This is a genomic window from Catellatospora sp. NPDC049133 (genome assembly GCF_040648455.1).
Lineage (GTDB): Bacteria > Actinomycetota > Actinomycetes > Mycobacteriales > Micromonosporaceae > Catellatospora > Catellatospora aurea.
This window is the reverse complement of the sequence record NZ_JBEZDT010000010.1, coordinates 113194-169664: the sequence shown is the minus strand read 5'-3', so window position 1 is coordinate 169664 and position 56471 is coordinate 113194. Positions and strand designations below refer to the sequence as shown.

The window sequence follows — 56471 nt, the reverse complement described above, 5'->3', positions numbered from 1 at the left end:
CGCCGCTGACCAGGTGCTGCCGCAGCTGGGCGGGCGGACGATCGACACCGCCCTGGCCGACGGTGAGGAAGTGCACGTGATCTGGCGTGCCGTGTGCGACCAGTACGCCGAACGGGTGCCCGGCCGCCTCCGCTGACCCGTATGCGTGTGCGAGCACACCTACGGCGTGGCAGGATGGCGCTCGTACACGTGTTCGGCTATCGTCCACAACCAGTGCTTGTGCATGCCGTGGTTGTCCACAGGCCCGGCGTGCCCGTATCGCCTTTGTCGGACCCAGCGCCTAGCGTGTCGGCGTGACGAAGAAGGCTGCGAAGTCGGCGACTGACAGTGCCCTAAAAGAGGTGGCGACGAAGATGGCGGCTAACCCCGATAAGAGCAAGGCTCTCGACCTGGCGCTCGCCCAGATCGACAAGCAGTTCGGCAAGGGCTCGGTGATGCGCCTCGGCGAGCGGCCGCAGGTGCAGATGGCGATCATCCCCACCGGCTCGATCGCGCTGGACGTGGCGCTGGGCATCGGCGGCCTGCCGCGCGGGCGCATCGTCGAGATCTACGGCCCGGAGTCCAGCGGCAAGACCTCGCTGGCCCTGCACGCGATCGCGAACGTGCAGCGCTCCGGCGGCATCGCGGCGATCATCGACGCCGAGCACGCCCTCGACCCGGAATACGCCAAGGCCCTCGGCGTCGACACCGACGCCCTGCTGGTCTCCCAGCCGGACACCGGTGAGCAGGCGCTGGAGATCGCGGACATGCTGGTCCGCTCCGGTGCGCTGGACCTGATCGTGATCGACTCGGTGGCGGCGCTGGTGCCCCGCGCCGAGATCGAGGGTGAGATGGGCGACAGCCACGTCGGTCTGCAGGCGCGTCTGATGAGCCAGGCGCTGCGCAAGATGACCGGTGGCCTGCACAGCTCGAACACCACCGCGATCTTCATCAACCAGCTGCGCGAGAAGATCGGCGTCATGTTCGGCAGCCCGGAGACCACCACCGGTGGCAAGGCGCTGAAGTTCTACGCCTCGGTGCGCATGGACATCCGCCGCATCGAGAGCCTGAAGGACGGCACCGAGGTCGTGGGTAACCGCACCCGCGTCAAGGTGGTCAAGAACAAGGTCGCCTCGCCGTTCAAGCAGGCCGAGTTCGACATCATGTACGGCAAGGGCATCTCGCGTGAGGGTTCGCTGATCGACGTGGGCGTCGAGCAGAACATCATCCGCAAGGCCGGTGCCTGGTACACGTACGAGGGCGACCAGCTGGGCCAGGGCAAGGAGAAGGCGCGCGAGTTCCTCAAGGAGAACCCGGACGTCGCCGCCGAGATCGAGAAGAAGATCCTGGAGAAGCTGGGCGTCGGCCAGTCGAGCGTGTCGGACGCCGCGGGCGGCCCGGCGCTGCCGCCGGTCGACTTCTGATCGACGCCTGAGAAGCCGACGAACCCATGACGGGACGACGCCGCGGTGCGCGCACCGGCCGGGGATGGGACGCGAAACCGCCCGCCCCGGCCCGGCCCGCGCGCCCCGGCGACGACGGCATGGGCCCGTCGGACGGTGCGGAGCTCGTGGACGACGGGTCACCGCGAGCCGAGCGGGCCGCGAAGCGGCAGGCGCAGCGCGACCCGCACGAGGTCGCGCGGGAGATCTGCCTGCGCCAGCTCGCGGTGCGGCCGCGCACCCGGGCGGAGCTGGCCGCCGCGATGCGGGCCAAGGACGTCGCCGACGAGGTCGCCGAGGCGGTGCTCGACCGCTACGACGAGGTCGGCATGATCGACGATGCGGCGTTCGCGCGGGCCTGGGTGTCCAGCCGCCATCACGGCAAGGGGCTGGCGTCCCGGGCACTGGGTCAGGAGCTGCGGCGGCGCGGCGTGGACGCCGAGGTGGTCACCGAGGCGCTGGCCGAGCTCGACGACGAGACCCAGGCGCAGACGGCGTACGAGCTGGCGGTGCGCAAGCTGCGCACGACGCGCGGCGAGCCGGACGCGGTGTTCCGGCGGGTGGTGGGCGCCCTGGCGCGCAAGGGCTACCCGGGCGGGATCGCGGTGCGTGCCGTGAAGGACGCCCTGGCCGCGCGCAGTGCCGAGGACGCGGAGCTGGCGGAGCTGCTCGACCCCGATCTTTTCGACACGCCGGAGCAGTGATTTTCTCGGCCTTCGGTCGGGTTCGCGACACGCCCGGCGCGGCGTGGGTTCGCCGGTCAGGTCACGGTTCGGCATCGGTGGGCTGCGTGACAACCGGACACAATGGGCGATGCGTCCGTCTTGGTGTCCGATCATGAGTTCTTGACCGGACCGCCATCGGCAACCTAGCCTCGCAGGAGAGGTATCACCGACCAGTACGTGTTAAACCACACAACATAGAACGTGTAACAGTACGACAACAGTTTTGCCTGGTGAGGATACGCGCAGCCGCTGTACCCCTGCGGCTGTCTACATGTAGTCGCAGCTCAGGGCCGTTGAAGCGGTTCGCGGGCTATGGTGCGCCGGTCGCATCCGCCGAAAGGACGGGTGTCGCCGGGCCGCGCCGTGCGCGTCGTGTGGCGGGTCCGCACATCTGGTCGGGTTGCCTCCGCGCCGGCACCACCGTGTCGGCGGTTCGGAGCGTCAGGAGGCGGCCATGACCGAGTTCGACGGGCGAGTGGCATGACCACGATGGAAGGGCTGCTGCTGGCGGCGATCGTCCTCCTCGCGCTTATGGTGGCGGGGATGCTGGCGGTCGGCGTGCGCCTGGTGCGCCGGCTGGCCGCCCCCACCGCCCCGACCGGTCAGCCGCTGAGCGTGATCGTGGACGACCCGGAGGCCGTGGCCGAGCGCGAGCGCCAGCGCCAGACCCTGGTCGAGCTGCAGAACTCCGTCTCCGACGCGCAGACCGCCCTGGAAGCCGAGCGCCGCTCCGTGGCCGCCGCCCGCGCCGAGGCCACCGCCGTACGCGCCGAGAACGCGGCCGCGAAGGCCGAGGTGACCACCTCCCGGGCCGAGGCGCAGCGGGTGCTGGACGCGGCCCACGCCGAGGCCGACACCGTGCTGCAGCGGGCCCACCGGCAGGCCGAGGAGGACGCCGAGCAGGTCCGCTCGACCGCCCGGCGCACCGGCGAGCGCGAGATCGCGATGCTCACCTCTACCGCCAAGGACCAGGCCGCCGAGGCCGAGCGGCGGTTGCAGCGGCTCGACGAGCGCGAGCGGATGCACGCGGCCGAGGCCGAGCGGCTGGCCGAGCGCGAGCGCCAGAACGTGGAGGAGGCCGAGCGCCTCGCCGAACGCGACCGCCGCATCGCCGCCGCCGAGGCCGAGCTGGCCAAGTGGGAGCTAGGCCTGCAGAGCAAGGAGCAGGAGCTGGCCCAGGCGCAGGAGCAGCGGCGCAAGGAGCTGGAGCGGGTCGCCGGGCTGACCGCCGACGCCGCCAAGAGCGAGCTGGTCGAGACGATCGAGAACCAGGCCAAGCGCGAGGCGGCGCTGCTGGTGCGCGACATCGAGGCCGACGCCCGGTCCACCGGCGAGTCCCGGGCCCGCCACATCGTGGTCGACGCGATCCAGCGGGTGGCCAGCGAGCAGACCGCGGAGAGCGTGGTCAGCGTGCTGCACCTGCCCAGTGATGAGATGAAGGGCCGCATCATCGGCCGGGAGGGCCGCAACATCCGGGCCTTCGAGACCGTCACCGGGGTCAACCTGATCATCGACGACACTCCCGAGGCGGTGCTGCTGTCCTGCTTCGACCCGGTGCGCCGGGAGGTCGGCCGGCTCACCCTGGAGAAGCTGGTCCTCGACGGGCGGATCCATCCGCACCGCATCGAGGAGGTGTACGACGTCGCCCGGTTCGAGGTCGAGCGGATGTGCCAGCGCGCTGCGGAGGACGCACTGGTCGAGGTCGGCATCACGGACATCCACCCGGAACTGGTGACCCTGCTGGGCCGGCTGCGCTACCGCACGTCGTACGGGCAGAACGTGCTCAAGCACCTGGTCGAGACCGCGCACATCGCCGGGATCATGGCCTCGGAGCTGAAGCTGGACCCGGAGCTGATCAAGCGCTCGGCGTTCCTGCACGACATCGGCAAGGCGCTCACCCACGAGGTGGAGGGCTCGCACGCGCTGATCGGCGCGGACGTGGCCCGGCGCTTCGGGGAGAGCGACGAGGTCGTGCACGCGATCGAGGCGCACCACAACGAGGTGCAGCCGCAGACCATCGAGGCCGTGCTGACTCAGGCGTCGGACGCCTGCTCGGGCGGGCGGCCGGGGGCGCGGCGGGAGTCGCTGGAGGCGTACGTCAAGCGGCTGGAGCGCATCGAGGAGATCGCCGGGGCCAAGAGCGGCGTGGACAAGGTGTTCGCGATGCAGGCCGGCCGGGAGATCCGGGTCATGGTGCGGCCCGAGGAGGTCGACGAGATCGGCGCGGCGGTGCTGGCCCGCGACGTCGCCAAGCAGATCGAGGAGGAGCTGACCTACCCCGGTCAGATCCGCATCACCGTGGTCCGCGAGTCCCGCACCACCGAGATCGCCCGCTGAGTGCTGGAACGAAGATCGCCGTTTGTGGTAGAACGCGAGGTCGAGCCTGACGTTCTGACCGCAAACGGCGATCTTGTCGGTGCGAGGGCGGGAGCGGATCAGGCGGCGACGCCGCCGCCCCCGCCGAGGCCGGCCGCGGCCGTCTCGGTCTGGGCGGCGCGAGTCCCCGGGTTGGTGATGCCGCGGCGGTTGGCCCGGCGCTCCAGCAGGTGCGCGATGAGGGTCAGCGTCGCGTTGATCACGATGTAGATGAGCGCCAGCACCATGAAGGTCGGGACCGGGTTGGCGAACACCGCGTAGCTCTTGCTGCCCTCGAGCATCAGCTCGGGGTAGGAGACGATGTAGCCCAGCGCGGTGTCCTTGAGCACGACGACGAGCTGGCTGACGATCACCGGCAGCATGCTGCGGGCCGCCTGCGGGACCAGGATCAGGCGCATGACACCCGACTTGGTGAGCCCGATGCTGTACGCCGCCTCCGACTGCCCCTTGGGCACCGCGCGGATGCCCGCCCGGAACGCCTCGGCCAGCACCGACCCGTTGTACAGGGTGAGGCCGATGACGACCGACCAGAACGGCTCGATGAACGTGCCGAAGACCCAGTAGCCGCCGAACGACAGGAAGAAGATCATCAGCAGCACCGGGACGGCGCGGAAGAACTCCACCACGACGCCCGCGGGCACCCGGATCCAGGCGTGCTCGGAGAGCCGGGCCACGCTGAACACCACGCCGAAGACGAGCGCGAACACCATCGCGGTCGCCGCCGCCTGCAGCGTGCCGAGCAGGCCGGGCACGACGTAGTCCTGCCAGAAGTTCACCGGCACGCCGTTGACGACGACCGTCTCGAAGAACGGCTGCCACTTCTGCCAGGTCCACTGGCCGGTGCTGTCGAAGGCCCGGTAGACGCCGTACAGCCCGGCGATCACCAGCAGCACGAAGACCACGCTGAGCACGCGGTTGCGCAACCGGGCCCGCGGCCCGGGGTGGTCGTAAAGAACGCTGGCGCTCATGCCTTCTCCTCGCTGCGCGATCCGCTCATCGGCGCACCACCAGGCGGTTGGCCAGGGCGCTGAAGGCGTAGCCGACCGGCACCAGCAGGGCCACGAAGGTGAGCGCGAAGATCGCGAAGATCGCGATCGTCTGGTCGCCGTTGTTCTCGATCAGGGTCTTCATCGCGTTGGAGGCCTCGGCGACGCCGATGACGCCGGCGATGGTGGCGTTCTTGGTCAGCGCGATCAGGATGCTGCCCAGCGGGGCCACCACCGAGCGCACGGCCTGCGGCAGGATGATCAGGCGCAGGTTCTGGGCGAACGTCAGGCCCAGCGCGCGGGCCGCCTCGGCCTGGCCGATCGGCACCGTGTTGATGCCGGAGCGGATCGCCTCGCAGACGAACGCGGCCGTGTACGCCGACAGGCCGGTCACCGCCAGCCAGTAGTTGTTGACGTGGATGTCCTCGGAGAACTCCACGCCCACCGCGCTGTAGAGCCCGAAGAAGCAGAACAGGATGATCAGCGTCAGCGGGGTGTTGCGGAACAGGTGCACCCAGCCCGCGCCGACCGCGCGCAGCACCGGCACCGGCGAGACCCGGCAGCCCGCCAGCAGCACGCCCAGCACCAGCGCCAGCAGGGCGGAAGCGCCGGTGAGCTTCAGGATCATCAGGAAGCCGTCGAGATACAGCTCGCGGTTGCCCGGATCGGAGAAGACGTCCATCCCACCTCTTCAGAAAATTCGGTCTTCACGAAAACGGGTGGGACGGGCGGCGTGCGCCCGTCCCACCCGGATGATCACGCGGGGCAGTTGGTCAGCTTGCTGACGTCCAGGGTCGGCGCCGGCGTGCCGCTCTTGCCGAGCGTGGCGTCCCAGGCAGCCTTGTACTCACCGCTGGTGACCGATGCCTTCAGGATCTCGTTGATCTTGGCGCAGCCGGCCTTGTCCTCGAGCTTGAGGCCGATGCCGTAGGGCTCCGAGGAGAACGGCTTGCCGACGACCTTGAACTTGCCCGCGTACTGCGACTGCGCCGCGTAGCCCGCGAGGATGATGTCGTCGGTGGTCACCGCGTCGACGGTGCCGGTGTTCAGGGCCTCGACGCACTTGGAGTACGCGTCGAACTCCTGCAGCTGCACCTTCGGGAACTTCTCCTTGATCCGCTTGGCCGGGGTCGAGCCGGTCACCGAGCAGACCTTCTTGCCGTCCAGGCCCTCCGGGCCGGTGATGGTGGAGTCGGCCTTGACCAGCAGGTCCTGTCCGGCGGTGAAGTACGGGCCGGCGAAGTTGACCTTCTTCTTGCGGTCGTCGTTGATGGTGTACGTGGCCACCACGATGTCCACCTGGCCGGACTGGATGAACGGCTCACGGTTGGCCGACACCGTCGTCACGTAGGTGTTCTTCGCCGGGTCGCCGCCGAGGCCCTTCGCGATGATCTTCGCGATCTCGATGTCGAAGCCCTCGTACGCGCTACCGGTCTGCAGGCCCAGGCCCGGCTGGTCCGCCTTCACTCCGAACTTCAGCGTGCCCGCGGTCGCCTTGCCCACCAGCGGGCTCTCGCCCGACGGGGTGGTCGGGGTCTCCTCGCCGCCGCACGCGGCGACGCCGAGTGCCAGCACGGCCACGGCCGCGGCAGCGGCCAGACGCTTCATACGCATGGAATGTGTCCTCCCTCATCAGCCCGGCCCCACGGTCAGCGGCGCCGGAGTTGCAGCCGCCGTCGGTCACGACGACGGAGTCTCAGTGCTGCAGGACCTTCGACAGGAAGTCCCGCGCCCGCTCGCTCTTCGGGTTGGCGAAGAACTCGGCGGGCGGCGCCTGCTCGACCAGCTGCCCGTCGGCCATGAAGGCGACCCGGTCGGCCGCCGCGCGGGCGAAGCCCATCTCGTGGGTCACCACGATCATGGTCATGCCCTCCTTGGCCAGCGAGGTCATGACGTCCAGCACCTCGCCGACCATCTCCGGGTCCAGTGCGCTGGTCGGCTCGTCGAACAGCATCGCCTTGGGCTGCATGGCCAGCGCGCGGGCGATCGCGGCCCGCTGCTGCTGGCCGCCGGACAGCTGCACCGGCAGCTTGTCGGCCTGGCTGGCGATGCCGACCCGGTCGAGCAGCGCCAGGGCGCGCTCGCGGGCGACGGCCTTGCTCTCGCCGCGCACCTTGACCGGCCCGAGCATGACGTTGTCGAGGATGCTCATGTGCGCGAAGAGGTTGAACGACTGGAAGACCATGCCGACCTCGCTGCGCAGCTTCGCCAGCGCGCGGCCCTCGGCCGGGAGTGGGCTGCCGTCGAAGCGGATGATGCCCGAGTTGATCGTCTCCAGCCGGTTGACAGCGCGGCACAGCGTCGACTTGCCCGAGCCGGACGGGCCGATCACCACGACCACCTCACCGCGGTCCACCGTGAGGCTCACGTCGCGGAGCACGTGCAGGTCTCCGAACCACTTGTTCACCGCGTCCAGCACAATGAGCGGTTCGTGGGACATGCCACCGTCCTTTCGGCGTTCGTACATCGTCGTCCCACCGACCTTAGGGCCGCCGAAGCGACGAGAACGGCGCTGGATGGTCACGACCGGGTAACTTCCCCGGATTCCGTACCCGTGCCCGCGACCGGATACCCTGGTCGATTGAGATGACCAGTCAGCCTGAAACCCAGAGCGGGCCCGCCCGCACCTACGAGGTGCGCACGTACGGGTGCCAGATGAACGTGCACGACTCCGAGCGCATCTCGGGCCTGCTCGACGGAGCGGGATACGTGCGACTCGACCCGGCCGCGGAACCCGGCCGCACCCCCGACGTAGTCGTTTTCAATACCTGCGCGGTGCGCGAGAACGCCGACAACCGCCTCTACGGCAACCTCGGCCACCTGCGCCCGGTCAAGGACAAGCACCCCGGCATGCAGATCGCCGTCGGTGGCTGCCTGGCGCAGAAGGACCAGGGCGAGATCGTCAAGAAGGCGCCCTGGGTCGACGTGGTGTTCGGCACCCACAACATCGGCTCGCTGCCGGTGCTGCTGGAGCGGGCCCGCCACAACGAGCAGGCCCAGGTCGAGCTGCTGGAGTCGCTGGAGGTCTTCCCGTCGACGCTGCCGACCCGCCGCGAGTCGACGTACTCCGGCTGGGTGTCGATCTCGGTGGGCTGCAACAACACCTGCACCTTCTGCATCGTGCCCAGCCTGCGCGGCAAGGAGAAGGACCGCCGCCCCGGCGACGTGCTCGCCGAGGTCGAGGCGCTGGTCGCCGAGGGCGTGCTGGAGGTGACCCTGCTCGGCCAGAACGTGAACACCTACGGGGTGGAGTTCGGCGACCGGCTCGCCTTCGGCAAGCTGCTCCGGGCGACCGGGCAGCTCCAGGACAAGGGGCTGGAGCGGGTGCGGTTCACCAGCCCGCACCCGGCGGCGTTCACCGACGACGTGATCGAGGCGATGGCCGAGACCGGCAACGTGTGCCACTCGCTGCACATGCCGCTGCAGTCCGGATCCGACGCGGTGCTCAAGGCGATGAAGCGCTCGTACCGGTCCGACCGGTACCTGTCGATCATCGAGAAGGTGCGCGCGGCCATGCCGGACGCGGCGATCACCACCGACATCATCGTGGGCTTCCCGGGCGAGACCGACGCGGACTTCGAGGAGACGCTGCGGGTGGTGCGCGAGTCGCGGTTCGCGAGCGCGTTCACCTTCCAGTACTCGATCCGGCCCGGCACGCCCGCCGCGACCATGGACGGCCAGGTGCCCAAGGCGGTGGTGCAGGAGCGCTACGAGCGGCTCGTCGCCACCCTGGAGGAGATCACCTGGGCGGAGAACAAGAAGCTGGTCGGGCGCGAGGTCGAGGTGCTCGTCGCGGTCGGCGAGGGCCGCAAGGACCAGGCCACCGGGCGGATGTCGGGGCGGGCCCGGGACGGTCGGCTCGTCCACTTCGCGGTCGCGCCGGAGCAGTCCGCGCTGGTCCGGCCGGGCGACATCGTGCACGCCGTGGTCGACTACGCCGCACCGCACCACCTGAACTGCGACGGTGCGCTGGTGTCGCACCGGCGCACCCGGGCGGGGGACGCGTACGAGGCGGGACGGGTGGCGCGTACCGCTGGAGTGATGCTCGGCCTGCCCACCATCGGCCGCCCGCCCGCCCAGCCGGCCCCGGCCGACTCGGCCTGCTCCACCTGCTGACCCCGGTTCTGCACCGGAAGATCGCTGTTTGTGGGCGAAAGCTGCGGTTCAACCGCAGATCTTGACCCGAAACGGCGATCTTCGCCGGCGACCGCAGCGCCACACCCGCAGCCACCGTTAAGAAGGGCACCTTCTACATCGCATAGCGATGGGAAGGTGCCCTTCCTTTGTCCGAAACGCGGGGGTGAGCTGCGACGACGATTCACGAAACGCCGGTAGGTCCGAATCCGGGTAGTCTCGGCGAAATCAAGTAATCTGTCGTGGTTTTTCCTCCATCTCCCCGGGAGACCGCATGCGAACAGGTGTTTGGCTGGTCGGTGGGCGGGGGTCGGTCGCCGTCACCAGCATCGTCGGAGCAGTCGCGCTGCGCGCGGGGCTCGCCGAGCCCACCGGGTGCGTCACGGAACTGCCGCAGTTGCGCAGCCCCGCCCTGCCGGCCCTGGCCGACCTGGTGTTCGGCGGGCACGACGTGGTCGCCACCCCGATCCTCAAGAAGGCCGACGCGCTCGCCGACGCGGGCGTGCTGCCCGGCCGCCTGGTCACCGCGCTGCAGCCGGAGCTGGCCACGCTGGACGCCGAGGTGCGTCCCGCGCCGCGCGGTGCGACCCAGGCCGAGACGGCCGCGCTGGTCGCCGCCGACATCGACGAGTTCCGCCGCCGCCACGAACTGGGGCGGGTCGTGGTCGTCAACGTGTCGTCCACCGAGCCCGCCGCCGAGCCGCACGAGGCGCACGCCGCGCTCGACGTGCTGCGCGAGGCCCTGCGCGGCCCGACGCCGGTGCTGCCGCCCAGCTCGCTGTACGCGTACGCGGCGTTCACGGCCGGGTGCTCGTACGTCGACTTCACCCCGTCCACCGGGGCCCGGCTGCCCGCGCTGGCGCAACTGGCCCACGAGCGCGGGGTGCCGTACGCCGGGCACGACGGCAAGACGGGGGAGACCCTGGTCAAGTCGGTGCTCGCGCCCATGTTCGCGATGCGGGCGCTCGCCGTGCGCAGCTGGTCCGGCGCGAACCTGCTGGGCGGCGGTGACGGGGCCAACCTGGCCCAGCCAGCGCCGAACGCGGCCAAGGCCGCCAGCAAGCAGCGGGTGCTCGCCGAGACGCTTGGCTACCAGCCGCAGGGCGACACCCGCATCGAGTACGTCGAGGACCTGGGCGAGTTCAAGACCGCCTGGGATCTGGTCACCTTCCGCGGCTTCCTCGGCACCGCGATGCGGCTGGAGTTCAGCTGGCACGGCTGCGACTCGGCGCTGGCCGCCCCGCTGGTGCTGGACCTGGTCCGGCTCACCGCCGCCGCGCACCGCGCCGGGCGCAGCGGCCCGCTGCCGGAGCTGGCGTTCTTCTTCAAGGACCCGCTCGGCGACGTCGAGCACGGGCTGAGCGCCCAGTTCGAAGCGCTGGTCCGCATGGTCGAGGGCCTGGCGTGACCGCGCTGACCGAGGCGCAGCGCGCTGCGGCACTGCCCGCCGCCCGCGCCATGCGCGCCGCGCAGGGCCAGCGCCACCCGGCCCGCCCCGCCGACCCCCGCCAGTCGTCGGCGCGGCAGGCACCATCTTCGGATCTTGTGCACTTGATGTCGCCAGGACGACACGAACTGCACAAGATCCACCGCAGCGGCACGGCTGCCGCACCGAGGCGGGCGTCAGGAGCTGATGGGTACCCCGCGGCGGCGACGATGCGGGACCGCGGCCCCGGCGCACAGGCTGGAAGCGCTGTCGAGAGCGGAGCCGGCACGGGCGGAGACGCCCGCTCTCGCGCTGGGCGCTGGGCTGCCACGATCCGGGATGTGGCCGAGCTGGTGCGGGCGCCAGCCGCACTCTCGGTGCCCGGGGACGTGATCGCCGGGGCCGCTGCGGCCGGGACGCTCAACCGGCGCACGCCGGGGCTCGCCGCGGCGTCGGTGTGCCTGTACTGGGCGGGCATGGCGGCCAACGACTGGGCCGATCGGGAGCTGGACGCCGTCGAGCGGCCGGAGCGGCCGATCCCCAGCGGGCGGGTGTCGCCCCGGGCCGCGCTGGGCCTGGCCGCCGGGCTCACCGCCGCTGGGGTGGGTCTGGCCGCGTGGGCGGGCGGCCGCCGAGGGCTGGCCACGGCCGTGCCGCTGGCGGCGACCGTTTGGGCGTACGACGTGAAAGCCAAGAACACCGCGGCAGGACCGGCCGTGATGGCCGCCTGCCGGGGGCTGGACGTGCTGCTCGGCGCGTCGGGCGGGCGGGCCGTGAAGGCGGTCCCCGCGGCGCTGACCGTCGCCGCGCACACGTACACCGTGACCGCGCTGTCGCGGCGTGAGGTGTCCGGCGCGGACGCGACGCTGCCGGTGGCCACGCTCGCCGGCACGGTCGCCGTCGCCGCGACCGCCGCCGGGGCCAGCCGCCGCAAGGGCTGGCGCGCGGTGCTGCCGGTGGCGCTGGCCGGCTGGTACCTGACCCACTACGGCCGGGCGCAGGCCCGCGCCGCCGCGCAGCCGGACGCGGCCCGGGTCCGCGCCGCGGTCGGCTCGGGCATCACCGGGCTGCCCACGTTGCAGGGCACCCTGGCCGCGCGCACCGGGGCCGGGGTCACCGGGCTCGCCCTCGCCGCTCTCGCGCCGCTGGCCCGGCGCCTGGTCCGGAGGATCTCGGCCACATGAACCTGCGTTTCGGCTACGGCACCAACGGCTTCGCCAACCACCGCCTCGGCGACGCGCTGGCCGTGCTCGCCGACCTCGGCTACGACGGCGTCGCGCTGACCCTCGACCACCACCACCTCGACCCGTACGCCCCGGGACTGGCCCGCCGGGTCTCCGGCCTGGCCACCCGCCTGATCGAGCTGGGCCTGTCGGTGGTGGTCGAGACCGGCGCGCGGTACCTGCTCGACCCGCGCCGCAAGCACGCGCCCACGCTGCTGCACGACGAGCGCGAGGTCCGGCTGGACTTCCTGCTGCGCGCCGTGTCGATCGCGTCCGACCTGGGCGCGGAGGCGGTATCGTGCTGGTCGGGGGTGCGCCCGCCGTCGGTCGATGCGCAGCTGGCCTGGGACCGGCTGGTCGACGGCTGCGCCCGGCTGACCGAGGCCGCGTCCAAGGCCGGCGTGCCGATCGGCTTCGAGCCGGAGCCGGGCATGTTCGTGCAGGACCTGGCGGGCTGGCGGGCGCTGCACCGGGCGCTGGGCATGCCACGCGCGTTCGGGCTGACCCTCGACATCGGGCACTGCCGGTGCCTGGAGCCCGAGCCGGTCGCCGACTGCGTGGCGGCGGCCGCGCCGTGGCTGGTCAACGTGCAGATCGAGGACATGCGCCGGGGCGTGCACGAACACCTGGAGTTCGGCGAGGGCGAGATCGACTTCCCGCCGGTGCTGCGGGCGCTGGCCGACGCCGGATACCGCGGCCTGGTCGGGGTGGAGCTGCCCCGGCACTCGCACGCCGCGCCGGAGGTCGCGCGGCGCTCGCTGACGTTCCTGCGCGCCGCGGCCGGCCAGTCCGGCACCGCCGACCGGACCGCCGCCATGGGGCAGCGGGCGCCGGGGCAGCGCCGCCCGTCCGGGGCCGTGCCCGCGCCCGACGTGCTGCGGGCCGCGCTGGCCGCGGTGGACGACGGCGGCTGGCTGGACGAGGCGCTGCGCCGGGTGGCCGCCGACCCGTCGGTGATCAGCCGGCTGTTCCCGGCCGCGGCCCGCCGCTGCGGGCGCGCCGAACTGGGCGTGCCCGGCTGGACCGCGGACGAGGCGGCCCGCGCGGTGCTGCTGGCCACGCTGCCCGCCGACCGCGCGGCGGTGCAGGCACGGGCGCTCTACCGGCACGGCGACGCCGCCGAGAAGCGGGCGGTGCTGCGCGCGCTGCCGCTGCTGCCGGTCGGCGCGAGCGCGGTCGAGCTGCTGCACGACGCCATCCGCACCAACGACACCCGGCTGGTCGCCGCGGCGCTGGGGCCGTATGCGGCGCACCTGGACGCCGCCGCCTGGCGGCAGGCGGTGGTCAAGTGCGTGTTCATGGGCATCCCGCTGACCTGTGTGGACGACCTGGACCACCGGGCCGACAGCGAGCTCGCCGCGATGCTGGCCGGGGTCGCCGACGAGCGCCACGCCGCCGGGCGCGAGCTGCCCGCCGACGCGGCGGCGCTGCTGGCCCGCCTCAAAGCCGAGAAGGGGATCTGATGCGCATCTTCGACCCGCACGTGCACATGACCTCACGCACCACCGACGACTACGAGGCGATGGCCGCCGCCGGGGTGCGCGCCGTGGTGGAGCCGTCGTTCTGGCTGGGCCAGCCGCGCACCAGCCCCGGCTCGTTCGCCGACTACTTCGACGCGCTGATCGGCTGGGAGCCGTTCCGGGCCGGGCAGTTCGGCATCCGGCACTTCGCCACCATCGCGCTGAACCCGAAGGAGGCCAACGACCCGCGCTGCCGCGAGGTGCTCGAACTGGTCCCGCGCTACCTGGACAAGGACGCGGTCGTCGCGGTCGGGGAGATCGGGTACGACTCGATGACCCCGCTGGAGGACCTGGCCTTCGCCGCGCAGCTCGCGCTGGCCGTCGAGTACGACCTGCCCGCGCTGGTGCACACGCCGCACCGGGACAAGCAGCGCGGCACCCAGCGCAGCCTGGACGTGGTGCGGGAGTCCGGCATCGACCCGGGGCGCGTGGTGATCGACCACCTCAACGAGGTGACCGTGGAGCTGGTCCGCGACACCGGCTGCTGGCTCGGCTTCTCGATCTACCCGGACACCAAGATGTCCCCACCGCGTTTGGTGGAGCTGCTGCGCCGCCACGGCACCGAGCGCATGCTGGTCAACTCCGCGGCCGACTGGGGCCGCTCCGACCCGCTGCTGACCCGGGCCACCGGTGAGGCGATGCTCGCGGCCGGGTTCAGTGACGACGACGTGGACCGGGTGCTGTGGCGCAACCCGGTGGAGTTCTACGGGGCGTCCGGGCGGCTGGACCTGTCCGACGCTGACGCGCCCGCCGACTTCGCCGGGAATTCGATCAAGCGGGGTGGTGCCTGATGCGGCTGTTCCATCCCGACGGGCAGACGGTGCACCTGAGCTACTGCACCAACGTGCACCCGGCCGAGGACCTCGACGGCATCGTCGCGCAGCTCGACACGTACGGCACGGCGATCCGGTCCGAGCTGGACACCGACGTGCTGGGGCTGGGCCTGTGGCTGGCCGCCCCGGCGGCGTCCGCGCTGGCCGCCGAGCCGCACCTGCGCCGGCGGCTGCGGCGCGAGCTGGACGCCCGGCGGCTGGAGGTGGTGACCCTCAACGGGTTCCCGTACCAGTCGTTCCAGGCCGAGGTGGTCAAGCACGCGGTGTACCACCCGGACTGGACCACCCCGGAACGGCTGCGCTACACGCTGGACCTGGCCGTGGTGCTGGCCGACCTGCTGCCCGACGACGCGGTGCGCGGCTCCATCTCGACGCTGCCGCTGGCCTGGCGCGAGCCGTGGGACACCGAGCGCGCCGGGACGGCCGGGCGGGTGCTGGACGAGCTGGCCGACGGCCTGGCCGCGATCGCCGGGCGCACCGGCCGCACCGTGCAGGTCGGTTTCGAGCCCGAGCCCGGCTGCGTGGTGGAGACCACCGAGCAGGCCGCCCGGCTGTGGTCCGGCATGGACGGCGACTGGCTGGGCGTATGCCTCGACCTCGCGCACCTGGCCTGTGCCTGGGAGGAACCGGCCGAGGCGCTGTCCCGGCTGGCCCGCGCCGGACTGCCGGTGATCAAGGTGCAGGTCTCCGCCGCGCTGACCGCCGACGATCCGGTCGCGGCGCAGGCCGTGCTGCGCGGCTACGACGAGCCGCGGTTCCTGCACCAGACCCGCGGCTCGCGTGGCGAGGCCGCCGACGACCTCGGCGAGGCCCTGGACCGGCTGCTGCCGCGCCCGCGCCGCACCCCGCAGCCGTGGCGGGTGCACTACCACGTGCCGCTGCACGCCGAACCGGCCGCGCCGCTCGGCAGCACCCTGCCCGAGCTGCGGGTGGCGCTGAAGGAGCTGTTCGGTGGGCCGACCTCGGGCTGCGACCACGTCGACGTCGAGACGTACACCTGGAACGTGCTGCCGCCCGCGCAGCGGCCGGTGACCTCGGCGCAGCTCGCCGCGGGCATCGCCGCCGAGCTGGCGTTCGCCCGCGACGAGCTGATCGCGCTCGGGCTGGCCCCGGGCGGCCCGACCGCACCGCTGGAGATGATGGAGCTGCAGGAGGTCCGCCCGTGGACACCGTGACCCCGCTGGTCGTGCTCGACGTCGTCGGGCTCACCCCGTGCCTGCTGGAGCACATGCCCCGGCTGCGGGCCGTCGCCGACGCCGGCTTCTCCGCGCCGCTGGGCACGGTGCTGCCCGCGGTCACCTGCTCGGCCCAGTCGACGCTGCTCACCGGTGTCATGCCCGCGCAGCACGGCATCGTCGGCAACGGCTGGTACTTCCGCGACCTGGGCGAGGTGCTGCTGTGGCGGCAGCACCACGCGCTGGTCGGCGGCGAGAAGGTGTGGCAGGCGGCCCGCAAGGCCCGCCCCGGCTACACGGTTGCCAACGTCTGCTGGTGGTACGCCATGGGCGCGGACGTCGACTGGACCGTCACGCCGCGACCGGTGTACCGCGCCGACGGGCGCAAGGAGCCCGACTGCTACACCGACCCGCCGCAACTGCACGACGCCCTCACCGCCGAACTGGGCACGTTCCCGCTGTTCCAGTTCTGGGGGCCGGGCGCGGGTATCGCCTCGACCCGCTGGATCGCGGGGGCCGCCCGGCACATCATGGCCGCGCACGCACCCGACCTGACCCTGGTCTACCTGCCGCACCTCGACTACGACCTGCAGCGCTTCGGCCCGTACGGCCCCGAGGCCGCCGCTGCCGCGAAGGAACTCGACGGCGTGCTCACCCCGCTGCTCGACGACGCCGCCGCGCGCGGGGCCACCGTGGTGGCGCTGTCGGAGTACGGCATCACGCCGGTGCGCCGGCCTGTGGACGTCAACCGGGCCCTGCGCGCCGAGGGCCTGCTGCGCGTGCACACCCAGGCCGGCATGGAATACCTGGACCCGTGGACCTCCCGCGCCTTCGCGGTCGCCGACCACCAGGTCGCGCACGTCTACGTGGCCGACCCCGCCGACCGGGCGATCGTCGCCAAGATCTGCGCGAACCTGCCCGGCGTGGCCCAGGTGCTCGACGAGTCCGGCAAGGCGGCGTACGGCCTCGACCACCCGCGCTCCGGCGAACTGGTCCTGGTCGCCGAGCCCGACGCCTGGTTCACGTACTACTACTGGCTCGACGACGCCAAGGCCCCCGACTTCGCCCGCCTGGTCGAGATCCACCGCAAGCCCGGCTACGACCCCGCCGAGCTGTTCTTCGACCCGGCCGCCCCGGCCGCCGCCAAACGCCGCGCCGCCACCGCGCTGCTGCGCAAGAAGGCCGGCATGCGCTACCTCATGGACGTCGTCGGCCTAGACGCCGGCGCTCGCGCCGTACGCGGCTCCCACGGCCGCCTGCCCACCGCCGCCGCCGACGGCCCCGTCCTCATCTGCTCCGACCCCACCCCGGCCCGCGACGCCTTCGCCGCCACCGACGTCAAACCCCTCCTCCTCCACCTCGCCGGCCTGAGCTGAAGGAAGGGCACCTTCTTGTCGCTATGTGTAGAGGAAGGGCACCTTACTAACACCAGGCAGGGAGAAACGCCTGGTGGGAGGACCTCGCCGGCCCGGTGCGGCGGTCGCAGTCGGGCCGGCGAGACCTGGCACCCATCCCGGCGATCGCCGGTGGATCGATGCAGGGCGCCAGGTGCCTTGTTCCCGGCGCATCCATTGTCCTAAACGGATGGACGCGCCGGGGCGGGGGTCAGGCGCAGGCCGCGCCGTTGAGGCGGACGTTGCTCGGGGCCGGCGAGGACGGCCCGGTCGCGGTGAAGCCGATGACCGCCGTGGCGTTCGGTGCCAGCGACGTGTTCCAGCTCGGTGCGGCGGCCGTGAACGTGGTGCCGCTCTGGGTGACCGTCGCGTTCCAGCCGTTGGTCAGGGACACCCCGCTGGGCACCGTCCACGTGATCGTCCACGGGTTCACGGCGCTCGTGCCGGTGTTCGTCACCCGGACCTCGGCCTGGTAGCCGCCCTGCCACGAGTTGGTGATCGTGACGACCTTGGTGCAGGCCCCCGTGCCGGGGCTCGGCGGCGTGGACGGTGATGCCGACGGCGAGACCGACGGCGACGGCGAGGTGGACCGCGACGGGGACGGCGACGGCGAGGCCGAGCGCGACGGGGAGACCGATGGGCCGGGGGTGGTCGGGTTCGGGTTGCCCGACGGCGGGTTCAGGTACGGCTGGAGGATGTTGTACTTCGTCTGGTTGATCGAGTACCAGTCGTCCAGCGCGATGCCGCCGGTGTCTCCGGAGTTCGGGTTCCACGACCAGTACGTGAACGACAGCCCGTTCTCCCCGATGTAGCTCATCAGCTTGGTCAGCCACTGCGTGTCCAGCGGGTTGGCCAGCGTGCTGCCGAACTCGCCGACCAGGATCGGGGCCACGTTCTGCTTGGCGAGCTTGCCCCAGAAGAAGTCCCACACCGCGGGCAGGTTGTTCGGGAAGTTCGGGTCGCTGAACCACTTCTGCCGGTCGTACACGGAGATGCCGTAGTCGTGCGGGGCGTAGACGAGCCGGTTGGCGACGTTCAGGCGGACCGGCTTGTCGATCGCGGCGGACAGGTTGCCGCCCCACCAGTCGCAGGCCATCGGGTCGTCGGGGATGTTGTCCCACTCGTTGGCGACGCCGCCGGACAGGCAGCTCACGCCCTCGACGAAGATCAGCCAGTTGGGGTTGGCGGCCAGCACCGCGTTGCCGATGCGCTCGGCGGCCAGCCGCCAGTCGCGGGCCTGCACGTCGCAGCCCCAGCAGGCGCCGGTCGCGTTCGGGTCGGTGCCCTCGGCGTGCGGCTCGTTGAACAGGTCGGCCCCGATCACCGTCGGGTTGCCGGCGTACCGCTGGGCCAGCATCACCCAGTCGGCGATCATGCTGGCCTCGGAGACCGACGCGGTGTACCAGAGCGGGGTCTGCCCCGCCGCGGTCGGCCGGTGCCGGTCCAGGATGACCCGCATGCCCTTGGCGCCCGCGTAGGCGATCACCTTGTCGAGGATCTGCAGCGGCGAGTTGCCGACCAGGTCCGGGTTGGTGAAGTCGTTGATGCCGGTGGCCACCGCCCCGACCTTGAGCGCGTCCCCGGAGTACGGCACGCGCAGGGTGTTGAAGCCCAGCGAGGACATCCGGTCGAGTTGGCCCTTCCAGGTGGCGGGGGCGTTGGCCCACAGGCCGTGGAAGGTCTTGTTGTCGGTCTCCATGCCGAACCAGTTGATGCCGGTCAGGCGCACCGTCCGGCCGGTGCTGTCGACGATGTTGCGGCCGCTGGTGCGCAGGTAGCCGGTGCCGGTGTCGGCGCTGGCCGGTCCGGCGGAGAACGTGATCGCCACGAGGGCGGTGGCCGCGGCGGCTGTCACGGCGGCGAGGGCCGCGGTGAACGCGGTCGTGCGAGTCTTCCAACGCATTTCGGATTGCTCCATCCACAACGGACGTGCGTGATCGGGAAATGCGTGCCTGCCCTGGCTCCGGGTACATCGTGCACCGCCGATGGCGTACACAGCAAGGGGGCGGCCGCTCGCGCGACCGCCCCCTTGCTGTTCGTTCAGATCAGCTCGACTTCTCCGCCAGGGCGAGGCTGATCAGCTTGATTTCTCGGCCAAGGCCAAGAAATTCCGCTTGCCGGCCAGGGCCTGCTCGGCCTCCTTGATGCGCTTGGCGTCGCCGGCGGCCTGCGCCCGCTCCAGCCGCGCCTCGGCCTCGGCCACCTGCTCGCGCATCTGCTTGAGCAGCGGGTTCGCCGACGGCTCGGTACGCCGCCAGGCGGCGTCCATCGCGTCGCGGACCTTGTCCTCGACCGCGCGCAGGCGGCGGTCCAGGCCCGCCACGTTCTCGCGGGGGACCCGGCCGGTGTCGTGCCACTGGCCCTGGATCTCACGCAGCGCGTTCTGCGCGGCCTTCGGGTCGGCGTCCACGTCGATGGCCTCGGCCTGGGCCAGCAGCTCCTGGCGGCGCACCAGCGCGGCCTTCTGCTCGTTGTCGCGGGCCGAGAAGACCTCGCTGCGGCGCGTGAAGAACGCGTCCTGCGCGGCGCGGAACCGGTCCCAGAGCTTCTGCTCGGCCTCCTTGGAGGCGCGCGGCGCGGCCTTCCAGTCGGCCATCAGCTCCTTGAGCCGAGCCGCGGTGGCCGCCCAGTCGGTCGACTCGGCCAGCGACTCGGCCTCGGCGACCAGGTCGTCCTTGGCGGTCTGGGCCTGCTTGCGGGCGGCGTCGAGCGTCGCGAAGTGGCCGCCGCGGCGGCGGGTGAAGCTGTCCCGGGCGACCGAGAACCGCTTCCACAGGTCGCCGTCGGTCTTCTTGTCGACCCCGCGAATGGTCTTCCACTCGTCGAGGATCTCCTTGAACCGGTCGCCGGTCGCCTTCCAGCTCGTGGACTCGGCGGCGAGCTTCTCCGCCTCCTCGACCAGCGCGGTCTTGCGGGCGACGGCCTCGACCCGGGCGGCGTCGCGAGCGGCCTTGGCCGCCCCGGCCTTCTCCTCGGCCAGCGTGGTCAGCCCGTCCAGGCGGGTGGACAGCCCGTCGATGTCGCCGACGACGTGCGCCTCGTCCATGCCGGCGCGCAGCCGCTTGACCGTGGTCAGGGTCTGCGAGGCGTCAGCGGCCCCGGACTTGAGGCGGGTCTCGATCAGGTCGACCTCGGTGACGAGATCCTCGTACCGGCGGACGAAGTGCGCCAGCCCCTCTTCCGGGGTGCCGGCCTGCCATGATCCGACGGCGCGCTCGCCCGCGGCCGACTTCACCCAGACCGTGCCGTCCGCGTCCACCCGGCCATACGATGCCCAGTCGCTCATGATGTGCCCATCCTCGTTCTTCCCGACCGAACCTCGCCATCACGTGCGAGGTCGCCGCCACAGCGCAGTTGACCCGTTACACCGGGGAGAGTAGTTCGTCTCTCCTTCAGCATTGTCACAGGTCCGGCTGGACGCGCGGCGCGCGCCCAGGACAAGGTGACCTTACGGGGTCCGCGCCGACACCGCACCTGCTCCGCCCCGCTGCGCAGGGCACGATCCGATTACGGTTGTCTCGTGCGGGTGAACGAGACAGGTGCGAAAACGGACGCAACGGTGATCGCGGTAGTCGGTCCCACCGCCGCGGGGAAGTCGGCGCTGTCCCTCGCCCTGGCCCACACCCTAGGCGGTGAAGTCGTCAATTGCGACTCCATGCAGTTCTACCGCGGCATGGACATCGGCACGGCCAAGCTCACCCTCGCCGAGCGCGAGGGCGTCCCGCACCACCTGCTCGACATCTGGCCGGTCACCGAGCCGGCCAGCGTCGCGGAGTACCAGCGGCTGGCCCGCGCGGCGATCGACGACATCCAGGGCCGGGGCAAGGTGGCGCTGCTGGTCGGCGGGTCCGGCCTCTACCAGCGGGCGGTGCTGGAGGACTTCTCGTTTCCCGGCACCGATCCCGACGTGCGCGCCCGGCTGGAGGCCGAGCTGGCCGAGGTCGGCCCAGGTCCGCTGCACGAGCGGCTGCGCGCGGCCGATCCGGCCGCCGCAGACAAGATCCTTTCAAGCAACGGGCGTCGCATCGTACGGGCGCTGGAGGTGATCGAACTCACCGGAAAGCCGTTCACCGCCTCCCTGCCCGACCCCGTCCCGGTGTACCCGGTGCTCCAGCTCGCGGTGGACCGCGCCGACCTGGACGTGCGCGTCGCGCAGCGGGTCGGCAAGATGTGGGCCGACGGGCTCGTCGACGAGGTGCGCGGGCTGCTCCCGGAAGGGCTCGCGGGCAGCCTGACCGCGTCGCGGGCGCTCGGTTACCAGCAGGTCCTGGCGTACCTTGACGGTAGGTGCGGCGAGCAGCAGGCCCACGACGACACCGTCACCGGGACGCGCCGCTTCGTCCGGCGCCAGCGCTCGTGGCTGCGCCGCGACCCCTCGGTACGCTGGCTCGACGGCGCGGCCCCCGACCTGGTGGCGCAGGCGCTGCGGATGGTGAGGGAGACGCCGTGAAGTTCACCAAGGGACACGGCACCGGCAACGACTTCGTGATCATCGAGGATCTCGAAGGCACCGTCGAGCTGACGCCCGCCCTGGTCGCGGCCCTGTGCGACCGGCGCTTCGGCATCGGCGGCGACGGCGTGCTGCGGGTGCAGCCCTCGTCCGACCCCGCCGCCGTCTACTTCATGGACTACTGGAACTCCGACGGCTCGCTGTCGGAGATGTGCGGCAACGGCGTCCGGGTCTTCGCCCGCTACCTGCACACCACCGGCTTGGCGGGGGAGGAGATCCCGCTGTCCACCCGCGGCGGCCTGCGCACCGCGTACGTCGAGGGCGACCTGGTCCGGGTCGACATGGCCCCGCCCGCACTGCTCGGCGACTCGACCGCGGTGATCGACGGGGTGAGCTACCCCGGCCTGGCGATCTCCATGGGCAACCCGCACCTGGTCTGCGACGTGCCCGCTTCCGTGGCCGCGGCCGTGGACCTGTCCCGCGCGCCCGAGACCGACCCGGTGCTGTTCCCGGCCGGGGTCAACGTCGAGTTCTCGGTCAAGCTGGGCGAGGACCACCGGCGCATGCGGGTGTACGAGCGCGGCTCCGGCGAGACCATGTCCTGCGGCACCGGCGCGACCGCCGTCGGGGTGGCCGCCCTGCACACCTCCGGCCGCGACACCGGCACGGTCACCGTCGACGTGCCCGGCGGCCGCCTGGAGGTCACCCGCGACGCCCGCACCTCCTGGCTCGCCGGCCCCGCTGTCCTGACTTTCACCGGCGAACTCGACCCCGCCGCCCTGGTTCCGCGTCCCTGACGCCATCCGCAGTCCGCTCCACGGCCGCGAGGCAACCACACGGCAGACGCAGCGTGCGGCCACCGCGCGGTCCGGCCTGCGCGGTGCGGCGGGTGCGGTGCGGCCTGCGCGGCGCCGGCGGGTGCGGTGCGCGGCAAGTTGGTCATGCAGCAGGCGCGCGGTGGTCCGTCATGCGAGTTCTAGCAGATCGTGCCCAGGCGATGATCCGTTTTTGTGGACGCTAGCGGCCCCTATGGGGGCACCCAGCGTCCACAAAAACGGATCATGGCGGCGCGGCAGGCGCTGCTCGACTCCTGCAGCACGCAAGTGCCCTCAAGTCCAGTGCGCCCAGGCCGCCGATGCCGCAGCCCATGATCCGTCGACTTGCCTGGCACCTGGCCGAATGGCGGGTCAACATACGCCCAGGTGCCAGGCAAGTCCGATGGTCTTGGTGTGGGGCGGGCCCGCGTCAGGCCTCCGGGATGGGGGTGGGGTCGGTGTCGAGGACGGACGTGGTGGACTGCTGGGCTACGGCGCGGACGGCGGCGGCGACGGCGGGGGCGACGCGGGCGTCGAAGACGCTCGGGACGATGACGCTCGGGTTGAGCTTCTCCTCGCCGACCACGTCGGCGATCGCCATGGCGGCGGCCAGGGCCATCTCCTCGGTGAACTCCTTGGCCTGGGCGTCCAGCATGCCCCGGAAGACGCCGGGGAAGGCCAGCACGTTGTTGATCTGGTTGGGCTGGTCGGAGCGGCCGGTGGCGACCACGGCGGCGTGCTTGCGGGCCTCCCGCGGGTCGACCTCCGGGTCGGGGTTGGCCAGCGCGAACACGATCGCGTTCGGGGCCATCCGGGCGATGTCGTCGCCGGTCAGCAGGTTCGGGGCGCTGACGCCGATGAACACGTCCGCGCCGACGATCGCGCCGGGCAGGTCGCCGGAGTAGCCGTCCTTGTTGGTGTGCTCGACCAGCCACTGCCAGTTCGGGCCGAGGTTGGCCATGTCCCGGTGCAGCGCGCCGCGGCGGTCGTACGCGATGACGTCGCCCACGCCCTGCCGCAGCAGCAGCTTCATGATCGCGGTCCCGGCCGCGCCGGCGCCGGAGACGACCACCTTGACGTCGGCGAGCTTCTTGCCGACGACGCGCAGCGCGTTGGTCAGCGCGGCGAGCACGCAGATCGCGGTGCCGTGCTGGTCGTCGTGGAAGACCGGGATGTCGAGCATGTCGCGCAGCCGGGCCTCGATCTCGAAGCAGCGCGGCGCGGCGATGTCCTCCAGGTTGATGCCGCCGTACACCGGGGCGATCGCCTTGACGATCTTGATGATCTCCTCGGTGTCCTGGGTGTCCAGGCACACCGGCCAGGCGTCGACCCCGCCGAAGCGCTTGAACAGGGCCGCCTTGCCCTCCATGACCGGCAGCGCGGCGGCCGGGCCGAGGTTGCCCAGGCCGAGCACGGCGGAGCCGTCGGTGACCACCGCGACGGTGTTGCGCTTGATGGTCAGGCGGCGGGCGTCCTCGGGGTTGTCGGCGATGGCCTGGCAGACCCGGGCCACACCCGGGGTGTACGCCCGGGACAGCTCGTCACGCGTCTTCAGGTTGACCTTCGAGGTGACCTCGATCTTGCCACCGAGGTGCAGCAGGAACGTGCGGTCGGAGACCTTGCGGACCTCGACGCCCTCCATCGCCTCCAGCGCCTTCACGACCTGGTCGGCGTGGGCGCTGTCGGCGGTGTCGCAGGTGACGTCGGCGACCACGCGCAGGTGGTCGGAGTCGACCACGTCGACCGCGGTGACGATGGCGCCCGCCTCGCCGACGGCCATGGTGAGCCGGCCGATCGCCGATGAGTCGGCGATCACCGCCACGCGTACGGTGATGGAGTATCCGGCGCTGGGCAGACGCGTAGTGGGCACGATGTCGCCTTTCGTGAAGTCAGTCGCCCCATTTTCCCACTCCGTGGGCGCGGCTCCGCCACCGCCTGCTGAACCCTCGGGTAACTCCGTTGTTGGCGCCCGCTCCGGCGGCCGAACGCGGAGGGAGCGGGGCCGTCGGCCGAACGCGCGTGCGAACGGCGGTTCAATACAGGTGCGCTCCGGGTACTTCCGTGCCAACCTTGAAGCCGACAGATCGAGAGACGAAGGAGCAGATTTGCCTACTTTCCCCGACATCCTGGTGGCCGAAGAGACCACCGGTGACCTTGAACTCTCGGAGCGGCATTCGCTGCGCCGGGTGGCCGGGCTCTCCACCGAGCTCGCCGACGTCACCGAGGTCGAATACCGGCAGCTGCGGCTGGAACGGGTGGTGCTGGTGGGCGTCTGGACCTCCGGCACCGTCGTGGACGCGGAGAACTCCCTCGCGGAGCTCGCCGCGCTCGCGGAGACCGCCGGCTCGCAGGTGCTCGAAGGCCTGATCCAGCGGCGCAGCCAGCCTGACGCCGCGACGTTCATCGGCCGTGGCAAGGTCGACGAGCTGCGGGCGGCGGTGGAGTCGACCGGCGCGGACACCGTGATCTGCGACGGCGAGCTGTCCCCGAGCCAGCTGCGCAACCTGGAGCAGAAGATCAAGGTCAAGGTGGTCGACCGGACCGCGCTGATCCTGGACATCTTCGCCCAGCACGCCAAGAGCAAGGAGGGCAAGGCCCAGGTCGAGCTGGCGCAGCTGCAGTACCTGGTGCCGCGCCTGCGAGGCTGGGGCGAGGCCCTGTCGCGGCAGACCGGTGGTTCCGGTCGCGGCGGCGGCGCGGGCGGCGGTGTGGGTCTGCGCGGTCCCGGTGAGACGAAGCTGGAGACCGACCGCAGGCGCATCCGCACCCGGATCGCCAAGCTCAAGCGGGAGATCACCGCGATGAGCGTCATCCGCGACACCAAGCGGGCCGGCCGGCGCCGCAACACGGTGCCGTCGGTGGCCATCGCCGGATACACCAACGCGGGCAAGTCCAGCCTGCTCAACCGGCTCACCGGAGCCGGGGTGCTGGTCGAGGACGCGCTGTTCGCGACCCTGGACACGGCGACCCGCCGCACCGAGGCGCGCGACGGCCGGGTGTACACCCTGTCGGACACGGTCGGTTTCGTGCGGCACCTGCCGCACCAGCTGGTCGAGGCGTTCCGCTCCACGCTGGAGGAGGTCGCCGACGCCGACCTGGTGGTGCACGTGGTCGACGGGGCCCACCCGGACCCCGAGGAGCAGGTGCGGGCGGTGCGCGAGGTGCTGGCCGAGGTCGGCGCGGACCGGCTGCCCGAGCTGCTGGTGGTCAACAAGGCCGACGCCGCCCCGCAGGAGACGCTGCTGCGGCTCAAGCGGGAGTGGCCCGACGCGGTGTTCGTGTCGGCCCGGTCCGGGCAGGGCATCGAGGAGCTGCGCGACATCATCGAGTCGAAGCTGCCGGTGCCGGCGGTGGAGATCGTCGCGTGCGTGCCGTACGACCGGGGCGACCTGGTGGCGAAGGTCCACCGCAGGGGTGAGGTGCTGGCGTCGGGACACACCGCCGCCGGAACCCAGCTCCGGGCCCGGGTTGATCGCGAACTGGCCGCTGAGCTGGGCGTTTACGCAATTACTGATAGTGACTGGGTAACCGACGCATCGTGACGTATTAATCGCGTTACGCAGGACCGTGTCCAGTCGTGGCAAACTGTCCGGATGCGGTTAACGGGAATCCTGGTGAAGGCAGGTGCGGCCACTTTCGCGGCCGCGCTCGGAGTCGGGCTGCTCAGCGCCCCCGCGGGGGCCGAGCCCAGCCCGGCTCCGAGCGGTAAGGCGGCTGAAGAGAAGGCCGTGCCGGGCGAGAAGGTCTGCACCGTCACGGGCCCGTCGGCGAACACCCCGGGACTGACCGAGCTGTCCGGCCTGGTCGCGGTGGGCAACACGTACTACGCGATCAACGACAGCAACGACGTCAAGTCGAACATGAAGCTGTTCAAGCTCAACTCGGCCTGCAAGGTCACGGCGTCGTACAAGTACACGGGCGACGGCGCGCTCGACCCCGAGGACGTCGCGGTCGGCCCGAACAACGAGATCTGGATCGCCGACACCGGCGACGCGAAGATCAACGAGGACAACTTCACCGTCTCCCACGACCGCCCGCGCATCGCGCTGTGGAAGTTCGCGGGCGGCAAGATGACCGGCCCGTACCGGATGTCTTATCCGGCCAAGAAGTTCGACGCCGAGGCGCCGATCATCGACGCCGAGGGCAAGCCGATCATCGTCACCAAGGACTGGGACTTCACCGCCGCCGAGGGCAAGACCTACCTCTTCGCGCCGACCGGTCCCCTGGTCGCGGGCGGCAACCCCACGCCGATGAAGGAACTGGGCTCGCTCACGCTGCCCCGTACGCAGACCGCGAACCCGATGGGCGGCCTGGGCCGCCGCCAGGTCACCGGAGCCGCGAAGAACGCCGACGGCAGCAAGGTCGTGCTGCGCACGTACGCCGACGCGTTCGAGTGGGACATCAAGGGCAACGACATCGCGGGCGCGCTGACCAAGGACAAGCCGCGGGTCACCCACCTGGCGGAGGAGCCGTTCGGTGAGGCCATCACCTACTCGGCCGACGGCAGTAGGTTCATCACCGTCTCCGAGACCGAGCAGACCAAGACCGCGACCGCGGCCGCACAGAGGCCCTCGCTGCTGAAGTACACGCCGGACACGGAGGAGTTCGTCGAGGAGGCCCCGCAGAAGGGCCCCGAAAAGGCGGGCAAGGCCTGGTATCTCGACCTCTTCGACGACATCGGCCAGCTGTACCTGGCGCTGTCCGGGGTCGGCGTGTTCGGTGTGCTGCTGGTCGTGCTCGGCGTGGTCGGCGTGATCAAGGGCCGTAAGCGCAAGGGCCGCAAGGGCGGCGAGGTCGACGACGACTTCGAGCCGGCGGACAACTCGGCCACCACCATGCTCGCGCCCGTCGGCGTCGGCGGGGGCGGCTACCAGTCCGGCTACTACGCCGAGCAGGGCGGCGGCTACGACCAGGGCTACGGCCAGCAGTACGGCGGCCAGCAGTACGGCCAGCCCGGCGGCTACGACCAGGGCTACGGCCAGCAGTACGGCGGAGGCCAGCAGGGCTACGACCCCGGCTACGGCAACCAGGGCTACGGCAACCAGGGCCAGCCGGGCTACGGCCAGCAGTACGGCGGCCAGCAGTACGGCGGGCACCAGCAGTACCAGGGCCAGCAGTACGGCGGCGGCCAGGTGCACGACGGTGTCCACCAGACCGAGCCCGCGTACTACCAGCCCGACGGCGGCTACCCGAACCAGCAGGGCTACGAGCAGTACCGCTGACGCGTGAACGGAAGCGGCCCGCCCCCAGCAGTGGGGCGGGCCGCTTCCGTCGTCAGGCTCAGACGCGCCGCATCACGAAGACGACCTTGCCGAGGATCACCGCGGCGTCGCCCGGGATCGGGTCGTAGGCCGGGTTGCGCGGCATCAGCTGCACGTGTCCCTCGCGCAGCCGGTAGACCTTGACCGTGGCCTCGCCGTCGATCATCGCGGCGACGATGTCGCCGTTCTCGGCGTTGGGCTGCTGGCGCACCACGACCCAGTCGCCGTCGCAGATCGCGGCCTCGATCATCGAGTCGCCCTTGACCTGGAGCGAGAAGAGCGTGCCCTGGCCGACCAGTTCGCGCGGCAGCGGCAGCACCTCCTCGATGGACTCCTCGGCCAGGATCGGCCCGCCGGCGGCGATGCGGCCCAGCAGCGGCACGTAGACCGGGGTGGGCCGGGCCAGCAGGGCGGCGGCCTCCTCCTCGGGGTCGGCCGGGGTGCGCACGTCCACCGCGCGCGGGCGCGACGGGTCGCGGCGCAGGAAGCCCTTCCGCTCCAGCTCCTTGAGCTGGTAGGCGACCGAGGACGGGGAGACCAGGCCGACGGCCTCGCCGATCTCGCGCACGGTCGGCGGGTAGCCGTGCTGCTCCACCCACTCGCGAATGACCGCGAGGATGCGCTTCTGCCGGCTGCTCAGATCGGCGGCCTGCAGGTCGGCGGGGGAGGCACTGGTCGCGGAGACCGCGCGCACAGGCCCCGCGCCGGCAGGCGCCGCGGGCGGCCGGCCGGGCCGGGACGCTCGCTCAGTGGGGGACATGTCGGACCTCCGGTGGATAGTGACAGTGGCGGTGACTCTCACCGGACACACTAATGCGACATGATGTCAGTTTCAAACATCTGTACGACTCTGTCGACGGTGTCACGCATGTTTCACGAGTGGGTGACGGTACGTGTTGTTGTCCGCGACACGCCACTCGCAAGCGCGTTTCAACTTGCCTACGCGTCGGTTGGGGCATAGGTTCAACCCCAACATCTTGTGGTGGCACCGAGCCGACCGCCCATAGATTGGGGTAAGAGCCCCATCTTGCGGTTCGGCCGTACCCCCGCATCCGCACCCACCCCCGGGCGCCCGCGAAGAGGCAGGCGTCGGCGGTGCCGTGCCCGGAATGCGGGACGGGACGCCCCCCAAGGGTGACGACGACGTGGGAGGTGACAGCGATGCGATGCCCGTACTGCAGGCACCCGGACTCCCGCGTGGTGGACTCCCGGGAGGCCGACGACGGCCAGCTCATCCGCCGCCGCCGGCACTGCCCCGAATGTGGCAAGCGGTTCACCACGGTCGAGGAGTCGGTGCTGGCCGTGGTCAAGCGCAGCGGGGTGACCGAGCCGTTCAGCCGCTCGAAGATCATGGGCGGCGTGCGCAAGGCCTGCCAAGGCCGGCCGGTCGACGAGGACGCCATCGCGCTGCTCGCGCAGCGGGTGGAGGAAGCCGTCCGCGCCCGGGGGGCCGCGGAGGTGCCGAGCGGCGAGGTCGGGCTGGCCATCCTCGGACCGCTGCGTGACCTGGACGAGGTCGCCTATCTGCGCTTCGCCAGCGTGTACCAGGACTTCCAGTCCGCCGAGGACTTCATCCGGGAGATCGAGGCCCTGCGGGCCGCAGTTAAAACCCGGGCGGCTGGGCAAGAGGCAGCCGAACCCGCCTCCGACGAGGCCGACAGCGGGCTGCCCGCCGGTCAGGTCGCGGGCTGACGCTCGGCAATCAGAACGTGCAGTTGTTTGTTGTTAAAAGAGAACCTGAGGGGGCTGACGATGGGGGAGAACGCCACGGCGAGCGCGAAGCGCACGCGGGCGAACGCCGGAGGTCTGAAGATCGAGCGGGTGTGGACGACCGAGGGCGTGCACCCGTACGACGAGATCACCTGGGAACGCCGGGACGTCGTGATGACGAACTGGCGCGACGGCTCGATCAACTTCGAGCAGCGGGGGGTCGAGTTCCCCGACTTCTGGAGCGTCAACGCGACGAACATCGTGACGACGAAGTACTTCCGCGGCGCGGTCGACACCCCCGAGCGGGAGTGGAGCCTCAAGCAGCTGGTGGACCGGGTCGCCAAGACCTACCGGGCCGCCGGTGAGCAGCACGGCTACTTCGCCACTCCCGCCGATGCGGAGCTGTTCGAGCACGAGCTGGTCTGGATGCTGGTGCACCAGGTGTTCAGCTTCAACTCGCCGGTCTGGTTCAACGTGGGCACCGCCAGCCCGCAGCAGGTCAGCGCCTGCTTCATCCTGTCCGTGGACGACTCGGTCGACTCCATCATGGACTGGTACAAGGAAGAGGGCCTGATCTTCAAGGGCGGCTCCGGTTCCGGGGTCAACCTCTCCCGCATCCGCGCCAGCAAGGAGCTGCTCTCCTCGGGCGGCACCGCGTCCGGCCCGGTCAGCTTCATGCGCGGCGCCGACGCCTCGGCCGGCACCATCAAGTCCGGCGGCGCCACCCGCCGCGCGGCCAAGATGGTCATCCTCGACGTGGACCACCCGGACATCGAGGAGTTCATCGCGACCAAGGCGCGCGAGGAGGACAAGATCCGCGCGCTGCGCGACGCGGGCTTCGACATGGACCTGGGCGGCCGCGACATCGTCAGCGTGCAGTACCAGAACGCCAACAACTCGGTGCGCGTGTCCGACGAGTTCATGACCGCGGTCGAGGAGGGCAAGGGCTTCGACCTGCTGGGCCGCCTCGACGGCCGGGTCATCGACACCGTCGACGCCAAGGGCCTGTTCCGCAAGATGGCCGAGGCCGCCTGGGCCTGCGCCGACCCCGGCATCCAGTACGACGACACCATCAACGACTGGCACACCTGCTCGGAGACCGGCCGGATCACGGCCAGCAACCCGTGCTCGGAGTACCTGCACCTGGACGACACGTCCTGCAACCTGGCCTCGCTGAACCTGCTCAAGTTCCTCGGCGCGGACGGCTCGTTCGACGTCGCGCGGTTCACGAAGTCGGTCGAGTTCGTGATCACCGCGATGGACATCTCCATCTGCTTCGCGGACTTCCCGACTCAGAAGATCACCGAGAACACCCGGGCCTACCGGCAGCTCGGCATCGGCTACGCCAACCTGGGCGCGCTGCTCATGGCTTCCGGCCTGCCGTACGACTCCGAGGGCGGCCGCCAGCTGTCCGCCGCGATCACCGCGCTGATGACCGGTGTCGCGTACCGGCGCTCGGCCGAGCTTGCCGGCGTCGTCGGCGCGTACGACGGCTACGCCCGCAACGCCACCCCGCACCAGCGGGTCATGCGCAAGCACGCCGCCGCCGCGGACGCGATCAAGCCCGTGGGCGCGGTCGCGACCCTGGTGGCCAAGGAGGCGCAGAAGCAGTGGAAGGCCGGCAACGCCCTCGGTGAGAAGCAGGGCTGGCGCAACTCCCAGGCCAGCGTGCTCGCCCCCACCGGCACCATCGGCTTCATGATGGACTGCGACACCACGGGTGTGGAGCCGGACCTGGCGCTGGTCAAGTTCAAGAAGCTGGTCGGCGGCGGCTCGATGCAGATCGTCAACCAGACCGTGCCGCGCGCGCTGCGCAACCTGGGCTACCAGGAGGAGCAGGTCGAGGCGATCACCGAGTACATCGCCGAGCACGGCCACGTCGTCGACGCCCCCGGCCTCAAGCCGGAGCACTACGCGGTCTTCGACTGCGCGATGGGCGAGCGGTCGATCGCGCCCATGGGCCACGTGCTGATGATGGCCGCGGTGCAGCCGTTCATCTCCGGCGCGATCAGCAAGACCGTCAACATGCCGGAGTCGGCGACGGTCGAAGAGGTCGAGCAGATGTACTTCGACGGGTGGCGGCTGGGCCTCAAGGCCCTGGCCATCTACCGGGACAACTGCAAGGTCGGCCAGCCGCTGTCGGTCTCCAAGAAGGACAAGGAGCCCGCGCAGGCGGTGGCCCCCGTCTCGGCCCCCGTGGTCGAGAAGGTCATCGAGTACCGCCCGGTGCGCAAGCGCCTGCCGAAGAAGCGCCCGTCGCAGACGGTCTCCTTCACCGTCGGCGAGGCCGAGGGCTACCTGACCGCGTCGTCGTACCCCGACGACGGCCTCGGTGAGGTCTTCCTCAAGCTGGGCAAGCAGGGCTCGACCCTGGCCGGTGTCATGGACGCGTTCTCGATCGCCGTCTCCGTCGCGCTGCAATACGGCGTGCCGCTGCAGACGTACGTCGAGAAGTTCATGAACATGAAGTTCGAGCCCGCCGGCATGACCGACGACCCGGACATCCGCCTGTCGAACTCGGTGATGGACTACATCTTCCGCCGCCTGGCGCTCGACTTCCTGCCCTACGAGCAGCGGGCCGAGCTGGGCGTGTTCACCGCCTCCGAGCGCGCCGCGCGGCTGCGGGCCGAAGAGGAGGGCGTGGAGTACGTGCCGCCGGCGGCGTCGGCCGCCCCGGCGCAGACCGCGGTGACCCCGGTGGCCGCGCCGACCCGGATCGGCTCCTCGACCGAGGTGCTGGAGTCCATCACGGGCCGCGTGTCGGACGCGCCGCTGTGCTACACGTGCGGCACCAAGATGCGCCCCGCGGGCAGCTGCTACGTCTGCGAGGGCTGCGGCTCGACCAGCGGCTGCAGCTGACACCGTCACGACGTGAAGGAGCCGGGTGGCGATGCCACCCGGCTCCTTTCTCGTTGCGGCGCAGGCTCAGGCGTGCCAGACGGCGGCGTCGTGGGCGAAGAGGACGCGCTGCGGGTCGAGGGCGGCCAAGCGATCCAGCCAGGGGTGGTACGGCGGTAGCGGGGCGGCCGCCCCGTCGGCGGCGGCCCGCCGGGCGAGCTGGGCGCAGCTGAAGTCGGTGGCCAGGTCGTACGCCTGCCCGGCCAGCACGGTGGTGACGCCGTCGCGGTCGCGTACCACCAGGCTCTGATGTCCGGCCGTGTGGCCGGGCGTCGGGACGATCCACACCGCCGGGCTGATCTCGGCCTCCCCGTCGAGTTCTCGGTAGTCGACGCCGGGGAAGTCGACCAGGTGGTCGAAGGTGTAGTTCCCGGCCCGCGCGGTCGCCAGTTCGGTGCGCTGGGTGAACACGGGGCGGCCGGGCAGCAGCGGATTGCCACCGCAGTGGTCGAAGTGCAGGTGGCAGTTGACGACCACGGCGATGTCGTCGAGGCGTACGCCATGGTCTGCCAGCGCCTGCGGCAGCGGGCGGCGCACCGGCCGGTAGTGGGCCTCGGTCTCGTCGTCGCCGCGGCCCAGGCCGGTGTCGAACAGGATCAGCCCGTCCGCGCCGTCCACCAGGTACGCCAGGACCGCCTCGACCCTCGGATGTGGACCGCCGGCCTCCTCGGCGGGCCGGATGAAGTAGCCGAGATCCAGTCTGCGTATCGCGTTGTCGCCCGCCATCACGCCATCCTGGCACCGATCATGAATTGTCGGGGGAGCTGCCTAACCTTCGCGCCATGAATTCGTGGCACCACGCGCAGTCCGCGGCCCGCAAGTGGGGTGGCGAGCCGGAGGACTACCTGGCCATCGAGGAGTTCATCGACTCCTCGAAGCAGATCATCGGCGATGTGCGGCACCGCTCGATGTACCACCACACCGCGGGCGTCTACCTGTGCCAGCGCATCTTCGGCGACACGCTGCAGGTGGGGCGCAAGCGCATCCCGGTGCGGCTGATCGCCGAGCGGCACATCCTGGAGGACCTGGGCTGGCTGCCCTCGCCCGCCGACTACATCGCGGGTATGGCGATCAAGCCGTGGATGTCGGGTGCGCAGCGCAAAGAGGTGCCGTTGTCGACACTGTTGGGAGAGGACCACCGTTGAGCCACACCAGTTTCCTGGGCATTCCGGTCGAAGGCGAGATCACGGCCGGTGACCGGGTGCCGCAGCGCCCGCTGTCGGAGCTGAGACCGATCCTGACCGCGGTGCTCGACGACGACGCGATCGTGGAGTTCGGCTGGCAGCAGTACACGCCGTACTTCAACGACGGCGAAGCGTGCGTGTTCAGCGCGGTGTCGTTCTGGGCGCGGACGACCGAGGACGGCCCGGACGACGACTGGCGCGTGCTGGAGGTCGGCGAGTATGCCGACAGGCACCCGACGCTGGGCGGCCGCTGCCTTTCCGATCGGGGTTCCTACCCGCGGACCGAACTGCCGTACGAGGGCGACGACGAGCAGCGTTACGAGCGGGTGCGGGCGCTCGCCGACGCCGTCTGGGGCGGCGAGTTCGACGATGTGCTGCTGGAGGCGTTCGGCGACCACGCCACGGTGACCGTCCGGCGCAGCGGCATCACGGTCGAGTTCTACGACCACGAGTGACCCTGCCCGTGGCGCGCCCCGGACTCCGGCGCGATCAACGCGGGTCCGGGGCCGGACAGGGCAACGAGGTCCGGCCCCGGCGCCTACGGTCGAGCGGCCTCAGGCGGCCGTGCCGCCGATGCCCATCGCGTCGGCGATGCGCAGGTGCGGCCGGGCCTCGTCGTGGCGGCTCTGCCGCTGCAGGCAGCGGCCCAGCATGAGGTGGGCGTAGTGCTCCGCGGGGTCGTGGTCGAGCACCCGGCGCAGCTGGTCCTCGGCCTTGTGCAGCTGGGCCGAGTGGTAGTAGGCGCGCGCCAGCAGCAGCCGGGGCGCCACGTCGTCCGGGGCTTCGTCCACCACCGGTCCCAGGATCTGGGCAGCCGTGATGTAGTCGCCGTAGTCGAAGAACAGCCTTCCCCGCTCGTACTCCTCCAGGATTCCCACGCATCGGACAACTCCCTGGATGGGCCGCGCATTCCCCGGATAGCATCGCGCCCATGGCTCACTCGATCATCTCCCCGCCGGTCGCCTGAGGCGGACGGCGTCGCACCACTGACGTGACGGCATTCGCCGCACGTCCGGTGGCCCGTCCGCGTACGCGGAATCGTCGGCCATCGAGCAGTGGAGACAGGAAGAGATGGAGTCCAGCACAGGGCTCGCGCCGTCGCGCGCGGGCCGGACCGCGTCGTACGGGCGCGGCATGTTCTACGTGGCGGTCGCGGCGACCGCCTGGGGCACCGGCGGCGCGGTCGCCGCGGTCCTCTACCGCACCAGCGGCCTCGGGCCGGTCGCGGTGTCCTTCTGGCGGCTGGTCCTCGGCATCGCCGTGCTGGCCGGGCTGCACCTGGCCCTCGGCGAGCGGTTCGGCGCGCGCCGGCGGGACGCGCTGGTGCTCGGCGCCGGGCTGGCGGTGTACCAGACGGCCTACTACGGCTCCATCGCGTACGCCGGGCTGGCCGTCGGCACCGTGGTCACCCTCGGGGCATGCCCTGTGGTGATCGCGCTCGCGGCGCGCTGGACGCTCGGCGAGGCGCTGAGCGTGGGCCGGGCCGCCGCGGTGGCGCTGGGGCTGGCGGGGCTGGTGCTGCTGGTGGGAGGCGGCGGGCAGGCGGGATCCGCACCGGTGCTGGGGGTGGCGTTCGGCCTGCTCTCGGCGGCCGGGTACGCCGTGGTGACGATCTACTCGCGGCGGGTCGGGGGTGACCTGTCCGGGGCCACGGTCGGCTCGTTCGCGGTGGCGGCGGGTTGCCTGCTGCCGATCGCGCTGGTGGAGGGGCTGCTGCCGGTTGCGGACGGTCCGGTCGACCTGTCGGTGGGTGGGCTCGCCGGGACGGTGGGCTGGCTGCTGTACCTGGGGGCGGTGCCGACGGCGCTGGCGTACCGGCTGTTCTTCGCCGGGGTGGCGGCGGTGCCGGCCACGGTGACCGCGGTGGTGACGCTGGTGGAGCCGGTGGCGGGCGTGCTGATCGCGGTCGGGCTGCTGGGCGAGCGGATCACCCTGGCGGCGGCCGCAGGGGCGGTGCTGATGCTGGCGGCGGTCGCCGGGCTGGCTCGCACCGGCTGACGACCGGACCGCGCGGTTCGCGACGGCTGACGGCCGGGCCGCGCGGTTCGCGACGGCTGACGGTCGGGCCACAGGGTTGGTGATCGCTGTTTCGGGACAGAAGGTGGGGCCGGAGCGCAGATCCTGACCTGAAACAGCGATCATGCCCCCGCAGCCCACCCGACCGAGGTTAGGGAGGGCACCTTCTACATCGCGGAGCGATGTGAAGGTGCCCTCCCTAACCTCACTGGTTGACGGTGGACATGCCGGCGGGGGCGTAGCGTTCGCCGGCCACCGCGCCGGGCGGGACGGCTTGGGTGAGGCGCTGGAGCTGGTCGGGCGTGAGGACCAGGTCGGCGGCGGCCATGTTCTCCTCCAGGTACGGCACGCGTTTGGTGCCGGGGATGGGGAGCACGTCGTCGCCCTGGGCGAGCAGCCAGGCCAGGGCGGCCTGGGCCGGGGTCGCGCCGAGCTCGTCGGCGACCTCGCGGACCGCCTGCACCAGGGCCATGTTCTGGGCGAAGTTCTCCTCGGCGAACCGCGGCACGGTGCGCCGGAAGTCGTCGGCGGCCAGGTCGGCCGGGGACGTGATCTTGCCGGTGAGCCAGCCGCGGCCGACGGGGGAGTACGCCACCAGGCCTACCCCGAGTTCACGGCAGGTCGCCAGCATCTCGTCCTCGACGAACCGGGTGAACAGGGAGTACTCCATCTGCACCGCGGTGATCGGAAACACGGCGTGGGCGGCCCGCAGCGTCGCGGGGCTGACCTCGGACAGGCCGATGAAGCGCACCTTGCCCTGCTTGACGAAGTCGGCCATGGCCGCGACGGTGTCCTCGATCGGCACGTCGGGGCTGCGCCGGTGCATGTAGTACAGGTCGATGCGGTCGGTGCGCAGGCGGCGCAGCGAGTCCTCCAGCGCCTCGCGGGCCCACTGGGGCGACGAGTCGACCCAGCGCCGGACCAGGTCGCCCTGCGCGTCCAGCTCACCGCGGTTGGCGAACTTGGTGGCCAGCACGTACTCGTCGCGCCGGTCGCCGATGGTGCGCCCGATCAGTTCCTCGTTGTGGCCGTAGCCGTACATGTCGGCGGTGTCGAAGTGGGTCACCCCGATGTCCAGGGCGCGCCGCAGCGTCGCGGCCGACCCCTCGTCGTCACGCTGCCCGTAGGCGAAGCTCATACCCATGCAGCCGAGGCCGATGGCGCTCACCTCGGGTCCGTCGTTGCCGATGCGTCGCTTGGCGGTCATGCCCCCATCTTCTCCCGGAGCGGGCGGACACGCCCGGACAGCCGCGGACCCGGCGCTACCCAGTCCGGACCCGGACACGGAAGGTCCGGGATGACGGGGTACGCCGATACGATGCGCTGACCCCCGAGTGCCAGGAGCCCCCATGTCGTATCCGCCCCCGTCCCCGGACCAGCAGCCCGGCTACCCCCAGCACCCCCCGGCTACCCCGCCCAGCCCGGCTACCCCGCCCAGCCCGGTTACCCGCACCAGCCGGGATATCCCGCCCAGTCGGGCTATCCGGTGCAGCCGGGATATCCCGCGCAGCCCGGCTATCCTGTGCCGCCGGCCCCGAAGAAGTCACGAGCGGGCCTGTGGATCGGCATCACGCTCGGCGTGCTTCTGCTCTGCTGCGGCGGCGGCGTCGGCGTCTGGTACCTGGTGAAGGACACCGCCGACCAGATCGAGCAGGAGATCGACGGCGCGATCGCCTCGGCCAGCGCGCAGGTCGCGGCCAAGGAGATCACCGTGGTCGCGCCCGCGACGCTCGCGGGACGGCCGAAGTCGACCGATCCGCAGCTCGAAACGGTGACCGACACCATGAAGAGCAGCTTCGAGGCCACGCTGCCGTCGGCGACGGGCGCGGTGGCGGCCTTCTACGGCGACCAGGCCAAGCGGGACCTGGTGATGATCTTCGCGGCGTCGGCGCGCATCACCGACCCCGGCCAGGAGGTCGACGCCGCGTTCGCCGGCATGGGCACGTCGGGCGTGGTCGCCACCGGCATCGTCCCGGTCGACGCGGGCCCGCTGGGCGGCGAGGCGAAGTGCGGCAGCGCCAAGACCGAGGCGGTGCCGCTGGTGGTCTGCGCCTGGGCCGACAAGGGCAGCCTGGGCATGGTGGTCTGGTACTTCAAGACCGTGAACGAGGTCAAGGCCGAGTTCATCGAGGTCCGCGGCCAGATCGAGCAGGTGGGCTGACCGGTTCGCGCCGACGGGGGCGGGCCGGTCCCGTCCCCGTCACGCGTTCTGCCAAAGCCCGACGGTGTTGCCCTCGGTGTCGGCGATGTACGCGGTGAAGCCCATCGTGCCCACGGCCTGTCGCTCCTGGAGCACCCGGCCGCCGCACGAGACGATCTTGGCGAGCGCGGTGTCGACGTCCTCGACCTCGATCGTGATGACCGGGCCGGTCACCGGAGCCTCGCGCCGGGTCATGCCGCCGTTGATCGCGCCCGGCTCGGCCGGGTTGCCCCGGTCGTCCGTGGCCACGGTGCGCACCCAGATGTAGTCGAACTCCGGCATGGCGTCGAGCTGCCAGCCGAAGGCGTCGGTGTAGAACGCGCGGGCCCGCTCGATGTCGTCGGCCGGAAGCTCGAAATGCACCACTTTTCCCGTCATGGCACCAGGCTAGGCACGCCACCCGAACGTGAGCGGACTTTCGGCGTACCCCGGCAGCGGCTAGTTTGGTCCGGTGCGGACGACGGTGATGGCGCTGATGGCGAGCGGAACGCTGCTGGCGGGCTGCTCCGGCGCCGGGGCGTCGGCGCACGAGCCGCCCGCGGAGCAGGCGCCCCGGGTGGTGTCGCCCAGCCCGCCCACGCCGACCGGCGCATGCCTGCTGCTGGACTCCGCCCGCATCGAGCAGCGGCTCGGCGTGCGGATGGCGATCGCCGGCGCGGCCAACCACCAGAAGACCAACTCGTGCGTGGCCCGGCCGACCGAGGCGGCGCTGCCGGAGCTGAGTCTGTCGGTGAGCCCGACCAAGGCCGACGTCGCCGTGTTCAAGGACGCGATGCTGCCCGACGGCGCGAAGGCCGTGTCGGCGCTCGGCAAGGTCGCCTACTCGCAGCTCAAACCAGCCGCCAAGGGCCGCGGCCCGTACGCGGAGGTGGGCTGGCTCGCGGGCAACGCCCGGCTGCTGGTGCTCAAGGTGACCCTGCCCGAGGGCGGCGACGCCGCGGCCCTGCTGCCCGCCGTCGTCGAACTCGCGAAGGACATCGACCGCGCGGGCGTCTGAGACGTATACGAAAACAGGCTCCACCCGCCGTCTCGAACGGCAGGTGGAGCCTGTTTCACTGTCAGCGGCTGGTGACGAAGACGCGGGAGGCGACTTCGCGGGGCAGGCGGACGGGCTCGCCGCCGTGGTCGATGGAGACGCCGTCGCGCTCCTGGGCGACGGTGACCGTCGCGCCCGGGTCGACGCCGGCGGCGTGCAGCTGGCGCAGCACCTCGGAGTCGGTCTGCACGCTCTCGCAGATCCGGCGCACCACGACCTGGCCGGTGAGCCCGGGGAAGGCCAGGTTGCGCTCGGGGGTGTCGCCGCCCTCGGTGTCGCGGGGCTTGATGTCCAGGGCGTCCAGGCCCGGGATGGGGTTGCCGTACGGCGAGCGGGTCGGCCGGTTGAGCAGGTCGTAGACCCGCTTCTCCACGGCGTCGCTCATCACGTGCTCCCAGCGGCAGGCCTCCTCGTGGGCCTCCTCGTAGGGCATGCCGATCACGTTGACCAGGAGCAGCTCGGCGAGGCGGTGCTTGCGCATGACGGCGACCGCGTGCGCCCGCCCGGCCTCGGACAGCTGCAGGTGGCGGTCGGTCTCCACGACGGTCAGCAGCCCGTCGCGCTCCATGCGGGCCACGGTCTGGCTGACCGTCGGGCCGCTCTGGTGCAGGCGCTCGGCGATGCGGGCGCGCAGCGGCGGCACGCCCTCCTCCTCGAGCTCGAGGATGGTGCGCAGGTACATCTCGGTGGTGTCAATGAGGTCGGACATGAACGGGTCCTCTCCAAGTCGCTGGCTGCGATTCTATTGCGTGTCACCGCAGCGACACCCGTCGGCGTCTATCGGTTGATCAACCTGCGGCCGCGCCGCTCTTGACGGTTCGCGCACGCCTGGCTCGTCGAGCGGCCGGAACGGGTCGTATGCCACCTCTCCGGCAGGTGCGTCCGGATCGGCGAAGTAGCCCGAATAGCCGCCCCACTCCACCTTCTGGGCGGGTTTCAGCAGTGTCGCACCGACCGCCGTCGTTGTCGCGAGTGCCTCGTCCATCTCCGACGGAACCGGCCGGGAATCACTCGGCGGGAAGTCTCGCAGCAGGGTGGGACAGTGCGCTACGACACAGCACGCCCATGGTGTTGACTGGCTCATGTGCGTACACCACTGATCACTGTGGCGGAGCTGGCCGACCGGCTCCGTTCGGAGCAGCCCACGACCGTGCTGGATGTGCGGTGGCGGCTGTCCGGCCCGCCCGGCCGCGACGACTACGACGCCGGTCACCTGCCCGGAGCCGTCTTCGTCGACCTGGACCGCGACCTGTGCGGGCCGCCCGGGCCGGGGGGCCGCCACCCGCTGCCGCACCCCGAGGCGCTGGAAGGCGCATTGCGCGCCGCGGGCGTACGCGAGGGCCGGCCCGTCGTGGTCTACGACGCCGGTGACGGCATGGCCGCGGCGCGGGCCTGGTGGACGCTGCGCTGGGCCGGGCACGCCGACGTACGGGTGCTCGACGGCGGCTTCGCCGCCTGGTCCGCCGCGGGCGGCGAGGTGACCGACAAGCCGGCCGACGTCGTCCGGGGGGACGTGACCGTGGTGCCCGGTGGCATGCCGGTGCTCGATGCGGCCGCTGCCGGGGCGCTCGCCGCCGACGGGGTGCTGCTGGACGCGCGGGTCGCGCCGCGCTTCCGGGGCGAGACCGAGCCGATCGACGCGGTCGCCGGGCACGTGCCGGGCGCCCGCAACCTGCCCTACGGCGAACTGGTCAACGCCGACGGCACGCTGCGCGCCGACCTGCCCGAGGTGTTCGCCGACCTGGGCGACGCGCCGGTCGGGGCATACTGCGGCTCCGGGGTGACCGCCGCGCACACCGTGCTCGCCCTGCACGCCGCGGGCCGCACCGACGTCGCGCTGTACGTCGGCTCCTGGAGCCACTGGATCACCGACCCGTCCCGGCCGATCGGCCGCGGATGAGGGGCGAGGTCAGGTCATGACGGCGACCGTGGTGTGGAGTGACGCGCTGCTGGGCTACAACCTGGGCGACCATCCGCTGAACCCGGTGCGCGTCGAGCTGACCATGGCGCTCGCCCGGGAGCTGGGTGTGCTCGATCGGCCCGGGGTGGAACTGGTCGCACCGGAGCCGGCCACCGAGGCCGAGCTGCTGCGCGTGCACCGCCGGGACTATCTGGACGCGGTCCGGGCCGCCCCGGACGACCCGTTCTTCCGCGGGTACGGCCTCAACACCCCGGACAACCCCGTCTTCGACCACATGCACGAGTCGTCGGCGCTGGTCTGCGGCGCGACCCTGGCCGCGGCGCGGGCCGTGTGGTCGGGTCATGCCCGGCGCGCGGTCAACGTGGCGGGCGGCCTGCACCACGCGATGCCCGCCCGCGCGGCCGGGTTCTGCGTGTATGACGACCCCGCCGTCGCCATCGCCGACCTGCTCGCCCAGGGCGCGGAGCGGATCGCGTACGTCGACGTCGACGTGCACCACGGCGACGGCGTGCAGGAGATCTTCTACGACGACCCGCGCGTGCTCACGGTGAGCCTGCACGAGGGCCCGCTGACCCTGTTCCCCGGCACCGGTTATGTCGAGGAGACCGGCGGCCCGCAGGCCGAGGGCACCGCGGTGAACGTGCCGCTGCCGCCGGGCACCGGCGACCGGGGCTGGCTGCGCGCGTTCCACGCCGTGGTGCCGTCGGTGGTGCGAGCCTTCCGGCCGCAGCTGATCGTGCTGCAGGCGGGAGCGGACACGCACCGGCTCGACCCGCTGGCGAACCTGCGGCTGACCGTCGACGGGCAGCGGGCGGCGCAACTGGCCGTGCGCGCGCTCGCCGACGAGGTGTGCGAGGGGCGGCTGGTGGCCACCGGCGGCGGCGGATACGCCCTGGTCGAGGTGGTGCCGCGGGCCTGGACTCACCTGCTGGCGATGGTCACCGGCGAGCCGCTGGACCCGGCCACCGCGCTGCCGGAGTCGTGGCGGGAGTTCGCCGCGCGCCGGGTGCCGGGGCGGGCGGTGCCGAGCACGCTCACCGACGGCGGCGACACCACGTTCACCCCGTGGCAGCCCGAGGCCGAGGGCGACCAGCTCGACCGAGCGATCATGGCGGCGCGCAAGGCGGTCTTCCCGCTGCACGGGCTCGACCCGCACGACCCCCGGGACTGAGCCGTGACCGGCGCGGATGTGCTGCTGTCCGACGGCACCACGGTCCACCTGCGGCAGATCACGCCGGAGGACGGCGACGCGGTGGTGGCGATGCACTCGCGCTTCTCCGAGCGCACCCGCTACCTGCGCTACTTCTCGCCGTACCCCCGGATTCCGGCCCGGGACCTGCACCGCTTCGTCAACGTCGACCACGTCGACCGGGAGGCGTTCGTGGTCGCCGCGGGCGAGCGGCTGGTCGCGGTGGGCCGTTACGAGCGGCTCGGCGAGCAGGCCGTCGACGCCGAGGTCGCGTTCGTGGTCGAGGACGCCTACCAGGGCCGGGGTGTCGGCTCGGTGCTGCTGGAGCATCTGGCCGCCGCGGCGGCCGAGGCGGGCATCACCCGGTTCGTCGCCGAGGTGCTCCCCGAGAACGGCGCCATGCTGCGCGTGTTCACCGACGCCGGGTATGAGGTGACCCGGCGTTACGCCGACGGCGTGGTGACGCTGACCTTCCCGGTCGCGCCCACCGAACGCTCCCGCGCCGTGCAGGCCGACCGCGAGCAGCGCACCGAGGCCCGCTCGGTGGCCCGCCTGCTGCGCCCGCGCGCCGTGGCCGTCTACGGGGCGAGCGCGTCGGGGCACGGCGTCGGCGCGGCGGTGCTGGCCCACCTGCGCGGGAGCGGGTTCGCCGGTCCGGTGCACCACGTGCACCCGGACGGCCCGCTGCGCTCGCTCGCGGAGCTGAGCCCGCAGACTCCGTCCGCGCCGCCCGCCGACGGCTCACGGGCGGCGGCCGCGACGGGTGGGCCCGATCCGCGGCAGCCTACGGCGATCAGCGGCTCGCCCCGCCCTGGGGAGCCGGGATCCGGCCTGGGACGTGGGGGACAGACGCCAAGCGGTCCCGGCATCGATCTGGCTGTCGTGGCGACGCCGCCCGCCGCGCTGCCCGACGTGCTGGCCGACGCCGCCGCGGCCGGGGTGCACGGGCTGCTCGTGCTCACCGAGCTGGACCCGGCGCAGCGCCGTGACCTGGTGCGGGCCGCGCGGGTCGCGGGCATGCGGGTGATCGGGCCGGGCAGTCTCGGCATCGCCGACCACGCGGTGAGCCTCAACGCCACGCTGGTGCCCCGGCTGCCGGGTCCTGGCCGGGTGAGCCTGTTCTGCCACTCCGGCACGCTGGGCCTGCTGCTGCTGGCCGAGGCCGAGCGGCGCGGGCTGGGCGTGAGCGGTTTCGTCAGCGCGGGCCGCCGCGCCGACGTGTCCGGCAACGACCTGCTGCAGTTCTGGGCCGAGGACCCGCACACCGACGTCGTCGCGATGTACCTGGAGTCGTTCGGCAACCCGCGCAAGTTCGCCCGGATCGCCCGCACCACCGGGCGGCACAAGCCGATCGTGATGCTCGCCGGGCACACCGGTCACGGCGGGTCCACCCTGGACGAGGCCGCGATGCAGGCGCTGCGGGCGCACTCCGGCGTGATCGAGGTCGGCACCGTCGGCGAGTTGTTCGACGTGGCGACCCTGCTGGCGGCCCAGCCGCTGCCGGCCGGCGACCGGATCGGCGTGGTCAGCAACGCGTTCGCGCTGTCGGCGCTGGCCTCGGCCGAGATCCGGGCCGCCGGGCTGCGCGTCGGCCGGGCCGGCGCGGTCGGCCCGGCCGCCAAGCCGGACGAGTTCGCCGCCGCGGTGCACGCCGCCCTGCACAGCGACGACACCGACGCCGTGGTCGTGGTGGTCGCGCCGCCGCTGCCGACCGGCCCGCTCGCCGCCGACCAGAGCGCGGAGACGGCGCTGCTGGGCCCGTACGCCGACGCGCTGGCCGACGCCGTGCGCGACGCGGACAAGCCGGTGCTGGCGAGTTTCCTCGCCGGGCGCGGGCCGGCGCAGGTGCCGTCCTACCGCTCGATCGAGGAGGCGGTGCGGGCGCTCGCGCAGGTGACCCGCCGCGCCGCGTGGCTGCGCGCGCCCGCGGGCACGCTGCCGCCCGCGCCGCCCGGGGCCGACCCGGCCGCGCCCGACCTGGACACCCTGCTGGACTCGTACGGCATCCCCGTCGTGCCGAGCACCCGCGTGGCAGGCGCCGAGCAGGTCGCCGCCGCCGCGTCCGGTTACCGGGCCCCGGTGGCGCTGAAGGTGGCCGACCGGCCCAACCGCATCGACCTCGGCGCGGTACGACTCAACCTGGGCGGCCCGGACGAGGCCCGCCGCGCCTACACCGACCTGGAGCAGCTGTTCGGCGCGGAAGTCGAGGTGCTGGTGCAGCCGATGGTCGCGCCCGGGATCGCCTGCGTGGTCGAGGTCGTCGACGACCCGGCGTTCGGCCCGGTCGTCGGCTTCGGCCTGGCCGGCCCGGTCACCGAACTCGTCGGCGACCGCGCCTGGCGCGCCGCCCCGCTCACCGACACCGACGCCGCCGCCCTGGTCCGCGCACCGAAGGCCGCCCCGCTGCTCGCCGCCGCCGACGCCGACGCCCTGGCCGCGCTGCTGGTCCGCATCGGACAGCTCGCCGCCGACACGGCCCGCCTGCGCCACCTCGTCTTCAACCCGATCCTGGTCCACCCCACCGGCGTCTCCGTCCTGCACGCCCTGGGCGAACTCGCCACCTCCACCCCCCGCCCCGACACCGGCCCCCGCCAACTGCGATAAGGAAGGGCACCTTCACATCGGCATACGTAGTGGAAGGTGCCCTTCCCAACCTCTGCCGCCCGCTGAGCAGGGCTGCTGCGGGCCCGCGGCGATGTCGCCGGATCCGTCCGGGCCGGCGCTCCCCGTGCGGCGCCGGTCCGGACGGGTCAGGCCGTCGGTCCGACCGCAGCCGGAGTGGACGGCGCGGGATCGGGTGCCTGGCAGGTCGGCGGGTCGAGGCGGTCGCACCGCGGGGGCAGCAGGTCGGTGAACTCGGCCGTCGCCAGCAGGTTGCCCGCGGCGTCGTACGCCCGCACGGTCGCCGTCACCCTGCCCGCCTCGGTCCACGACCCGGCCCCCTTGGTCAGCGGGACCTCGTCGACCTGCCCGTCCCGCACCAGCTCCGCCCGGACCGCCGACGGCGGCGCGATGATCTGCAGCCGCTGGTTGTCCTCGGCCGCGTAACTGGGCAGGCGCATCACGATCAGCGCCTGTTCCGGCCCGGGGGCGAAGCCGGAACCGGTCGGGTGGTCCCGCCAGTTGCCGTCCGCGTCGGCGATCCCGGTGAAGTACGGCCCACCCCCGTCAGCCGTCACCACCTGGACGGTGACCGCGCGCCCCGTCCCGCCCGCCGCGCCGGGCGCGGGCACCTGCGAACCCCACAGCACCCGCAGCGTCGCGCCGGTGCCCGTGAGCTGGGTCTGCCTGAGCAGCGAACTACCGACCTGTTCCGCCACGTCGGGGAAGGGCGTGCCCCGCCCGCCGTACGGCTTCGGGTCGAGTCCCACCACCGCGTCCGTATCGGCAGGGTAGGTCTGGACCTCGCGCAGCACCGTGTCCCCGAGCCGCACCCGCAGCCGCTGGCTCCGGGTGACCTCCACAACGGAGTAGTACCCGTCCGGGGCGTCGACCGGGTGCCAGGTCCGGGTCACGCCGGTGGACGACCACTGCGCCTGTCCCTCCTCGTACACCGCTCCGACCGGTCCGAGCAGCAGGAAGCTCTCCTCCGGGTGCACCCCGTCGCCCGTGCCGAAGTTGGTCTCCTCGGCGGCCTCCAGCGATCCGGAGCCGGTCTGGTACAGCTCCTCCGGCCCCTCACCAAGGTCACCGAGGAACGCCGCCTTGAGCGGCCACCCGTCCATGCCCGCGGTGAGCACGTAGCGCCGCGAGCCGATGTCCCCGGCGAACAGCACCTTGATGCGATCGGGGTCGGTGGGCATGTACGGCCCGTCGCCCGGGTTGCCCCGCACCGAGCCGACCTCGGCCGCGGTGCGCCGCCGCATCACGTCCAGGAACGCCGCGTCACCGGCGAGGCTGCCGCGGGTGGGCGAGCGGAGCAGGGGCAGCAGCGCGGCCGGCACCGACGCGGCGGGCTGGTGCGGTCCGTCCCCCGGCGGGGTCAGCAGCCAGATGGTCGGCGTGGTCACCAGCAGCACGAAGACGACGGCCAGGACGGTCACCCGCTGCTGCCGGCGTCGCCGACGCAGCCGAACCACCCGGGCGTACGGCTCGGGCCGCGGCCTGACGTCGTCGGCGTGCCGGTCCAGGGTGGCGCGAAGTTCGTCGATCATGTCAGTTCTCCCCGTTCGCGGTGGCCATCGACGGGGCGGGCACCAGCTCACGCAACCGGTCCAGGCCGCGCGAGGCGTGGCTCTTCACCGTGCCCACGCTCACCCCCAGGATCTGCGCGGTCTCCTGCTCCGACCGGTCCTCCCAGTACCGCAGCACCAGCACCGCCCGCATGCGCACCGGCAGCCGGCGCAGCGCGGTCCACAGCTCGTCGCGGTCCTCGATCGCCGGATCGTGCCCCGGCCGGTCCGGCAGCACCGCGGTCACGATCTCGCGGATCGGCCGCCGCCAGACGTTGGCCAGCTGATTCACCATGACCCGGCGCAGGTACGCCTCGGGGTGGTCCATCCGCCGCCACTTCGGCAGCGCCGCGGCGAGCGCGCTCTGCAGCAGGTCCTCCGCCCGATCGCGGGAACCGCACAGCAGGTACGCCGTGCGTAACAGCGCGCTGTAGCGCTGCTCCACGAACGCCTCGAAGTCGTCGTCGGGCATCGGGCCGGTCTCCCCTCGTGTGTCCACCCGCACGAACACCCGACAGCCCGAAAAGGTTGAGCCGTCGCGGGACCCGAACGCGGCACAGCCCCGGCCGACCGGCCGGGGCTGTGTGCTGACGTGCTCAGAAGCGTCAGGCGGCGTACACCGAGAGGCGCTCGGCGCGCTCGCCGCTGCGCAGCTTCAGCAGCGTGGTCTTCTCGATCTGGCGGATGCGCTCGCGGGACAGGCCGAACTCCTTGCCGACCTCGTCCAGGGTGCGCTGGCGGCCGTCGTCCAGGCCGAAGCGGAGCCGGATCACGGCCTGCTCGCGCGTCGACAGGGTGGACAGCACGATCTCGACCTCGTCGCGCAGCTGGCCCTGGGCGAGCGCGTCGGCGGCGTCACCGCGCGGGTCGACCGCGGCGACGAAGTCGCCCAGCGCGCTCTCGCCGTCCTCGCCGACGGCCTGGTCCAGGCTGACCGGCTCGCGGTCGTACGAGATCAGCTCGATGACCTGGTATTCCGGGATCTCCAGGGCGACTGCGATCTGCGCGATGGACGGCTCGCGGCCGAGCGCGGCGGCGAGGTCGCGGCGCACCCGGACCATGCGGTTGACCTGCTCCACCATGTGCACCGGGATGCGGATGGTGCGGGCCTGGTCGGCCATGGCGCGGGTGATGGCCTGGCGGATCCACCAGGTGGCGTACGTGGAGAACTTGTAGCCCTTGGTGTAGTCGAACTTCTCGACGGCGCGGATGAGGCCGAGGTTGCCCTCCTGGATCAGGTCCAGGAACGCCATGCCGCGTCCGGTGTAGCGCTTGGCGATGCTGACCACCAGGCGCAGGTTCGCCTCCAGCAGGTGGTTCTTGGCGGCCTGGCCCTCGCGGATCACCGTCTCCAGGTCGCGGTCGTGCTCGATGCCGTCGCGCTCCATCACGTACTCGGCCATCAGGCCGGCCTCGATCCGGCGCGCCAGCACGACCTCCTGCTCGGCGGTCAGCAGCTTGGTGCGGCCGATGAGGTTGAGGTACGCGCGGACGAGGTCGGTCGAGACGCCCCGCTCATCGGTCTCGTCCAGATCGGCAGTCGTGCTGTCCAGTACGGCCACTGCTTCCATGCTCTCGTCGCTCATCGCTGTCCTCCCCGTGTCGCCTTGTGTACTGGACAGCTTGGTGTATGGCGCGTGAGACGGCGGTGAGACGATTTCGTGAATCTGCCACGATGGGGCGGACAGGGGAGGGACGTGTGGTCGTGAAGCGCCTGATGCGCATGTTCGGGGTCGGCGGGCCGTCCGTGCGGACGGAGTTGACGGTGTCGCGGGCCAAGCCCGGCGGCAAGCTCACCGGCACCGTCGAGGTCACCGGCGGTGATCACCAGGTATCGATCGGGTACATCGCGTTGGTGCTGGTCACCGACGTCGGGGTGCAGGGTGGGCTGCTCGGTGACCAGTCCACGGGAGAGATCAGCCGGCAGAAGGTGGTGGAGGGCTTCACGCTGGCCGCGCGGGAGCGTCGGATATTCGACATCACCTGCGACGTGCCGCTGGAGACGCCGCTGACCCGCGCCTTCGGGCAGCCGATCGCCGGGATGAACGTCGGTCTGCGTACCGAGTTGGAGGTCGCCCGTGCGGTCGACCGCACCGACCTGGACCCGGTCGAGATCGAGCCGATGCCGGCGCAGCAGCACATCCTCGACGCGCTGACCAAGCTCGGCTTCCAGTTCGTGAAGGCGCACATGGAGAAGGGCCGCCTGCGCGGGCTGCCGCAGACGCTGCCCTTCTACCAGGAGATCGAGTTCCTGCCCGGCTCTGCGTACGCCGCCCAGGTGCGCAACCTCGAGGTCACCTTCGTCGCGACCGACCGCAAGCTGCACGTCGTGATGGAACTGGACAGAAAGGTCGGCCCGCTCGCCGACCGCGACATCTTCGGCCGATTCACGGTCGACCCCGCCACCATCGCCGACACCGACTGGCGCGGCCTCCTCCAGGACTGGCTAACCCAATCCACCGCCCGCAAGGGCCCCCTGTTCTAGCCCCTCTCACCGCGTTGATCATGAACTTGTGGCACGGCTCGACGGTGTGTCGCTGCCATAAGTTCATGATCACGGGGGTGGTCAGCCTCCCTGCCGGTCCCAGTCGGCTCGGCTCGGGGAGGGGGGCAGGGCGGCGGCCGCTTGGGTTGGCCGCGCCTGTGTCCCTGCCGTCAGAGGTCGAGGATGAGGGTGTTCGGGCCGACGTTCACCGACTCCACCAGCATCTGGGTGCGGAAACGTCCCGTCTCGACGGTGGCGCCGCGGGCGCGGAGCGCTTCGACGAACGCGGTGAACACCGGCTCGGCCACCTCGGCCGGGGCGGCGGCCTGCCAGGTGGGGCGGCGGCCCTTGCGGGCGTCGCCGTAGAGCGTGAACTGGCTGACCACGAGCAGCGGCGCGCCGACGTCCGAGGCGCTGCGCTCGCCGTCGAGCAGGCGCACCTCGTACACCTTGCGGGCCATCGTCTCGACGGTGGCCTGGGTGTCGCTGTGCGTGACCCCGAGCAGGACCAGCAGCCCGTCCTTGATCTCCCCGACCACCTCGCCGTCCACGGTCACGCTGGCCCGGCTCACCGTCTGCACTACCGCGCGCACCGGCACCCCTCTCCCGTTGTGTCGATCATGAGGTTATGCCGACGACACACCGTCGAACCTTGCCACAAGTTCATGATCAACCCCTCAGGAGGGGAGGAGGAGGCCTCGTTCGACCAGGTGGTCGAGGACGGGGAGGAGGGCGTCGGCAAGGGCCTCGGTGGGGGCTTCGTGGGCGGTGGCCAGGAGGGCTATCTGGTCGTGGAGGGGGAGGTCGCCGTTGGAGCCGCTGACCAGGGCGAGGATGAGGGGGTCGATCTCCTCGACCCAGCGCAGGCCCTCGGGCATGGCCAGCAGCTGGCGGTCGACGATCCAGCCGTCGTCGCCCATGGTGGCCTCCTGGCGCAGCTGGAGGCCGTCGACGCGGCGGTAGCGGGCAGCGAGGAGCTGGTCGCGGTCGCGGGCGTCGAGCCAGTCGCGGCGGGTGAACCACTCGCTGACCCGGTCGCCGAGCGGGGGCTGCACCTGCTGGCGCAGGTCCTCGCAGACGACCGACGGGTCGGCCTTGCCGCTGTGGCGGGCCGTGACCAGGCCGAAGCCGATCGCCTCGACGCCGTGCGCGGCGAACCAGTCCAGCCACTGCGCGGCCCGCAACGCGTCGTGCTTCTCGCTCGCGTCGGCCAGCCAGAGGCGTACGTAGTCGAGCGGGTCGCTGACCTCGCGCTGGATCGCCCACAGGTCCATGCCGGTGCCCGCGAACCAGCTCGCGACGCGGTCCTCCCAGTCCTCGCCCTTCACGTGCACCCAGTTGGCCAGGAACTGCATCGTGCCGCCCTCGTTGAGCAGCGTCGGCGCGGCCCCGGCGAGCTCGGCGCAGACGCCGTCGCCGGCCCGGCCGGAGTCGCGGTACACGTGGGTGGCCAGGCCGGGCCCGACCACGAACGGCGGGTTGCTGACCACCAGGTCGAACCGGCGGTCGGCGACCGGGGCGAGCATGTCGCCCTGCAGCAGCTCCCAGCTCATGCCGTTGAGCGCCGCCGTCGTCGCGGCGAAGCGCAGTGCGCGCGGCGACAGGTCGGTGGCCGTCACGGCGCGCGCGTGTGTGCTCAGGTGCAGCGCCTGCACACCGCAGCCGGTGCCGAGGTCGAGGGCGGTGCCGACGGGCGTGCGCACCGTCGCGCCGGCCAGCGTCGTGGACGCGCCGCCCACCCCGAGCACGTGGTCGGCGGGTAGCTGGCGGCCCGGCTGGGCGGGCAGGTCGGACAGGACCCACCAGTCGCCGTACGGCTCCAGGTCGACGCCCGCCGCGAGCCCGCCGTCGGCGAGCACGACCAGCCCGGCCGCGCGGGCCGCGGCGACCGGCAGCGGGGCCAGCGCGGCGGCGACGGCGGCCTCCGGCTCGGTCTGCCCGCAGATGAACAGCCGGATCAGGGTGTCCAGCGGATCACCCGAACCGGTGATCCGCAGCGCGGCCCGGAAGTCGCTGCGGCCCGCGTCGGCCGACGCCTGCGGCCCCAGCCGGTCGGCGATGCCCGAGGCGGTGAACCCAGCGCCGGTCAGCGCGGTTCGCAGATGATCGATGTCAGCGGTCTCCAGCAGCGTCTGCACCCTGACATCGTGCACCAACGCGCGGCGCACGGCGCAGGGACGTGTGCACTAACCTGCTGCGCATGGCACAGGTATGGGCGCACTGGCACACCGTATTGATCACGACGGCGGCGCTGGTGCCCCTGACCCTGCTCGTCGTCGCCGGTCTGGTCCGGCTCCGTTCGCGGGCGGGCGCGCCGCGGGCCCACGCTTGGCGCTTGTCGCTGGCCGAGGGCGTGATGGTGCTCGGGACGCTGCCCTGGGTGTGGATGACGATGACGCCGCAGCAGGTGCCGCCGGACACGACCATGCTGTACCTCGTACCGCTGAGCGATCTGGGCCAGCAGTTCACCATGCCGCTGCCGTGGGTGGTCGCGCAGATCGGCGGCAACCTGCTGGTGTTCTTCGCGCTCGGGGCGGGCGCGCCGGTGCGCTTCGCGGCGCTCGCGTCACCCGCGCGGCTGCTGCTGCTCGGGGCGGCCTGCTCGCTGGCGATCGAGGTGACCCAGCTGCTGTTCGTCACCAACCGGGTGTGCAGCGTCGACGACGTGCTGGTCAACGCCGTCGGCTGCCTGCTCGGCGGCCTGGTCACCCGCCCCTGGTGGTCCCGCGCGCGGGTGGCTGTCCCGGCCTGACCAAGGTCACCCGACTTGCCGGGCAGGTGTGCGTATCTTGCGCCGACTTTCCGCCAGATGCCCGGCAAATCCGGCGCTACAGATCCAGGTGTACGCGGAGCGCGGCGTCCAGCCTGCTCAGCGTTTCGGGGCGTAAGCTGCCGAGCCGTTGGCGGAGGCGGACGAAGTCGACGGACCTGACCTGTTCCGCCTGGGCCTTCGAGTCGCGGCTCAGCCCGGCCTCACCCCCCGGGATCAGCACCTGGAACGGGTAGACCCGTTCGGTGTTCGAGGTCACCGGCACGAGCGTGACGACACCGCGGCCGTTTCGCTCCGCGGTGCGGTTGGCCACGGTGTTGCCCACGAGAACCGCAGGCCGGACCTTGTTGGACTCAGATCCCTGGGCCGGGTCGAGGTTGACCAGGTACACGTCACCGCGCTGCATCTGCCAGCCCGTCGCCTTCGGTGGCGCTCCACAGCCGGCCGTCCTCGCCGGCGGCCCACTCGTCGTAGGCCGCCGCGTAGGCGTCTTCGAGTTCACTTGCCCGCAGCAGGTCGATGGCGCGGTGCAGGACCGCAGACCGGGAAGCGCTGCCCCGGCGGTCGGCGTAGTCATCGATGAACTCGATGTCTTCCTCCGGCAGGCTGACGCTCAGTTTCATGGATTCGATGCTACCCGGAGGGGTCGATCGATGCTACTGGTGTTGCTACCGGGGGTACGGCGGCGGCGAATACGCCGAGCCGTGTGGGTTGCCCGTGCCGGATTCTGAGATCCTGTGACCATGGCGAAGTTGTGGTTGGCACAGGATGCCGCGGCGGATGAACTCCTCCTGAGTGACCCGTTTGCGCGAGTACTCGGCATGCTGCTGGACCAGCAGATCCCGCTGGAGAAGGCGTTCGTGGGGCCGTACCGGCTGGCCGAACGGATGGGCGTGCAGCGGCTCGACCCGGCGCAGATCGCGGACTACGACCCGGCCGCGTTCGCGGAGCTGTACGCGACCCCGCTCGCCATCCACCGGTTCCCCGGCTCGATGGCCGAGCGCTCGCAGAAGCTCGCCCGCGCCGTCGCCGACGAGTACGACGGGGACGCCGCGAAGATCTGGACCGGGGCCAAGGACGGCAAGGACCTGTTCAAGCGGCTGTCCGCGCTGCCCGGGTTCGGCAAGATGAAGGCGCAGATCTTCATCGCGCTGCTGGGCAAGCAGTTCGGCGTGCAGCCCGAGGGGTGGCGCGAGGCGGCAGGGGTGTACGGCGAGGAGGGCTCGCTGCGCTCGGTCGCCGACATCCGCGACGCGGCCTCGCTGGCCAAGGTCCGCGAGTTCAAGAAGCAGATGAAGGCCGAGGCCAAGGCCGCCAAGTCCTGACCGCCTCGCCCTGCCCCCCAAGCCTGGCGCGTCCGGCCGATCGTGGGATCGGTTGGTCGTGCCCCTGCATGATCGCTGTTTCGGGTCAAAACCTCTGGTCAGACCTCACTTTCCGACCAGAAACAGTGATCTTCCCACCCCGCCCCGACCACGGGCGTTAGGAAGGGCACCTTCTACAACGCATAGCGTTAAGAAGGTGCCCTTCCTTCGTGCGGAGCGCGACGCGCGGTGGGCGGTTGCGGCCTTACACCTTGTCGAGGGCCGGTTCCTCCGGAGCGGGTGCGGCGTCGGAGGTGGGGGCGGGCGGGGTGGGGGTGCGCCGGGGGCGCATGCCGAGGGCGGCCAGGGCACCGAGCAGGCAGATCGCGGCGGTGCCGAGGAAGATCTCGCGGTACTCGGCGCGCAGCGCGGCGTCCAGGGCGGTCTGGTAGGCGGCCAGGGCGCGGCGGAACTCGTCCTCGGTCATGCCGAACGGCAGCGGCGTGGGCAGGTCCTCGGTGAACTCCTGGAAGCGGTGCAGGCCCCAGGCGGTCAGCGCGGCGACGCCGAGCAGCATGCCCATCATCCGGGCGACCACGACGGCGGCCGAGGCCACGCCGTGCTGGACGGCGGGCACGATACGCAGCACCAGTGCCGACAGCGGCGCGATGACCAGGCCCAGGCCGAGCCCGGCGAGCACCAGGTCGGTGTCGAGCCGGGGCAGGCTGAGCGGGCCGAGTTCGTGTCGGGCGGCCGGCAGGTCGGCGGGCCAGCCCGCGATCAGCAGGTACGCCCCAGCGGAGCCGGCCAGGCCGACGACGGTGAGCACCCGTTCGCTGAGCCGCCGCAGCAGCAGCCCGCCGAGCACCGCGCCGATCGGCAGCGCGACCAGGAACCGGGTGAGCAGCAGCGTGCTGTCCAGGGTGTCCAGCCGCAGCAGGGTGTGCCCGACGAGTTCCACGTCGACCAGGGTGACCATGAGCGCGGCTCCCGCGCACGCGCTCGCGGCCAGCGTCGCCAGCAGCGGTCCCATGGCGACGCCGGCCGGGTCGAGCAGGCGGGTGCGGGCACGCCACTCCCACACGACGAACGCGACGAGGGCGACGCCCGCGGCGGCGAGCACGGCGGGTCCCCAGTTCGGCAGCACGGCGTGCGCGGGGTCGGGGTTGTACAGGCCGATCACGCACAGGCCGAGCACGAGGGCGAGCAGCAGCCCGCCGACGACGTCGACGCGACGCGGGGGAGCGTCCGGGTCGGGGCGGTGCGGCGGCACCAGCAGCCAGACGGCGACGCCGATGAGCACGGCCAGCGGGATGTTGATCCAGAAGATGCCGCGCCAGCCGATCCACAGCGCCACAGCCGCGCCGAACAGCGGGCCGAGCACCGCGCCGAGTTCCTGGGCCGCGCCGACCCAGCCGAGGGCGGCGGGCCGGGTGGCGGGCGGGAACAGGTCGGCGATCAGCGCCATGGTGACGGGCAGCAGCGCGCCGCCGGCCATGCCCTGCAGCGCCCGGCCGGCGACCAGCGGGGCCAGGTCGGTCGCGGTCGCGGTGACCACGGATCCGACCGCGAACGCGGCGAGGCAGGCGAGGATCAGGACCCGGCGGCCGTACCGGTCGGACAGGCTGCCCAGCAGGGGCATCGCCGCGACGTAGCCGAGCAGGTAGCCGGTGACCAGCGGGGTGGCCCGTTCCAGGTGGTTGATCGGGATGCCGAGGTCGTTGACGATGTCGATCAGCACCGAGACCAGCACGTACGCGTCGAGCGCGCCGAGCAGCACGGCGAGGGCGCCCATGCCGACGGCAAGACGGTGCCGCGGGGCGGCGGGGACCGCCCCGCCGCCCGTGGCGTCGTGATCAGGGCGCACTGATCGTCACCGGGTCGTTGTACTTGGTGAAGGTGACGGTGACCGTGCCGGCCGGGTCGCTGCCCTTGGCCGGGATGGTGAACACGCCCTTGACCAGCTGCTTGCTGGCGGCGTCCAGCCAGATGTCGCCGGTGACGCCGGCGCCGACGCCCGGGATCAGCGCGGCCAGCACGACCGGGTCGGGCTCGACCTGGATCTTGTAGGTCTCCTTGCCGTCGACCGTCTCCTTGGCCTTGGTGGTCGCCGTCTTGATGCTGGTGAGCAGCTTGGCGACGCCGCGGTTGGGGTCGAGGATGGCCGACGGGTCGTACACCGTGGCCGCGGCGGCCAGCGGCAGCTTCTGGAAACCGCCGGTGGCGGCCTTGAGCCACAGGTCGGTGCCGACGATCACGAACTGGGCCTCGATCGCGGTGCCGAACTGCTCGATGGAGGCGGTGCCCTGCGCGGAGCCCGCCTGGGTGAGGTCGCCCTCGGCGCGCTTGAGGGTCAGTCCGCTGATCTTGCCGTTGACGTCGATGACGAAGTGCGCCGACTTGACCTCGGCCATCGCCTTGGCCCCGTCGGCCAGCAGGGTCTGCGCGGCGGGCAGGTCGGCGGGCGGGGTCTTGTCGTCCGCTGTGGAGGTGCACCCGGTGAGGGTGAGGGCCAGTGCGGCGAGCGCGGCGAGCGCGTGCGAGGTGCGGGACATAACGCGCATGGTAGTGGGGGCCGCCACGCCGGGCCCGACACGCCGCTTGCACAGGTGTTGACCTGGCCTTTCTTATACCAGTTTCGCGAAGTCCCCCGCAGGGGTCCGGACCGGAATCCGTCCTTCGGTCCATAGCAGACCGGACGAACCTTCTGAAATCCGGAGCAAGATATCGGGCGCTCGGTAGCATCACGGAGGGTGAGCTAACGATTTCATTTGGTAATCGTTATGGCGTCGTCCTCCACCTTCCGGGCGGAGTTCGAGGGCCGCTCGCCCAGGTGGAGCCTCCCGGCGCCACCGTGTCCTGCCTGAGGAGAACCAATGACGATGCTCAGCGAGCCTGACGCATTGACCGGGCCGTCCGTCCACTGCGACCTGCCCGGACCCCGTTCGGCCGAACTGCTGGAGCGCCAGCAGCGCCGCGAGTCCAACGCGCGCACCTATCCCCGCAACATCCCCATCGCCATCGCCGAGGGTTCCGGCAGCTTCGTACGCGATGTCGACGGCAATGTGTTCATCGACTTCCTCACCGGCGCGGGCGTGCTGTCGCTCGGCCACAACCACCCCGAGCTGGTCCGCGTCGTCACGTCGCAGCTGGGCCGGCTGACCCACGCGCTGGACTTCCCGACCCCCGCCAAGGACGCGTTCGTCGAGGCGCAGCTGTCCATGCTGGCCCCTGGCCTGCGCGAACGCATGCGCGTGCACTTCTGCGGACCGACCGGCGCCAACGCCGTCGAGGCCGCGATCAAGCTCTGCAAGACGGCCACCGGCCGCGGCGACATCGTCTCGTTCCAGGGCGGCTACCACGGGTGCAGCCACGCCGCGATGGCCGCCTCCGGGCTGGTCTCGCAGAAGCGCCCGATCGCCAACGGCGTGCCCGGCGTGCACTTCTACCCGTACTCGTACTGCGCCCGCTGCCCGCTGGGACTGCGGCCCGACAGCTGCGAGACCAACTGCGCCGGGCTGCTGGAGAAGTCGCTGCTCGACCCCAACGGCGGCGTCGCCCGGCCGGCCGCGGTGATCCTGGAGCTGGTGCAGGGCGAGGGCGGGGTCATCCCGGCCACCCGGGACTTCGTCCGGCGGGTGCGGGCGCTGACCCGCTCGCTGGACATCCCGCTCATCGTCGACGAGGTGCAGACCGGCTGCGGCCGCACCGGCACCTGGTTCGCGTTCGAGCAGTACGACATCGAGCCCGACGTGATCGTCGCGTCGAAGGCGCTGTCCGGCATCGGCACACCCGTCGCGCTGATCATGTACGACGAGCGGCTCGACGTGTGGCAGCCCGGCGCGCA

At 71.8% G+C, this 56471-nt stretch carries 52 protein-coding genes (2 of these 52 only partly in view); 29 read left to right on the top strand and 23 right to left on the bottom strand.

Features of this window, described 5'->3' with window-relative positions; genetic code table 11:
* The 4 genes from AB0B35_RS13910 to rny form a co-directional block, all read left to right on the top strand.
* A protein-coding gene (locus tag AB0B35_RS13910) for a DUF3046 domain-containing protein (protein ID WP_203693909.1) crosses the window boundary here: on the top strand, positions 1–136 show its 3' portion. It extends 65 nt beyond the left edge of the window; 136 of the gene's 201 nt are visible here — the last part of the coding sequence; its start codon lies beyond the left edge, outside the window; it ends in the stop codon at positions 134–136.
* A gap of 217 nt (positions 137–353) precedes the next feature.
* Positions 354–1403 carry a recombinase RecA gene (recA, locus tag AB0B35_RS13905; RefSeq protein WP_203693961.1) on the top strand — a complete coding sequence of 350 codons (1050 nt, stop codon included), beginning with the start codon at positions 354–356 and terminating at the stop codon, positions 1401–1403.
* 26 nt (positions 1404–1429) lie between these two features.
* Positions 1430–2125, top strand: coding sequence for a regulatory protein RecX (locus AB0B35_RS13900; protein ID WP_361044784.1), 696 nt, complete (start codon positions 1430–1432; stop codon positions 2123–2125).
* A gap of 501 nt (positions 2126–2626) precedes the next feature.
* Positions 2627–4483, top strand: coding sequence for a ribonuclease Y (gene rny / locus AB0B35_RS13895; RefSeq protein WP_361044781.1), 1857 nt, complete (start codon positions 2627–2629; stop codon positions 4481–4483).
* A 98-nt stretch (positions 4484–4581) separates the two neighbouring features.
* Here the strand turns inward: rny and AB0B35_RS13890 are convergent, their stop codons facing one another.
* The 4 genes from AB0B35_RS13890 to AB0B35_RS13875 form a co-directional block, all read right to left on the bottom strand.
* Entirely contained in the window at positions 4582–5490 is a 909-nt protein-coding gene (locus AB0B35_RS13890; protein ID WP_361044778.1) for an amino acid ABC transporter permease, read from the bottom strand.
* 25 nt (positions 5491–5515) lie between these two features.
* A complete protein-coding gene (locus tag AB0B35_RS13885) occupies positions 5516–6190 on the bottom strand; it encodes an amino acid ABC transporter permease (protein ID WP_361044775.1) in 675 nt (224 codons plus the stop codon).
* 74 nt (positions 6191–6264) lie between these two features.
* The gene (locus AB0B35_RS13880; protein WP_361044772.1) at positions 6265–7122 is read right to left on the bottom strand and encodes a glutamate ABC transporter substrate-binding protein; all 858 of its coding nucleotides are present in this window, start codon (positions 7120–7122) and stop codon (positions 6265–6267) included.
* 82 nt (positions 7123–7204) lie between these two features.
* Positions 7205–7948 (bottom strand): amino acid ABC transporter ATP-binding protein, encoded by a 744-nt coding sequence (locus AB0B35_RS13875; protein ID WP_361044769.1) that lies wholly within the window; start codon positions 7946–7948, stop codon positions 7205–7207.
* A gap of 146 nt (positions 7949–8094) precedes the next feature.
* Here AB0B35_RS13875 and miaB point away from each other — a divergent pair, with 146 nt between their 5' ends.
* The 7 genes from miaB to AB0B35_RS13840 all read left to right on the top strand — a co-directional run bounded on the left by miaB (position 8095) and on the right by AB0B35_RS13840 (position 17195).
* A complete protein-coding gene (gene miaB, locus AB0B35_RS13870) occupies positions 8095–9624 on the top strand; it encodes a tRNA (N6-isopentenyl adenosine(37)-C2)-methylthiotransferase MiaB (RefSeq protein WP_361044766.1) in 1530 nt (509 codons plus the stop codon).
* Positions 9625–9916: 292 nt separating this feature from the next.
* Positions 9917–11050: an inositol-3-phosphate synthase gene (locus tag AB0B35_RS13865; RefSeq protein ID WP_361044763.1), complete on the top strand. Its 1134-nt coding sequence runs from the start codon at positions 9917–9919 to the stop codon at positions 11048–11050.
* Between the two features lie 350 nt (positions 11051–11400).
* Positions 11401–12252 (top strand): SCO3242 family prenyltransferase, encoded by an 852-nt coding sequence (locus AB0B35_RS13860; RefSeq protein WP_361044955.1) that lies wholly within the window; start codon positions 11401–11403, stop codon positions 12250–12252.
* Positions 12249–13754 carry an EboA domain-containing protein gene (locus AB0B35_RS13855; RefSeq protein WP_361044760.1) on the top strand — a complete coding sequence of 502 codons (1506 nt, stop codon included), beginning with the start codon at positions 12249–12251 and terminating at the stop codon, positions 13752–13754. The genes AB0B35_RS13860 and AB0B35_RS13855 overlap by 4 nt, the downstream gene beginning before the upstream one ends.
* Complete coding sequence (locus tag AB0B35_RS13850) at positions 13754–14602, top strand: TatD family hydrolase (RefSeq protein WP_361044757.1); 849 nt, start codon at positions 13754–13756, stop codon at positions 14600–14602. The genes AB0B35_RS13855 and AB0B35_RS13850 overlap by 1 nt, the downstream gene beginning before the upstream one ends.
* Positions 14602–15819 (top strand): metabolite traffic protein EboE, encoded by a 1218-nt coding sequence (eboE, locus tag AB0B35_RS13845; protein WP_361044754.1) that lies wholly within the window; start codon positions 14602–14604, stop codon positions 15817–15819. Before AB0B35_RS13850 ends, eboE begins: the two co-directional genes overlap by 1 nt.
* On the top strand, positions 15807–17195 hold the full coding sequence (locus AB0B35_RS13840; protein WP_361044751.1) for a nucleotide pyrophosphatase/phosphodiesterase family protein: 1389 nt from the start codon (positions 15807–15809) through the stop codon (positions 17193–17195). Before eboE ends, AB0B35_RS13840 begins: the two co-directional genes overlap by 13 nt.
* A gap of 229 nt (positions 17196–17424) precedes the next feature.
* Here AB0B35_RS13840 and AB0B35_RS13835 read toward each other — a convergent pair whose 3' ends face one another.
* Together AB0B35_RS13835 and AB0B35_RS13830 are read right to left on the bottom strand one after the other, a co-directional pair.
* The gene (locus tag AB0B35_RS13835; RefSeq protein WP_361044748.1) at positions 17425–19116 is read right to left on the bottom strand and encodes a cellulase family glycosylhydrolase; all 1692 of its coding nucleotides are present in this window, start codon (positions 19114–19116) and stop codon (positions 17425–17427) included.
* A gap of 174 nt (positions 19117–19290) precedes the next feature.
* Positions 19291–20499 carry a DUF349 domain-containing protein gene (locus tag AB0B35_RS13830; RefSeq protein WP_361044746.1) on the bottom strand — a complete coding sequence of 403 codons (1209 nt, stop codon included), beginning with the start codon at positions 20497–20499 and terminating at the stop codon, positions 19291–19293.
* A 234-nt stretch (positions 20500–20733) separates the two neighbouring features.
* On the opposite strand from AB0B35_RS13830, the gene miaA reads away from it, so the two are divergent.
* Together miaA and dapF are read left to right on the top strand one after the other, a co-directional pair.
* Positions 20734–21663 carry a tRNA (adenosine(37)-N6)-dimethylallyltransferase MiaA gene (gene miaA / locus AB0B35_RS13825; RefSeq protein WP_361044743.1) on the top strand — a complete coding sequence of 310 codons (930 nt, stop codon included), beginning with the start codon at positions 20734–20736 and terminating at the stop codon, positions 21661–21663.
* The gene (gene dapF / locus AB0B35_RS13820) at positions 21660–22460 is read left to right on the top strand and encodes a diaminopimelate epimerase (RefSeq protein ID WP_361044740.1); all 801 of its coding nucleotides are present in this window, start codon (positions 21660–21662) and stop codon (positions 22458–22460) included. Before miaA ends, dapF begins: the two co-directional genes overlap by 4 nt.
* Positions 22461–22908: 448 nt before the next feature.
* Here the strand turns inward: dapF and AB0B35_RS13815 are convergent, their stop codons facing one another.
* Positions 22909–24348 carry an NAD-dependent malic enzyme gene (locus AB0B35_RS13815; RefSeq protein WP_361044737.1) on the bottom strand — a complete coding sequence of 480 codons (1440 nt, stop codon included), beginning with the start codon at positions 24346–24348 and terminating at the stop codon, positions 22909–22911.
* A 235-nt stretch (positions 24349–24583) separates the two neighbouring features.
* Between AB0B35_RS13815 and hflX the strand changes: the two genes are divergently transcribed.
* Both hflX and AB0B35_RS13805 read left to right on the top strand, forming a co-directional pair.
* Positions 24584–26020, top strand: a complete 1437-nt coding sequence (hflX, locus tag AB0B35_RS13810; RefSeq protein WP_360530024.1) for a GTPase HflX — start codon at positions 24584–24586, stop codon at positions 26018–26020.
* A gap of 51 nt (positions 26021–26071) precedes the next feature.
* On the top strand, positions 26072–27700 hold the full coding sequence (locus AB0B35_RS13805) for a hypothetical protein (RefSeq protein ID WP_361044734.1): 1629 nt from the start codon (positions 26072–26074) through the stop codon (positions 27698–27700).
* A 58-nt stretch (positions 27701–27758) separates the two neighbouring features.
* Here the strand turns inward: AB0B35_RS13805 and lexA are convergent, their stop codons facing one another.
* Entirely contained in the window at positions 27759–28499 is a 741-nt protein-coding gene (gene lexA / locus AB0B35_RS13800; RefSeq protein WP_360530018.1) for a transcriptional repressor LexA, read from the bottom strand.
* A gap of 401 nt (positions 28500–28900) precedes the next feature.
* Here lexA and nrdR point away from each other — a divergent pair, with 401 nt between their 5' ends.
* Positions 28901–29431, top strand: a complete 531-nt coding sequence (nrdR, locus tag AB0B35_RS13795; RefSeq protein ID WP_203698922.1) for a transcriptional regulator NrdR — start codon at positions 28901–28903, stop codon at positions 29429–29431.
* A 60-nt stretch (positions 29432–29491) separates the two neighbouring features.
* Positions 29492–32308: a vitamin B12-dependent ribonucleotide reductase gene (locus AB0B35_RS13790; protein WP_360530015.1), complete on the top strand. Its 2817-nt coding sequence runs from the start codon at positions 29492–29494 to the stop codon at positions 32306–32308.
* A gap of 66 nt (positions 32309–32374) precedes the next feature.
* Here the strand turns inward: AB0B35_RS13790 and AB0B35_RS13785 are convergent, their stop codons facing one another.
* Positions 32375–33073 carry an MBL fold metallo-hydrolase gene (locus AB0B35_RS13785; protein WP_361044731.1) on the bottom strand — a complete coding sequence of 233 codons (699 nt, stop codon included), beginning with the start codon at positions 33071–33073 and terminating at the stop codon, positions 32375–32377.
* 56 nt (positions 33074–33129) lie between these two features.
* Between AB0B35_RS13785 and AB0B35_RS13780 the strand changes: the two genes are divergently transcribed.
* On the top strand, positions 33130–33492 hold the full coding sequence (locus AB0B35_RS13780; RefSeq protein ID WP_203698917.1) for a hypothetical protein: 363 nt from the start codon (positions 33130–33132) through the stop codon (positions 33490–33492).
* Positions 33489–33986 carry a hypothetical protein gene (locus AB0B35_RS13775; protein ID WP_360530006.1) on the top strand — a complete coding sequence of 166 codons (498 nt, stop codon included), beginning with the start codon at positions 33489–33491 and terminating at the stop codon, positions 33984–33986. The genes AB0B35_RS13780 and AB0B35_RS13775 overlap by 4 nt, the downstream gene beginning before the upstream one ends.
* Before the next feature lie 99 nt (positions 33987–34085).
* Here AB0B35_RS13775 and AB0B35_RS13770 read toward each other — a convergent pair whose 3' ends face one another.
* Entirely contained in the window at positions 34086–34409 is a 324-nt protein-coding gene (locus tag AB0B35_RS13770; RefSeq protein WP_360530003.1) for a tetratricopeptide repeat protein, read from the bottom strand.
* 193 nt (positions 34410–34602) lie between these two features.
* Here AB0B35_RS13770 and AB0B35_RS13765 point away from each other — a divergent pair, with 193 nt between their 5' ends.
* Positions 34603–35529, top strand: a complete 927-nt coding sequence (locus tag AB0B35_RS13765) for a DMT family transporter (RefSeq protein WP_361044727.1) — start codon at positions 34603–34605, stop codon at positions 35527–35529.
* Positions 35530–35752: 223 nt separating this feature from the next.
* Here the strand turns inward: AB0B35_RS13765 and AB0B35_RS13760 are convergent, their stop codons facing one another.
* Complete coding sequence (locus tag AB0B35_RS13760) at positions 35753–36754, bottom strand: aldo/keto reductase (RefSeq protein WP_361044724.1); 1002 nt, start codon at positions 36752–36754, stop codon at positions 35753–35755.
* Between the two features lie 372 nt (positions 36755–37126).
* On the opposite strand from AB0B35_RS13760, the gene AB0B35_RS13755 reads away from it, so the two are divergent.
* On the top strand, positions 37127–37708 hold the full coding sequence (locus AB0B35_RS13755) for a hypothetical protein (protein WP_361044721.1): 582 nt from the start codon (positions 37127–37129) through the stop codon (positions 37706–37708).
* A gap of 39 nt (positions 37709–37747) precedes the next feature.
* Here AB0B35_RS13755 and AB0B35_RS13750 read toward each other — a convergent pair whose 3' ends face one another.
* Positions 37748–38125: a VOC family protein gene (locus tag AB0B35_RS13750; protein WP_361044719.1), complete on the bottom strand. Its 378-nt coding sequence runs from the start codon at positions 38123–38125 to the stop codon at positions 37748–37750.
* 73 nt (positions 38126–38198) lie between these two features.
* Here AB0B35_RS13750 and AB0B35_RS13745 point away from each other — a divergent pair, with 73 nt between their 5' ends.
* A complete protein-coding gene (locus AB0B35_RS13745) occupies positions 38199–38744 on the top strand; it encodes a hypothetical protein (RefSeq protein ID WP_361044716.1) in 546 nt (181 codons plus the stop codon).
* A 61-nt stretch (positions 38745–38805) separates the two neighbouring features.
* Here the strand turns inward: AB0B35_RS13745 and AB0B35_RS13740 are convergent, their stop codons facing one another.
* Together AB0B35_RS13740 and AB0B35_RS13735 are read right to left on the bottom strand one after the other, a co-directional pair.
* Positions 38806–39492 carry a metal-dependent transcriptional regulator gene (locus AB0B35_RS13740; protein ID WP_203698909.1) on the bottom strand — a complete coding sequence of 229 codons (687 nt, stop codon included), beginning with the start codon at positions 39490–39492 and terminating at the stop codon, positions 38806–38808.
* 33 nt (positions 39493–39525) lie between these two features.
* The gene (locus AB0B35_RS13735; RefSeq protein WP_361044714.1) at positions 39526–39768 is read right to left on the bottom strand and encodes a hypothetical protein; all 243 of its coding nucleotides are present in this window, start codon (positions 39766–39768) and stop codon (positions 39526–39528) included.
* A 90-nt stretch (positions 39769–39858) separates the two neighbouring features.
* On the opposite strand from AB0B35_RS13735, the gene AB0B35_RS13730 reads away from it, so the two are divergent.
* From AB0B35_RS13730 to AB0B35_RS13720, 3 genes are read left to right on the top strand one after another with little or no spacing between them, the layout of a single operon-like run.
* A complete protein-coding gene (locus tag AB0B35_RS13730) occupies positions 39859–40683 on the top strand; it encodes a sulfurtransferase (RefSeq protein ID WP_361044953.1) in 825 nt (274 codons plus the stop codon).
* A gap of 16 nt (positions 40684–40699) precedes the next feature.
* A complete protein-coding gene (locus AB0B35_RS13725; RefSeq protein ID WP_361044712.1) occupies positions 40700–41875 on the top strand; it encodes an acetoin utilization protein AcuC in 1176 nt (391 codons plus the stop codon).
* Between the two features lie 3 nt (positions 41876–41878).
* A complete protein-coding gene (locus tag AB0B35_RS13720; protein WP_361044709.1) occupies positions 41879–44497 on the top strand; it encodes a GNAT family N-acetyltransferase in 2619 nt (872 codons plus the stop codon).
* Between the two features lie 146 nt (positions 44498–44643).
* Here the strand turns inward: AB0B35_RS13720 and AB0B35_RS13715 are convergent, their stop codons facing one another.
* The 3 genes from AB0B35_RS13715 to sigB form a co-directional block, all read right to left on the bottom strand.
* Entirely contained in the window at positions 44644–46047 is a 1404-nt protein-coding gene (locus AB0B35_RS13715; RefSeq protein ID WP_361044706.1) for a hypothetical protein, read from the bottom strand.
* Position 46048: 1 nt separating this feature from the next.
* Positions 46049–46537 carry a SigE family RNA polymerase sigma factor gene (locus AB0B35_RS13710; RefSeq protein ID WP_360529973.1) on the bottom strand — a complete coding sequence of 163 codons (489 nt, stop codon included), beginning with the start codon at positions 46535–46537 and terminating at the stop codon, positions 46049–46051.
* Between the two features lie 133 nt (positions 46538–46670).
* Positions 46671–47651, bottom strand: coding sequence for an RNA polymerase sigma factor SigB (sigB, locus tag AB0B35_RS13705; RefSeq protein WP_360529970.1), 981 nt, complete (start codon positions 47649–47651; stop codon positions 46671–46673).
* A gap of 113 nt (positions 47652–47764) precedes the next feature.
* On the opposite strand from sigB, the gene AB0B35_RS13700 reads away from it, so the two are divergent.
* Positions 47765–48550: a sporulation protein gene (locus AB0B35_RS13700; protein WP_361044704.1), complete on the top strand. Its 786-nt coding sequence runs from the start codon at positions 47765–47767 to the stop codon at positions 48548–48550.
* Between the two features lie 170 nt (positions 48551–48720).
* Here the strand turns inward: AB0B35_RS13700 and dtd are convergent, their stop codons facing one another.
* Both dtd and AB0B35_RS13690 read right to left on the bottom strand, forming a co-directional pair.
* Positions 48721–49143 (bottom strand): D-aminoacyl-tRNA deacylase, encoded by a 423-nt coding sequence (gene dtd / locus AB0B35_RS13695; protein ID WP_361044702.1) that lies wholly within the window; start codon positions 49141–49143, stop codon positions 48721–48723.
* Positions 49144–49227: 84 nt separating this feature from the next.
* Complete coding sequence (locus AB0B35_RS13690; protein ID WP_361044950.1) at positions 49228–50679, bottom strand: methyltransferase; 1452 nt, start codon at positions 50677–50679, stop codon at positions 49228–49230.
* Between the two features lie 71 nt (positions 50680–50750).
* Here AB0B35_RS13690 and AB0B35_RS13685 point away from each other — a divergent pair, with 71 nt between their 5' ends.
* Entirely contained in the window at positions 50751–51302 is a 552-nt protein-coding gene (locus tag AB0B35_RS13685) for a VanZ family protein (protein ID WP_361044700.1), read from the top strand.
* Between the two features lie 76 nt (positions 51303–51378).
* Here AB0B35_RS13685 and AB0B35_RS13680 read toward each other — a convergent pair whose 3' ends face one another.
* Positions 51379–51726, bottom strand: coding sequence for a type II toxin-antitoxin system PemK/MazF family toxin (locus AB0B35_RS13680; RefSeq protein ID WP_361044698.1), 348 nt, complete (start codon positions 51724–51726; stop codon positions 51379–51381).
* A complete protein-coding gene (locus AB0B35_RS13675; RefSeq protein WP_361044695.1) occupies positions 51713–51943 on the bottom strand; it encodes a ribbon-helix-helix domain-containing protein in 231 nt (76 codons plus the stop codon). Before AB0B35_RS13675 ends, AB0B35_RS13680 begins: the two co-directional genes overlap by 14 nt.
* A gap of 120 nt (positions 51944–52063) precedes the next feature.
* On the opposite strand from AB0B35_RS13675, the gene AB0B35_RS13670 reads away from it, so the two are divergent.
* Positions 52064–52645 carry an HhH-GPD-type base excision DNA repair protein gene (locus AB0B35_RS13670; RefSeq protein WP_361044693.1) on the top strand — a complete coding sequence of 194 codons (582 nt, stop codon included), beginning with the start codon at positions 52064–52066 and terminating at the stop codon, positions 52643–52645.
* Between the two features lie 244 nt (positions 52646–52889).
* Here AB0B35_RS13670 and AB0B35_RS13665 read toward each other — a convergent pair whose 3' ends face one another.
* The gene (locus AB0B35_RS13665) at positions 52890–54491 is read right to left on the bottom strand and encodes an MFS transporter (RefSeq protein ID WP_361044691.1); all 1602 of its coding nucleotides are present in this window, start codon (positions 54489–54491) and stop codon (positions 52890–52892) included.
* Complete coding sequence (locus AB0B35_RS13660; RefSeq protein ID WP_361044689.1) at positions 54481–55179, bottom strand: LppX_LprAFG lipoprotein; 699 nt, start codon at positions 55177–55179, stop codon at positions 54481–54483. The genes AB0B35_RS13665 and AB0B35_RS13660 overlap by 11 nt, the downstream gene beginning before the upstream one ends.
* A gap of 321 nt (positions 55180–55500) precedes the next feature.
* Between AB0B35_RS13660 and AB0B35_RS13655 the strand changes: the two genes are divergently transcribed.
* On the top strand, positions 55501–56471 hold the 5' portion of the coding sequence (locus AB0B35_RS13655) for a diaminobutyrate--2-oxoglutarate transaminase family protein (protein WP_361044686.1). 451 nt of this gene lie beyond the right edge of the window; 971 of the gene's 1422 nt are visible here — the first part of the coding sequence; the start codon lies at positions 55501–55503; its stop codon lies off the right edge, out of view.

Coding starts and splice junctions, on each gene's coding strand:
- AB0B35_RS13765 (WP_361044727.1), top strand. CDS start 34,603: ATGGAGTCCAGCACAGGGCTCGCGCCGTCGCGCGCGGGCCGGACCGCG.
- AB0B35_RS13740 (WP_203698909.1), bottom strand. CDS start 39,492: ATGTCCGACCTCATTGACACCACCGAGATGTACCTGCGCACCATCCTC.
- AB0B35_RS13780 (WP_203698917.1), top strand. CDS start 33,130: ATGAATTCGTGGCACCACGCGCAGTCCGCGGCCCGCAAGTGGGGTGGC.
- AB0B35_RS13830 (WP_361044746.1), bottom strand. CDS start 20,499: ATGAGCGACTGGGCATCGTATGGCCGGGTGGACGCGGACGGCACGGTC.
- rny (WP_361044781.1), top strand. CDS start 2,627: ATGACCACGATGGAAGGGCTGCTGCTGGCGGCGATCGTCCTCCTCGCG.
- AB0B35_RS13710 (WP_360529973.1), bottom strand. CDS start 46,537: ATGCCCGACGACGACTTCGAGGCGTTCGTGGAGCAGCGCTACAGCGCG.
- sigB (WP_360529970.1), bottom strand. CDS start 47,651: ATGAGCGACGAGAGCATGGAAGCAGTGGCCGTACTGGACAGCACGACT.
- AB0B35_RS13835 (WP_361044748.1), bottom strand. CDS start 19,116: ATGCGTTGGAAGACTCGCACGACCGCGTTCACCGCGGCCCTCGCCGCC.
- AB0B35_RS13880 (WP_361044772.1), bottom strand. CDS start 7,122: ATGCGTATGAAGCGTCTGGCCGCTGCCGCGGCCGTGGCCGTGCTGGCA.
- AB0B35_RS13680 (WP_361044698.1), bottom strand. CDS start 51,726: ATGCAGCGCGGTGACGTGTACCTGGTCAACCTCGACCCGGCCCAGGGA.
- nrdR (WP_203698922.1), top strand. CDS start 28,901: ATGCGATGCCCGTACTGCAGGCACCCGGACTCCCGCGTGGTGGACTCC.
- AB0B35_RS13675 (WP_361044695.1), bottom strand. CDS start 51,943: ATGAAACTGAGCGTCAGCCTGCCGGAGGAAGACATCGAGTTCATCGAT.
- recA (WP_203693961.1), top strand. CDS start 354: ATGGCGGCTAACCCCGATAAGAGCAAGGCTCTCGACCTGGCGCTCGCC.
- miaB (WP_361044766.1), top strand. CDS start 8,095: ATGACCAGTCAGCCTGAAACCCAGAGCGGGCCCGCCCGCACCTACGAG.
- eboE (WP_361044754.1), top strand. CDS start 14,602: ATGCGGCTGTTCCATCCCGACGGGCAGACGGTGCACCTGAGCTACTGC.
- AB0B35_RS13855 (WP_361044760.1), top strand. CDS start 12,249: ATGAACCTGCGTTTCGGCTACGGCACCAACGGCTTCGCCAACCACCGC.
- AB0B35_RS13865 (WP_361044763.1), top strand. CDS start 9,917: ATGCGAACAGGTGTTTGGCTGGTCGGTGGGCGGGGGTCGGTCGCCGTC.
- AB0B35_RS13785 (WP_361044731.1), bottom strand. CDS start 33,073: ATGGCGGGCGACAACGCGATACGCAGACTGGATCTCGGCTACTTCATC.
- AB0B35_RS13900 (WP_361044784.1), top strand. CDS start 1,430: ATGACGGGACGACGCCGCGGTGCGCGCACCGGCCGGGGATGGGACGCG.
- AB0B35_RS13685 (WP_361044700.1), top strand. CDS start 50,751: ATGGCACAGGTATGGGCGCACTGGCACACCGTATTGATCACGACGGCG.
- lexA (WP_360530018.1), bottom strand. CDS start 28,499: ATGTCCCCCACTGAGCGAGCGTCCCGGCCCGGCCGGCCGCCCGCGGCG.
- AB0B35_RS13805 (WP_361044734.1), top strand. CDS start 26,072: ATGCGGTTAACGGGAATCCTGGTGAAGGCAGGTGCGGCCACTTTCGCG.
- AB0B35_RS13715 (WP_361044706.1), bottom strand. CDS start 46,047: ATGATCGACGAACTTCGCGCCACCCTGGACCGGCACGCCGACGACGTC.
- AB0B35_RS13890 (WP_361044778.1), bottom strand. CDS start 5,490: ATGAGCGCCAGCGTTCTTTACGACCACCCCGGGCCGCGGGCCCGGTTG.
- AB0B35_RS13885 (WP_361044775.1), bottom strand. CDS start 6,190: ATGGACGTCTTCTCCGATCCGGGCAACCGCGAGCTGTATCTCGACGGC.
- AB0B35_RS13725 (WP_361044712.1), top strand. CDS start 40,700: ATGACGGCGACCGTGGTGTGGAGTGACGCGCTGCTGGGCTACAACCTG.
- AB0B35_RS13760 (WP_361044724.1), bottom strand. CDS start 36,754: ATGACCGCCAAGCGACGCATCGGCAACGACGGACCCGAGGTGAGCGCC.
- AB0B35_RS13660 (WP_361044689.1), bottom strand. CDS start 55,179: ATGTCCCGCACCTCGCACGCGCTCGCCGCGCTCGCCGCACTGGCCCTC.
- AB0B35_RS13850 (WP_361044757.1), top strand. CDS start 13,754: ATGCGCATCTTCGACCCGCACGTGCACATGACCTCACGCACCACCGAC.
- AB0B35_RS13670 (WP_361044693.1), top strand. CDS start 52,064: ATGGCGAAGTTGTGGTTGGCACAGGATGCCGCGGCGGATGAACTCCTC.
- AB0B35_RS13735 (WP_361044714.1), bottom strand. CDS start 39,768: ATGGACGAGGCACTCGCGACAACGACGGCGGTCGGTGCGACACTGCTG.
- AB0B35_RS13875 (WP_361044769.1), bottom strand. CDS start 7,948: ATGTCCCACGAACCGCTCATTGTGCTGGACGCGGTGAACAAGTGGTTC.
- AB0B35_RS13790 (WP_360530015.1), top strand. CDS start 29,492: ATGGGGGAGAACGCCACGGCGAGCGCGAAGCGCACGCGGGCGAACGCC.
- AB0B35_RS13750 (WP_361044719.1), bottom strand. CDS start 38,125: ATGACGGGAAAAGTGGTGCATTTCGAGCTTCCGGCCGACGACATCGAG.